Raw genomic sequence first — 49,787 nt, 5'->3', positions numbered from 1 at the left:
TCAGGGCCACGGCGGCCAGGGCCACTGCCATTGCGCTGCGTTTGAATGTCTGGAATGCGTTGTTCATGCTCGAGTCTCCATCGATGTTATTTGAAATTTTTTCTAGCGCCGCTGCCGGGCCGCCGGTCTTACAGGTATCAACCCGTGACGAGTGGATTATATATGTAAGATGTATGATGTTGAAAGAAATATTTTTGGCTTATTTCGCATCCAGTTTTCGCGCCAAACCGTGCCCTTCCTTTTTCTCAGTCACAGCGTGCAATAGGCACTTGCCTCAACTGCATATACAGCATGACGAGGACTGTTTCAGGCTTCGCGTACAGGAAAGCAACATCAATGGCGCAGTGCCTTCTATACTTGTATGATGTTTTACTCATGTTCGGCGCGCCTTATGTTTCGCACTTCTGCATGCATCCGGAACATGGTGAACAGATTGACGACAATGAGGACGATTTCGAGCGCGGTGCCGCCGATCGAACCGCTTGCGATGTTATTGGCGACCCAGAATATCGAACCGACCAGCATGAGCGCGCGCATGGCAATGCCATTAAGCATGAAGAGCGCGATGGTGCCGATGCAGGAAGCAGTCAGAGGCAGCCATGCGATCCAGCCTGTCGCAAAGCGAAGCCCCAGGACGATATTTAGCGCGATAATGAAAACCACGACCCACCGCGACCGGGTGTACAAGGACAACACCGACCGCAGCGTCGATACCAGCGTACTGCTTACCGCGGTCATATTGCCGAGCAAGGCGAAATGCACTGCGTAGGCGATGCATTCGCCTGCCATCATGATCTTGAACGCCTTGTCGCTACGCTGCAGGAAAGAACCGATGCCGAGCACAAATGCGAAATAGCCGGCGCACTGGGCCGGCGTGAACCATTCTGAAAACACGACTGACTTCGCTGTTCGTTATGAGTGAATCAAGGCGAAACCGCTCCAGCCTTGGTTATCGCGGTCGTTAAGGCTACGGGATTGGATGCGATGAAACCACCTTCTTCACCTCTTTCGTCGCATCCGGATCGTGCTTTCCCTACATGCGCAATACCAGCGCAAGCGGGCCGCGTGCGGACCGTGCATTGGAAATGGCAGGCGCAGCCTGCTTCGCAACTGCGTCGTCGGCATTATCCCGATCCTGCTGATCTTGCTCATCCTGCAGCTTGAAAATGCGGACCAGGTCGGCCATTTTCCTGGTCTGCGATTCCAGCGCTTCTGCGGCGCCACCGGCTTCCTCGACCAGAGCGGCGTTCTGCTGAGTCATCTCGTCCATCTCGGACATCGAATGCCCGATCTGCTGGATACCGATGCTTTGCTCCTGGCTGGCCGTGCTGATTTCGGCAACGATGGTGCCGACGCGCTGTACGCTTGAGACGACTTCCGTCATGGTTGCGCCGGCCTGGTCGACCAGCCGCGAGCCGGTGGCCACCTTGTTGACCGAATCATCGATGAGCGCCTTGATCTCGCGGGCGGCGGTCGCCGAGCGCTGGGCCAGGCTACGCACTTCGGAAGCCACAACGGCGAATCCGCGCCCCTGCTCGCCGGCGCGGGCCGCCTCGACCGCGGCGTTCAATGCCAGGATGTTGGTCTGGAACGCAATGCCGTCGATGACGCCGATGATGTCGACGATTTTCTTTGCCGAGGCATTGATCTCGCCCATCGTCGATACCACCTGCGTCACGACCTTGCCGCCCTGCTCCGCGATGGATGACGCCGCCGAGGCCAGCTGGTTCGCCTGGCTCGCGTTCTCCGCATTCTGCTTCACCGTGGCGGTCAATTCCTCGATGGAAGCCGCCGTCTCTTCCAGGGAGCCGGCCTGCTGCTCGGTCCTCGACGACAGGTCGGCATTGCCGGTCGCGATTTCGCTTGAACTTGCCGCGATCGCATCGCTGCTGGTGCGTACTTCGCTGACGATTCTCTTGAGCGCATCGTTCATCTCCTTGAGCGCGGCCATGAGCTGGCCGGTTTCATCGGTGGATGTCTGCACGATTTCCGTTCTCAGGTCGCCGCCGGCCACCTTGCGCGCGACGCTGACGGCCTGCTGCAAGGGGCGCGATACCAGCCTGGCGATCGATAACGCGAAAAGCAGGCCCAGGACCACTGTTCCGGTCAGCATCGCCGCCACCCACACCTGTGCGTCTTCGTAAACCTCGCTGCCGGCGCGGCTGGCCGCGAGGCTGTTGCGCATGCCAAGCTGCACCATCGAGTCGATGTGTTCCCGCATCTCGCCGTAGAGGCGCGTCAGCGATCCGCGGTTGAAGATGATGGCTTCATCCTTCTTGTTCTGTGCCGACAACGAAATGACGTTGTCGTGCTCGGTCTTGAATTCATCCCAGAGCTTGACGATCTCCGCATAGATGGCCCGTTCTTCCGGGGTGATCGGCAGCTTTTCATAGTCGCTGCGTACGGCAGTGAGCTTCTGGATCAGATCACCCATGCGCATTTGATGAGTGCGCATTTTCACTTCGTCGTTGGCGAGGATATGCTCCATTTCCTCAGCCCGAAGCTGGGCCATGCCGGCCTTGATCTCTAGCAGGCCGCGCACCGAGGGCAGCCAGCGCGATTCAAGATCGGTGGCGGTATGGTTGACCTTCTGCAGCTGCGCCATCGAAAACAGGCTCACAAATACGGTCAAGGCCAGGACGACAAGGAAGGAAAACAGCAGTTTCGAGAAGATTTTCAGATTCTGGAACCGCGACGTGAAAATTCTCGTCAGGCGCGATCCGCTCACGGCGAATCGATGTGGTGCATGCATTGTCTTCCTCCTTGTTATTACGGCCGTTCATTGCCCGAACGGTGTGCCGCTATTTTGCTGAGATGAAGCTGTCTGGACTCGGCAAAGAAGCGGAATCGATAACGACATGTCCGGATTCCGCGCGGGCGGAATCCGGACCGGCGGCAAAGCGGCTTACTTGCCGCGACTTGCTTGCCGCTTATTGCCTGCGTTGCCGTTTCCAGGGTTAGGCAACGGGTGAAATGAATGCGATCAGCCTGCCCATTTTCCGGATGAAATCGGAAGTAACGATGAACTGCGGCTTGTCGCGTTTCACGTAAGGCGCGATCTCGGGCGGATTGTCAGCCGGATACGGTGATGTATCGTAGACGTCGCCGACATGCTTGCTTTGATAAGCCGTGCCGGTATAAGGCGTCGTCGGGCCGTCGCCGCGATACGGATTGACGATCTCGGCCACCGGCGATGTCCAGTAATCCTTGGTGCCCAGATCGGAAATCAGCTGGTTGACTTCGGTTTCCGGCACGTTTGGCGTGGTCATCTTCGCGCCTGTGAACAGGTCGGAGAAATCCACTTCTCGGATCGAGAAGTATTTCGGCAGCGCCGCCACGGCTCTCACATTGAGCGGCGACCTTGCGACCATGGCGGTGACGGCTTCGTTGCTCATGGCATTGAGTTCGTTGTACCTCGTCTCCAGCGCCGCGATGTTGACTTGGCGGCCTGCGGAGTAATGGCTAGGGGTGTTGGTGATGTCCTTGTTGTAGTAATAGGCACCGTTATGGATGTTGGAGCCATAGCGATGGACATAAAGCGCATCGTTGGTTTCCAGTTCGACGAAGGTCGGATGCGTGCGACCGCTCAGCAAGGGATTGAGCTGCACCGCGTTCGACGGCAGCGTGCAGGTCTTCAGCCAGGCGATGGCCTTGGGAATATTGGCCAAATATTTCCTGTCGCCGGTCAGCTGGAAATAATTGAACAGCTGCTGGATGTTGGTTTGAGTGGTATGGGTTGCCAGCGCACGCGGCTCATAGCTGCGGGCGCCCGCCGGGGAGCCGGCCGGACGTCCGCCGGTCTCGCGCGACAGGTGCTGCAGGCCCCAGCCCGACTGCAGGCCGTTGGCCGATGTCCATTGCATGCGCTGCATGCAATCCATCGCGCGGCGAATGTTCGGGATCAGGTCGGTGCGGCCGAGCGCGACCACGCACATGGTCAGGAACTTGATGTTCTCGCCCATGACGTCATCGTTGAAGGTGACATGCAGGGTGTAGTCGCCGTCATCCATGCCGGACTTCGAACCTGCCGGAAGCTGCTCCGGATTGGGGCGCGGCATCTGCGAGATGGAGCCCGGGAAATGCGGGAAGCGCTGCGGCCATCCGCCGTCGGCAATACCGAATTCAGGACCGAACTGGGCATTGACCATGAAGGCAATGGCCTTCTGCAGGGGCACCAGGAAGCGTTCGTCCTTCTTTTCCAGATACAGGCGCAGCATCAGCTGCGATGCGACAGCGGTGCCGGCATCGTCAAAGGTGGCATTGCCGTAGTAGTGCTGGAACTCTTCCAGGCGCCAGCCATTCTTGCCAATGGTGTCGTACCAGTGCTTGAGCGATTCCTCGCCAGCGAAGTCGTAGATGTAGTTCCAGCCGCCGGCCGGATGCTGCGCCTGCACCACCGCCAGTCCGGTGCGCACCGCAGCGTCATAAAAGCGCTCGTCGCCGGTGGCATGGTAGGAATCGAGATAGACGTGACCGACGGACGGCGTGCCGGGCGGCTGGATCCAGCACATGGTGCGCTTGGCTTCCATCTCGCCGAAGGTCTGGGTCAGATCGGGGGAATAGGACCATACGTAACCACCGCGATAGGACACTTTTTCGTCCATGTAGGCGGCGGCTCGCTTGAGCGCGGATGCCGCGGCAGTTTTTGCGGTGTTCGGGGTGGCGGGATTCGGCGTTACAGGAGTGGTTGCAACGGCTTCCGTTCCGCTGTTGCCGCCACCGCAGGCTGCCAGCGCCACTGGCGAAAGCATGGAAATCACAAAATCGCGTCGTTTCACAGCTTAGTCTCCTCGTTAGATCGTCAGTCTTGGACGGCCATGAGATCTGGCTCTTGGGCACGGGACCGACAGCACATGTCTTTGAAAGCGGATGGCGGCTCGGGTCAGGGCAGTGTCATGCAGGCCGCCATCTCATCTTACATCTTACGAAAAAACTATTACGTTCACAACATCTTCTTTTTCACGCTTTCTGCAACGTTGTTGAGAAAACTTAATGCGGCAAATATTTTCCTTTAAATACATATAGTTAAGTCTCCATCCAGCCTGAGATAACGGCCCGGGAGTCACAGCAATTCTTTCGAATTCCAAACATCATACGTCATACATATTTTCGCCGAGGCTAAGCGCTTCCTGGAATCGCAGCATGAGTATTGGCAAGCACGTCTCGCGGCCCGACCTGCCCCGCCCTGTCGATAGACATCCGATGCGATGCATCGCCGTCCCATTAATGGCTTGCAACCGCCACCGGACTGCCTGCAGCGGACGACTCGAGGATGGATTCGATCAGGCATTGCACCCGCAACGCGTCCCGGCCGTCAGGCGAGGGAGGCACGCCGTCGCGCACGCCCGCAAGAAAGCTCCGGATCAGCTCAAGATGATTCGCATGTGAAAACGCCATCGGATCCGCTCCGCCGCCGAGCACCGAAGGCGCCCCCATGTCTCGCTGCGTGCCGTCCATCAGGCGGACCTGCAAGGCATCGCCTTCAAGACAGGCCGATCCTTTCGTGCCGATAAGCCGTATCTGCTCCGGGAATCCCGGATAGCAGGCCGTGGTGGCATGCAAACTGCCAATCGCCCCGCTGCCGAAGCGCAGCACCGCCGCAACCAGATCCTCCGTTTCCATTCGATGAACTGCGGAAGTGAGCGCATGCGCATAAACGCTGCTCACTTCTCCCGCAAGACTGAGTGCCAGGTCAAGGGTATGTATGGCCTGCGTGAGCAGCACGCCTCCGCCATCGCGCGCCCTGCTGCCTCGACCCGGAACATCGTAATAGCTTTGCGGACGCCACCACGGAATCTGGATCGATACCGAGACGATGTCTCCCAGTTCGCCTTGCTGCAATGCCCGGCGCAGCGCCAGGCTGGATTGGCGGAAGCGGTGCTGGAATACCACGCCAAGCATGACGTTCTTTTGTTCGCACAACGCGACCAACGAGCGCGCCCTGTCGAGCGACACATCCAGCGGCTTCTCGAGCAGAACATGTTTTCCGGCTTCCGCGGCGGCGCGCGCCAGTTCAAGATGGGTATGCGGCGGCGTCAATATCAGGACAGCTTCAATGGATGGATCGTGCCATACCTGATCCACCGACTCGGCAACCGAAAATCCGTAGCGGCTACGCACGGCGTCCCTCGCGGGAGTGGAGCGCGCCACCACGCATGCAACATCGACCTCAGCCGCCAATTCCTGCAGGCTCCTTGCATGGGGCTCGAAAGCCATGCCTGCGCCGATGACTGCAATACGCATTTTTGCCATAAAACCTCTCCATGCTGTGATTAGCTGTGATTTGCTGTAATTTTGTAAGATGTCCGACTATGTCCTTGCGATGATTCTACTGAATGCGCAAAAAACAGGTCCGCATTTTTATCCCGTCGATTTATTTTCCTCTTGCAAGTCAAGGCGCCAGATTGTTAAAAACTGGCAAAAATGCAACGTGCACACCGTCCATTCGCACAGTTTTCGATAATTTTGAGCGATTTTCTTGGCTTTCGTGTCGTTAAATTGGATTCCAATCGATCAGGACCTGAAGGTTTTTCACTGCCTCCTACGTTTGCACGTTGCAAAAATGATGCGAAGTAGAATCAATGCGCAAAACTTATGTTGTGCTTGCCAAGATAAATTTGTATGATGTGTGACATTAAAAACATATGAATAACGCAGCCGCCGCCTTCCTGGGAACTCCCGGGATTAAAGCCTCGATCCTTTAAAGGTAAACGATGCCGTTTCAAGGCAAGGCATGCGGGGTTGCACCAGGAGACAAAGTACATGCCGCACATTTGGATCGAACACTCTGCGAATCTGGAAGGCAAGCTTGACCTTGCCTTGCTGCTTACGGGTGTTCATTCCGCGGCAGTGAATACCCGTATGTTCGCCGAAGGTGCGATTCGCACGCGCTTGCAATCGATTGACCAATACCGCATCGGCGATGGCCATCCCGATAATGCATTTGTTCATGTGGTGATTCGCATCGCGGCAGGAAGAGACCTGCAAACAAGGAAGCAGATCGGTGAAACGATGTTCGCCGAGCTATGCCGCCTGCTCGGGCGGCAATTTGACAACATGCCGCTCGGACTGTCGCTTGAGGTGCAGGAACTGGATGCGGCCCTTAACTTCAAGCAGAACAATCTGCAGGACCATATCGACCGCCGGACAAGCGCCAGGCAAGCCGGATGAAATGACCCGGCTTGCCGTATCGGAATGCAGTAACGAGAAAAATCGGATTGCCATGACGCTGCGGCGATCCTCGAAGAGTCATCGGCAAGAAATTGCCAATGGAGACTAGGCGTACTTTGGAAAAGGAAGGCAGTGAGTTCCATCGCCAGAAGGACCTAGATGTTCGGCGCAACGCCGAAGAACACTTGAACGAAGCACCTATAGGAGAAACCACAATGAAGAAATCGCTACTCGCGCTCGCCGTCCTGGGCGCAATCTCTGGCTCAGTCGCCGCTCAGACCAACGTCACCATCTATGGCCTGATCGACGTCGGCGTCGTTCGCGAAAGCGGCGCTCCTGCGGCCGGTTCGACCACCAAGCTCAGCAGCGGCATCGCCAACGGCTCGCGCCTGGGCTTCCGCGGCACCGAAGATCTGGGCGGCGGTCTGCAAGCCATCTTCACAGTGGAAAACGGTTTCCAGGCTGACACCGGCGCGCTCGGCCAGGGCGGCCTGCTGTTCGGCCGCCAGGCCTTCGTCGGCCTGCAGGGCGGCTTCGGCGCCGTGCGCCTTGGTCGTCAGTACACTGCTTTCGACGTGCTCATGGGCGCAGTCGATCCGTTCTTCAACGGCCTCGAAGGCAAGGCAGTCAACCTTTTCGCCCGCGGCTACGTCAGCCGTGTCAACAACTCCATCATGTACAGCAGCCCGATCATCGGCGGCTTCCAGGGTGACGTGACCTACGGCCTGGGCGAAGTCGCAGGCAGCAGCGCTGCCGGCCGTTATGTCGGCGCGTCCGTCGGCTATTCCGCGGGCCCGCTGTATGTGCGCCTGGCCTATCAGGATTCCAACACCGTTCCGGCGGCTGGCGTCGGCGCCACGCCGGCAGTGCTGGCAGGCTCGGACAAGAACACCGTGCTCGGCGCGACCTACAACTTCGGTCCGGTCATGCTGCACGGCGCTTATGGCGTGACGGAAGCCGACCGCGGCGGCCGCGACACGCTGGAGTTCAAAGATGCGATGGTCGGCGTGTCGGTGCCGGTCGGCGCGGGCAAGATCCTGGCCAACTTCGTCAACCGCAGCGACGACATCGGCACAGCCGACGCGCGCTTCTACGGTTTGGGCTACCTCCACTCGCTGTCCAAGCGCACCACGCTGCACACTTCCTACGGCTACATGAAGAGCCGCGGCGCGGGTTCGCGCGGCTACACCGTGGGCAATGCCATCGACGCCGGCACCGGCAGCCGCGGCCTGGAAGTTGGCGTGCGCCACACGTTCTAATTGCCGGTCAAAGCCAGCTGAACGAAAAAAGACGTCTTCGGACGTCTTTTTTTATTTCGAGTTTGCGCCGTTTGTGTTCAGATGGCATTCAGGCCCGCGGAGAACCGCCTGGCGTGCTCTTTCATTCCAAGCGAAATGGTCTCCCAGGTATGCGCCGGAAAGTCCGCCGGAAGGCCAGCCTCCACATGCGCCAGGGCGCGATCTACCCGCTCTATCATGTCAAGCATGGCGTTCCACACGGCGGGGCCTCCATGTTTCATGGCAAGCTGATGCCAGTGCCGCGTCTGGATTTCCTGAAACCGATAGTGGGCATTGCCGGAACGTATGGCCATCGCGAGTCCGGCCTTGCGCTGGTCAAATTGATTGGCAGCTTTTCCGAAGTAGGGCCACATGGAGAGCATGTCGTAAAGCGGCGTCATGCCGTAGGTATCGCCCCGGCCCAGAAAGATGGAATAGTTCTTGGCATGACCGTCGGTTGCCGCGAGCAGATAGAACGCCAGCTGCGCCAGCAGGAACATGGTTCTGTCCGTACTGTCGGAGGAGCCGCCCAGCAGCTTCAGGCATTGATGCATGCCCGGGCCGCCGTCGCGCTCGTACTTCGATTCGGGCGCAATACCTAACGCTTGGCAAAAGTCCTCCTGGGGCAGACGCGCGATCCAGGTCCCGCCGTCCATCCATTGGCGGTCGAATCGCTCCACGATCAGGACGGTTTGATCTCCGAAGCTGCCGATGGATGTGCCTGCCACCGGCAAACCGAGCGCCCCGACTATCTGTGCGCACAGCCATTCATTCTGGACCGAATCCGATGCATCGATGCGGCGCATGCCTCCGATCAGGCCGAGCGGCAGCTTGATGATGTGGGTGGTCGGCGTCGCGCCGCGCGGCAGACACCACTGACCGTTCCAGCGTGTGAGCGCGGTCTTTTCCTGGGCGCCTGCGATCGATATCCGGAACAGATCGTCGTCTTGGACTTCGAATCTGCGGTCGGACGGAACGGCATGGAGGAAATCGAGCAACTGCTCTTCGGTCCCGGGCTCGCAGTCGATACGATCCCATCCGACAGGAGAGTCATCGACGCCAAGCAGCTGCACCGCGCCGACGCAGTCGCGCCCGATTGCCTGCAGGAGCTCGAAGGTGTCGTTCTTCACGTTGAATCGCTTGCCCAGCCGTTGCCGTATCCGCTGGTTGTCTGGCAGGAGATTATCGAAGTAGTGTTTTACCACGTCGCCCTTGATGGCAAGCGAGCTGGCAATCGGCAAGGATAAGGACAAAGAGCGCCTGCGTTCGGATTGCAGCCAAGACGAGTCGTAGGTAAAGCTGTGTGAATGGCGATCAACGGTCCATCGGCCGATCAGCTCGCCATTCATCCATGCATTGAGAGACGGCACTACCAGGTCCCTTTCTTGGGCCGAAGCGCCAGACTCCGTTCTTGTTCTGGTGCAGGTGCCGGCCCGCTCCCGGATTGAACCGGCCGCTCCGGGACCGGAGTCTCTATTTGATGACCGGGATTGCGGCGCGGCGGTCGAACTTTCGAATGGTCAGGGTCTGCAACAGCTGCATCTGTTTGCAACTCTTCCAGCGACAATGTCGCGCCGAGTACGGAAAATATCTGCAGCAGCTGGTCGAGATTCACCAGCCCGGGATTGGCTTCTATTTCGGCGATGCGCGCCTGGCTCACTCCAAGAAGCTGGCCAAGTTGCGCCTGCGTATAGCCATGCTTCTTGCGCAAGCCTTTCAGATGCTGGCGAAGCTGGTCGGAAAATCGTATCGGATAAGGGATAGGCATGACAGCTTCATTTTATAGGCCCAAACCTATAACTGCAATATATAAGTCAAAGCCTATATATTGCTAATATAAGCTTTGGCCGATAAACTGCAGAAGCCTGTGACGATCTTCAGTACCGGAAATGAGATATGTTCCCCGACCGCATGAGACAGGCGGCTCGATGCACATGGCCCGAAAGACGGCTGGAGCATCATTCGGGCCTCGGCAGGATACGGCGGCAGACGAATCAGGTCACCGGCGCCGGATTGAACAGCGCCAGCGAATTGTGCAGCTTCCAGTGCTCCGCCCAGGTCTCCTTGCGGCCGCTGGCCACATCCAGCATCAGCTGGAACAGTTCCCAGCCCACGTCTTCGATGCTTGCCTCGCCGGTGGCGATGCGGCCGGCGTTGACGTCCATCAGGTCATGCCAGCGGCGGGCCAGATCGTCGCGCGTGGCTACCTTGATCACGGGCACCGAAGCCAGGCCGTAAGGCGTGCCGCGCCCCGTGGTGAACACGTGCATGTTGATGCCGGCCGCTACCTGCAGGGTGCCGCAGATGAAATCGCTGGCCGGCGTCGCCGCATAGATCAGCCCCTTCTGCCTGGCTTTTTCCCCGGGCGAAAGCACGCCCGAGATCGGGCTGGAGCCGGACTTGACGATGGAGCCCATGGCTTTCTCTACGATATTCGAGAGGCCGCCTTTCTTGTTGCCGGGCGAGGTATTGGCGCTGCGGTCGACGCCGCCCTTCTTCAGGTAATTGTCGTACCACTCCATCTCGCGAATCATTGCATCGGCGACATCCTTGTTGACCGCGCGGGAGGTCAGTTGGTCGATGCCGTCGCGGACCTCGGTAACCTCGGAAAACATCACGGTGGCGCCTGCCCGCACCAGCAGATCGGTGGCGAAGCCGACCGCCGGATTGGCGGTCACGCCGGAGAAGGCATCGCTGCCGCCGCATTGAACGCCGACCACAAGGTCCGATGCCGGGCATTCGACCCGCTGGCGCTGGTTGAGCTTCGCCAGCTGGCGCTCGGCCACCTTCATGATCGACTGGATCATCGATTCGAAGCCGACATGCTCGGTATCCTGCAGCACCACCAGGTTGGATTCGCCGGTCTGGATCGGGATGCTGCCTGCAGGGAACAGCTTGACCGGCTGCAGCTTCTCGCAGCCGAGGCTCACGACCACCGGCTGCCCGCCGAAGTTGGGGTTGGTCGCGATGTTGCGCAGCGTGCGGATCGGGATTTCGGCACCAGGCGCATCGATCGCCACGCCGCAGCCGTAGGCATGCTCGATCCCGATCACGTCATCGACGTTCGGAAACTTCGGCAGCAATTCTTTCTTGATGCGTTCGACCGCGAAATCCACCACGCCGGAGACGCATTGCACCGTGGTACTGATGGCCAGGATGTTCCGCGTGCCGACACTGCCGTCGGCATTGCGGTAACCCATGAAGGTATAGCCGGTCAGCGGTTCCTGCTGCGGCGGCTTGCGGGTGGCGATCGGCAGGTTTTCCAATTCGCGCGCGGGAGGCATGCGCACCAGCGACTCGTCGATCCAGCTGCCCTGCGGAATGTCGCGCACCGCATAACCGATGGTGACGTCGTAACGCAGAATGGGATCGCCTTCCTTGAAATCCTTGAGCGCGATCTTGTGCCCTTGCGGAACGCGGTCGCGCAGGGTCAGGCCATTGGGAAAGACGGTGCCGGCGGGCAATCCTCCGTCATTGACAACGATGGCGACGTTGTCGTTCTGGTTCATTAGAATGTACCGGGGGGTGTCGGCGGCATTCTGCTCGCTTGTCTTCATATCCATAAAGATGTCCTTTTACCGGCGATGCAATCGCTGAACAGTAGCTGAAAAGTCATACAAATTGGCTTGCTGATGACATCTTACATTTACTTCCTACACCTTACAACTTAAACCGGTAAGATTATGCGGCGCTTTCCTCTTGCGGCGGCCCTTCCGTCGCGCGAACCTCATTAACGATCAACAAGAAAATCATCCAATCAAGGAGAACGATGTGTCGACATCCAAAGTCGCGGTAGTTACAGGTGCGGGTTCCGGCATCGGAAAAAGCGTTGCGCTGACGCTTGCACGCAACGGATATGCGGTAGTGCTGGCCGGCCGCCGCCAGGATGCGCTGGAAGCGGCCATCAAGGAACTGGGGAGTGAGGCGTCGCAGGCGCTCGCGGTGCCCACCGACGTTACCGACCCGGCCTCGGTGAATGCATTGTTCGCAGCGGCCAGGGAACGGTTCGGCCGGGTCGACGTCCTGTTCAACAATGCCGGCGCATTTTCCCCGCCCGCGCTGCTGGAAGACCTCGCCTATGAAGATTGGATGAACGTCGTCAACGTCAACCTGACCGGCGTGTTCCTCTGCACGCAAGCCGCGTTTCGCGTGATGAAGGATCAGGCGCCCCGCGGCGGCCGCATCATCAACAACGGCTCGATCTCCGCCTATGCGCCGCGCCCTAATTCGATTGCCTACACCGCGACCAAGCATGCGGTCACCGGACTGACGAAGACCACGTCGCTGGACGGCAGGAAATACGATATCGCATGCGGGCAGATCGATATCGGCAATGCGCTGACCGACCGCACCGAGCGCATGGAACGCGGCGTGCCGCAGGCAAACGGCACGGTCGCGCCGGAACCCACCATGGACGTGCAGCATGTAGCCGATGCCGTGCTCTACATGGCAGGCTTGCCGCTGGAGGCGAATGTGCAATTCATGACCGTCATGGCGACCAAGATGCCGTATGTCGGACGCGGCTGATGCCACTCGACGCTCACGAGGCTGCCGCAGGAAGAGATGGTGAATCTTTTGATGGTGAATCTTTTCCTGCGGCGATGCATACCTAGAGGGGTACGCCGCCGCGTCCGGCCAGCCAGGCCGGCGGTTCCTGCAATGCTACCGGCCGCAGGAAGCGCTGCATGGCCATCAGACCGACCGAAGTCGTCTGCGGCCGGGTGGAGGATGGGAACGGCCCGCCGTGATGCTGCGCGCGCGTGACCGCGACGCCGGTCGGCACGCCTGAGAACAGCACGCGGCCCGCAATCCGGACTGCAGCGCGCACGACACTTTGCGTATCCGCGTCATCATTGTTTGCACCCCACACCGTCACAGTCAGGCTGCCGCCGATCGCGGCCAGCACCTGCAGCAGCTGTTCGGTCGATTTCGACCGAACGACAACGCAGGAAGGGCCAAAGATTTCTTCGCGCAATGCATGATCCCGCAGGAACGCTTCGGTATCCAGCGACACCAGGTTCGGTACCGGATGGCGGTCGGCACTTTGCTCGCCGGTGGTGACGCGTTTGGCAGCCGGATGCCGATTCAGGCGCGCAACCCCTTCGTCGAAGTTCTTGCGGATCCCCGGCGACAGCATGGCATGGGTATTCTGACCGTCCATTTGCGCGGCCAGCTGCTCGACGAATGCATCGGTGACGGCATTGTCATAGGCAATCAGTACACCGGGGCTGGTGCAGAATTGTCCGCTGCCTTGCGCAATCGAAGCGGCGAGCGTCGTGGCGAGTTCCGCACCCTGTGTTTCAAGAGCTGCCGGCAAGGCAACGATGGGATTGATCGAGCCGAGTTCGCCGAAGAAGGGAATCGGCTTCGGACGCGCGTTGATTTCCTTCTGCAGCGCCATGCCGCCGATGTAGGAACCGGTAAATGCCACCGCTGCAATATCGGGATGGCGCACAAGGTGCACGCCGACTTCGCGCGAGGCGCCGCTGACCATAGACAGTACGCCCGCGGGCGCGCCGCTGCGCTGCGCTGCGGCCAGCGCCAGCTCGAACACCGCAGTTGACAGCCGTGGATGCGCGGGATGCGCCTTGATGACCACCGGGCAGCCGGCCGCGAGTGCCGATGCGGTATCGCCGCCGAGTACGGAAAAGGCAAAAGGGAAATTACTGGCCGAGAACATCGCGACCGGCCCGAGCGGCACATTGACGCGCAGCAGGCGTGGATGACCGGCGGGCGGCGCGCCGGGCACGGCCTCGTCGTCGATCACGGCAAACGGCTCGCCGGCATCCACGGAATCGGCAAATGCGCGCAGCTGGAATGCGGTGCGGTCGAGTTCGCCGTTCAAGCGCGCGGTGCCGAGGAAGCTTTCCTCGTTCGCGATCCCGACGAGGCGCTCGCGCTCCGCTTCCAGCGATGAGGCCAGTTCACGCAGCAGGACGCTGCGCGCGGCGGCGCTGGAGGCGGCCCACTGGTCACTGGCTGCAACGGCAAGCTGCACCGCTGCATCGATCTGCACGGAAGTCGATTCCTGCAATGTATCGGAAGAATTCGGGGTCATTAATGTATGGCTCCATGAATGAATCGTCCCGGGCATGCCGGGACAACGATGGATAACAATGGAAAGAAGGCGGCGCATCAGTCACCAGCGTTGGTCACATGCAGTGCGGCGCGCCTTAAGGTCGCCTGATCAGCGCACCATGCACGGCTTCTTGTTGTCGAACTTCCAGCCGGGAATCAGGTACTGCATGGCGATCGCATCGTCGCGCGCGCCCAAGCCCTTTTCCTTGTACAGCTGGTGCGCGCGCTCGAGCTCGTCCATGTCCAGCTCGACGCCCAGGCCCGGCGCTTTCGGCACGTCCACCATGCCGCCGACGATCTGCAGCGGTTCGCGCGTCAGGCGCTGGCCGTCCTGCCAGATCCAGTGCGTGTCGATCGCCGTGATCTTGCCCGGCGCGGCGGCGGCCACATGGGTAAACATCGCCAGCGAGATGTCGAAGTGGTTGTTCGAATGCGAACCCCACGTCAGCCCCCACTCGTTGCACATCTGCGCCACCCGCACTGAGCCCTGCATGGTCCAGAAATGCGGATCGGCCAGCGGAATGTCGACCGACTGCAGCTGGATCGAATGGCCCATTTCGCGCCAGTCGGTGGCGACCATGTTGGTTGCCGTAGGCAGGCCGGTGGCGCGGCGGAATTCGGCCATCACTTCGCGGCCAGAGAAACCGTTCTCGGCGCCGCAGGGATCTTCGGCGTAGGCGAGCACGTCATGCTGGTCGCGGCAGAGACGGATCGCGTCTTTCAGCAACCAGCCGCCGTTGGGATCGAGCGTAATACGCGCATTCGGAAAACGCTCGGCCAGCGCGGTAACGGCTTCGATCTCGTCCTCGCCGCGCAGCACGCCGCCCTTGAGCTTGAAGTCGTTGAAGCCGTAGCGATCATAAGCGGCTTCGGCCAGGCGCACGACGGCTTCCGGCGTCATCGCCTTTTCATGGCGCAGGCGGAACCAGTCGTTGCCAGCTTCGGGATCGCTGTCGTAGTCCAGGTCGGTCACCTTGCGGTCGCCGATATAGAACAGATAGCCGAGCATCTCTACCTTGTCGCGCTGCTGGCCTTCCCCGAGCAGCGCCGCGACCGGCACCTCGAGGTGCTTGCCGAGCAGGTCAAGCAAGGCTGCTTCAAGCGCGGTGACGGCATGGATGGTGATGCGCAAATCGAAGGTCTGCAGGCCGCGTCCGCCGGCATCGCGCTCGGCGAAGGTCTTGCGCACGCTGTTGAGAATGTTATGGTACTGGCCGATAGGCTGGCCGACGACCAGCCCGGCGGAATCTTCCAGAGTCTGGCGGATGCGTTCGCCGCCGGGCACTTCGCCGACGCCGGTATTGCCGGCGCTATCAGTGAGGATGACGATATTGCGGGTGAAGTAAGGACCGTGGGCGCCGCTCAGGTTGAGCAGCATGCTGTCGCGGCCGGCCACCGGTACGACACGCAGCGCGGTGACGACCGGCGCGCCCTTGATTTGCGAAGTGCTTGATGCAGACATGGTGTTATCCGGGAGAGGTGAGTGTTGTGCGCCGGGACCGGCATTCGGTCCCGGCCATGTGGATTCAATCCAGCGTGATGTTGCCGACCTCGATCACGCGCTTCCAGCGAGCGAGTTCCTGCTGCTGGAACTTGGCGAATTCCTCGGGTGAGTTGGCGACGATCTCGAAGCCCTGTTCAACCAGGCGGTTCTTGATTTCCGGATCATTCAACGCGCCGACGATAGCGCCATGCAGCTTGGCCTTCACGTCCTTCGGCAATCCTTTCGGCGCGGCGGCAGCCTGCCAGGAATAGACGTCCACTTCCTTGACGCCGCTCTCGACCAGCGTTGGCACCTGCGGCAGTACTGGTGCGCGCTGGTCGCTGGTGATGGCCAGCGCCTTGAGCTTGCCGGTCTTGATGTGGCCGACCACGACATTGATGTTCTGGAACGAGACATCGGCATGGCCGCCGATCAGATCGGTGATCGCCGGTGCGCCACCCTTGTAGGGAATGTGAACGCCGGTGGTTCCCGTCTTCTGCCAGAACAATGCGGCTGTCAGGTGATCGGACGAGCCGGCGCCGGATGTTGCGAAGGTCACCTTGTTCGGATTCTTCTTCAAGTAGGCGATGAATTCCTGCAGGTTGTTGGCCGGGAAGTTCGGCGTCGCCACCAGCACGTTGGGCGCGCGCACCGCTACGGTCAGCAGGTCGAAATCCTTGGCCGGATCATAAGCCAGCTTCTTCTGCAGGAAGGGATTGACCGCGTACACGCCGATCGACGCCACCAGGAAGGTGTAGCCGTCCGGCGCGGCATTCTTGACGAAGCCGGCGCCGATGGCGCCGGTTGCGCCCGGCTTGTTCTCGACGACGATCGGCTGGCCGAGAGTCTGGTTCATCTTGGGTCCGATCGCGCGTGCGATCGCATCGGTGGAGCCGCCGGCCGGGAACGGCACGACGGCCGTGATCGGCTTTTCCGGATAACCGGCGGCGGACGCCGCAGTGCTGAAGGAAAGACCGATGAGCAGGGTCGAAAGCAGTTTCTTCATGATGTCTCCTGGTGTCTCTGGTTGATGATGTCGATGATGTCGATGATGATTGGCGAAGGTCTATTGGGGACCAAGCTTGGCCATCAATGCGCGCAGCTCTTCGACTTCTCCGGGCTTCAGATCGGACAGCGGCGGACGAACCGGGCCTGCCCCGTGGCCGATGATGGTGGCGCCGGCCTTGACGATGCTGACCGCGTAACCCTGGCCGCGATTGCGCAGCTCCAGGTACGGCAGGAAAAAGTCGCGGATCAGGCGAGTGGTGGTTTCGGTATCGTCCGCGGCATGCGCGTTGTAGAACTCGATGGCCGTCTTCGGAATGAAGTTGAACACGGCCGACGAATAGACCGGACAGCCCATTGCCTTGTAGGCGCCGGCGAACACCTCGGCGGTGGGCAGGCCGCCGAGATAGGCGAAGCGGTCGCCCAGCTGCACGCGGATGGCGACCATGGCCTCGATGTCGCCGACGCCGTCCTTGAAGCCGATCAGGTTGGGGCAGCGGTCGGCCAGTTTCAGCAGCGACTCGGGCGTGAGGCGGCAGGCGCCGCGGTTGTACACGATGACGCCGAACTTGACGCTGCGGCAGACGGCTTCAACATGAGCAACCAATCCTTCCTGGCTGGCTTCGGTCAGGTAATGCGGCAGCAGCAGCACGCCCTGCGCGCCGAGCCGTTCGGCCTCCTGGGCATACTTGATGGCCAGTGTGGTGCCGCCGCCTGCGCCGGCGATGATCGGCATGCGGCCGCGGCAGGTCTCGACCGCGGTCTTGACCACGGCGGAATACTCTCCCGGCTCGAGCGAAAAAAATTCGCCGGTGCCGCCGGCGGCAAACAGGGCCGATGCGCCATACGGCATCAACCATTCCAGGCGCTCGGCATAAGGACCGGGGCTGAACTGGAGGTTGGCGTCGAAATCGGTCAGGGGGAAAGACAGCAGGCCGCTTTCGAGGACGCGTTTCAGTTCTTGAGGATGCATGACTTACCTTTCTTGAGGAGATGCTGGCGCACGTTGTACGGGTTGATGTATCGAATGCCAAATGGTACCGCTACCAAATCAGATGGAGCAAATGGTAGCGGTACCAAATTTAGATGTCAATCATTTCATCGGGATTTTTTGGACCGATATCCGGGACAAGTCCAACAGGAAATAAGAAGCATGCCGCACGTGGTACCGGACCGCCGACGTTCCCCGGACACGTCTGTTGTCTTCTCTGCTGCCTTATGCGCTATCGCGCTCGATGATGGTAAAGCCGATATCGTGAATGGGGTCCGCGACCGGCCGGCCGCCGGCACGCTCGATGATGAACTGCGCAGCCTTGCGGCCTATGCCGGTGCCGTCGATCCTGACCGTGGTCAGCGCCGGGTGCAGGTCGCGCGCATAGGTGAAGTCGCCGAAACCGATCACGGCCAGCTGTTGCGGCACCTTGATGCCGATTGCCTGCGCCTCGGTGAGTACGCCCAGGGCCAGAACGTCGGAGCTGCAGAACACGGCATCGGTATCCGGATGCCGCTCAAGCAGTTCGCGCAGCGCGGTGCGTCCGCTGCCAAGCGTGGTGGGCGCGGCCACCACGGCGTGCGGCGCCATGTCCTGATCTTGCGCGCAGATGCCGAGCCTGCGGGCCGACTCGGAAAACGCCCGGTGGCGGCGCACCGCCCGCTCGTCGTTGCCGTGGATGGAGCCGACGCGCCGGCGCCCCTTCCCTTGAAGAAATTCCGCGACGGCGGCGCCGATCTGTTCGTGGGAAAAACCGACCAGCATGTCGATCGGTGTCGGCGTCAAGTCCCATGTCTCCACCACAGGGATGCCGCTGGCCAGCAGCCGGCGCCGGCCATCGGCGGAACGCATGATGCCGGTCAGCACGACGCCGTCCGGCCGGCGGCCGATGATGGTTTCCAGCAGCGCATCTTCGCGTGAATTCTGGTAGCCGCTCTGGCCCAGCATCAGCTGGTAGCCATGCTCGGCAAGCGCCTCGGTCAGGGACTGCACGGTCTCCTGGAAGACGGGGCCGGCGATGGTCGGGACCACGGCAGCGACCAGCCGGCTCTTGCTCGAAGCCAGTCCGCCGGCCAGCATGTTGGGCACATAGCCGGTGCGTTCGACCGCTTCCCGCACCTTGCGCAATACTTCCGGGGAAACGGCATCCGGCTTGTTCAACGCGCGCGAAGCAGTTATGGGCGCCACGCCCGCCAGCTTGGCCACGTCGCGCAAGGTAATGCCGCCTGCGCCGCGGCGTCCGCGCCGCTCGGGACGATTCGGTTTATCGGCAGGAAAGGGAGTGCTTGTCATGAACGGGATTATACCGAAGCCGGATATGGTAGCGCTATCACAAACCAAGTCGCAAAACTGATTTCATGGCACGGCGCTATCGCAGCCTCCATTTTTCTGCGCAGCTACTGTTCAGTCCTGTGAACGGTGAAATCGCTATGGATGCATTTATTGAAACAGCATTGTTCAATATGATCGGCCCATCCCTAGGCGGTAAAGCGCACGGCGACCAATACGCCCTGCCCTAGCCTGCACTGCTCCGTTTCCAGCGGCGCGCGGCGGCATTGGCATTTCACCTCAAAATACTGGAGCATTTAATGTTTTTTCCGATTTTTCTCTTGTCCGGCGCAGGCTTTACCGTGCTGACCACGGAATTTCTGATCGTGGGCCTGCTGCCGGGCCTGGCGCGAGATCTGGGGATCAGCGTGTCGCAAGCCGGGCTCCTGGTGACGCTGTTCGCCTTCACCGTCGCCGCAGCAGGGCCGTTGCTGACCATGGTCATGAGCAAGACCAGGCGCAAGACCATTTTTGTGGGCACGCTCGTGCTGCTGGGCTTTGCCAATCTGCTCGCAGCATTTGCGCCGAATGTCGGCGTCATGGCTGTTGCCCGGTTTGTCCCGGCGCTTGCCTTGCCGGTGTACTGGTCGCTCGCCAGCGCGACCGCGGTTGATATCGTCGGTCCGGAGAAGGCGGGCAAGGCGATCTCGGTGATCACCTTCGGCATTATCTGCGCCACGGTATTCGGCATTCCGATCGGTACGCTGATTGCCGACGCCTATGGCTGGCGCAGCGCCTTCGGCGTCGTGGCTGCGGTGTCCTTCCTCAAGGCCCTGATGCTGCAATTCTTTTTCCCGCAGCTGGCCGCCAGGACCAGCGACGCGTCGTTGAGGAGCCAGCTGATCATCCTGCGCGATCCGGTCATGCTTGGCCATGTGCTGCTGTCGGTCCTGGTGTTCACCGGCATGTTTACCGCCTATACCTACCTCGCGGATGTGCTGGAGCGTCTCGCCGGCTTCAGCGGCCAGTTGGTCGGGTGGACGCTGATGGCATTCGGCGTCGTCGGCCTGGTCGGCAACCATCTCGGCGCGCGCATCGTGGACAGGTCGCCGCTGCAGGCTTCCCTGCTCTTCTGCGGAATGATCGCCGTCGCAATGCTCGCGCTGAGTGCCAGCATCCATACCCACGCCGCATTGGCCCTGGTGCTCGGCATCTGGGGCATGGCGCAGGCCGCGCTGTTCATGGTCAGCCATGTGCGTGTGATGAAGGCCGCACCGCAGGCCGCGGCGTTTGCCGCGTCACTCAATATTTCCGGCGCCAATCTCGGCATCGGCCTGGGTGCGATTCTGGGAGGATCGGTCATCGACCATCTGGGCATCGCCAACCTCGGCTATGCCGGCGCCAGCGTCATGGGATTGTCGCTGGTGCTCACGGCGATCCTGCTGGGCAGCAGGCAACCTCGTCCGACGCTCTGCACGAATTAAGGCAAGGGGAGTAAGGCTTAAGGAGTCGCAGGCAGTATTCCCGCATCCTGCTACTGCGGGTTTGAACGGCAGTAGCGATGCGAAAGTGAACCGCATCGCTACTGCTTAATCGCTTAATCGCTTAATTGATTAATCGCGGATTTCCAGCGCCCGGTTCAGGCTGAGCGCGGCAAGCGAGCATGCCGCGCCGGACAGCAGATAGATGCTGACGTAGGCCAGGCCGAAATGCGCGGACAATCCCAGCGCCACCAGCGGCGCAAAGCCTGCGCCGGCCAGCCAGGCGAGATCCGAGGTCAGGGCCGCGCCGGTATAGCGGTACTTCGCCGGGAAATTCGCGGTGACCGCGCCCGCGGCTTGTCCATAGGACAAGCCCAGCAGGATGAAGCCCAGGATCAGGAAGATGTTCTGACCCGTCTCGCCGCCATTCATGAGCATCGGGACAAAACCGCTGAAGACCGCGATCAGGCAGGCCAGCGTCCCGAGCGTGGTACGCCGGCCGAAGCGGTCCGCCACCAGGCCGGAAACCACCACGCCGACCGCCGCCAGTGCCGCGCCTATTATCTGCACCACCAGGAATTCGCTGACCGAGCGCAGTGAATACAGGCTGATCCATGACAGCGGAAACACGGTCACCAGGTGAAACAACGCATAGCTGGCCAGCGCCGCCAGTGCGCCGATAAGAAGGTTGCGACCCTGCGAGCGCGTCATCTCTACGACGTTGGTCGGCTCGAGTTCGCGCTCGTCCAGGAGGCGGGAATATTCAGCAGTGGAGACCAGGCGCAGACGCGCAAACAAGGCAACCACGTTGATCGCGAACGCGACGTAGAACGGATAGCGCCAGCCCCATGCAAGGAAATCCTCGGCCGACAGCGCATACAGCAGATAGGAGAACAAACTTCCGGCAACGATGAAACCGACCGGCGCACCAAGCTGGCCGAGCATCGCGTACCAGCCCCGGCGATGCTGGGGAGCACTGAGCGCAAGCAGCGAAGGCAAGCCATCCCACGAGCCGCCGAGCGCCACGCCCTGCCCGATGCGCAGCAGCGACAGCAGCACGATGGAAGCCATGCCCAGATGTTCGTAGGTGGGAAGGAAGGCGATGCCTGCCGTGGATACGCCGAGCAGCAGCAGGGCCAACATCAGCTTCAACTCACGGCTGAAATTCTTCTGGATTGCCATGAAGGCAATCGTGCCGAACGGGCGCGCAATGAAAGCGAACGCGAAAATCACGAAGGAATACAGCGTTCCCTGCAATGCATCAGCGAATGGAAAGAATACGGCTGGAAACACCAGCACGGATGCCATCGCATAGACGAAGAAATCGAAATACTCGGAAGCGCGCCCGATCACCACGCCGATGGCGATTTCGCCCGGGGCGATATGCCCGTCTCTGGCATTGATATGACGTGCGCTGTTGGAATTGCTACTGCTGCTTGAACCCGAGCCCGGACGGGCATCGCTGGAGGGGAGGGAATAAGAAGTGGTTGTTGCCATGAATATCGTCTCTCTTCTCTTTTACTGTCTGAATTACCGCTTGATTCCGTCCGTGCGGGATGCATATTCAGATACGGAAACGACAGTAGGACAAAATGTCCAATCGTAAATTCCGCCCTGCCAAAGTAGAGTAGCACAATCTTGATCCACGTTCTTGACTTTCCCAGATGCATCTGCTAACTGCACGTCGACTATTGCTTCTTCTGCCTATAGTGTTGCTCGCCGGCTGCGACACTGTGGTGATGAATCCTTCGGGTGACATCGCCGCCCAGCAGGGAAGGCTGATTTTCATTTCCACCATGCTCATGCTGCTGATCATCGTCCCGGTGATCGTGCTGACCATCCTCTTCGCATGGCGTTATCGCAAGGGCAATACCTCTGCAAAATACGATCCCGAGTGGGACCACTCGACCAAGCTCGAGCTGGTGATCTGGGGCGCCCCGCTGCTCATCATCATCGCGCTCGGCCTGCTGACCTGGATCAGCACCCACCTGCTGGACCCGTATCGCCCGCTGCAGCGTCTCGATGCCGAACGCCCCATTCCCGCAGGCGTCAAGCACCTTGAGGTGCAGGTCGTGGCGCTTGACTGGAAATGGCTGTTCATTTATCCGGAGCAAGGCGTTGCCACCATCAACGAACTGGTGACGCCGGTCGATGTGCCGATTCGCTTCAAGATCACCGCATCCACCGTGATGAATTCGTTCTATATCCCGGCGCTGGCAGGCCAGATCTACGCGATGCCCGGCATGGCCACCACGCTACATGCCGTCATCAACAAGCCTGGCGTATATGAAGGCTTTTCCGCCAATTACAGCGGCGCCGGCTTCTCGCACATGCGCTTCAAGTATCACGGCGTCAGCAATGCCGACTTCGACAGCTGGGTGCAGAAAACCAAGGCCGGCGGCGGCGCACTCAAGCGTGCCGAATACCTGGAACTGGAAAAGCCCAGCGAACGCGATCCGGTCCGCCGCTACGGCGCGGTCGACGCCGACCTGTACGACGCCATCGTCAATCGCTGTGTTGCGCCGGACACGGTCTGCATGAAGGACCAGATGGCCGCCGACGCCGAGCGCAACCGGGCCGCAGCCAACGCCAAGCGCAAGGAATCCAACGAAGCAAAGACCGCACAGCCTGCCGTCCATGCCGACGCCCACAGTGGCGCCGCAGCCGGCGCGCATGCACATCATCATAAAGAGTAACAATGATGCAAGACCAATTTGACCTGACGAAGTTGATTTTCGGCCGTCTGAGCTGGGAATCGATTCCACTGCATGACCCCATCCTGCTCGTCACCTTCATCATGGTGGCGGTGGGCGGTATTGCCATTGTCGGCACGGTGACGAAGATGGGATGGTGGGGGCCGTTGTGGCGTGACTGGATCACCAGCATCGACCACAAGAAGATCGGCATCATGTACATGATCCTGGGCCTGGTGATGCTGCTGCGCGGCTTCGCCGACGCGCTGATGATGCGCGCCCAGCAAGCCATCGCCTTCGGCGACAACGCCGGCTTCCTGCCGCCGCATCACTACGACCAGATCTTCACCGCCCACGGCGTGATCATGATCTTCTTCGTGGCGATGCCGCTGGTGACCGGCCTGATGAACTATGTCGTGCCGCTGCAGATCGGCGCGCGCGACGTCGCCTTCCCTTTCCTGAACAACTTCAGCTTCTGGATGACCACCGTCGGCGCAGTGCTGATCATGGTATCGCTGTTCGTCGGCGAATTCGCCACCACCGGCTGGCTTGCGTATCCGCCGCTGTCGGGCATCCTTGCGAGCCCGAGCGTCGGTGTCGACTATTACATCTGGGCGCTGCAAATAGCAGGCGTGGGTACGCTGCTGTCGGGCGTCAACCTGATCGTCACCATCGTCAAGATGCGCGCGCCCGGCATGACCATGATGAAGATGCCGGTGTTCACCTGGACCTCGCTGTGCACCAACGTGCTGATCGTTGCCTCCTTCCCGGTGCTGACCGCGGTACTCGCCATGCTGTCGCTGGACCGCATGTTCGGTGCCAACTTCTTCACCAACGACCTCGGCGGCAACTCGATGCTGTACGTGAACCTGATCTGGATCTGGGGCCATCCGGAGGTTTACATCCTGATCCTGCCGCTGTTCGGCGTCTTCTCCGAAGTGGTGTCCACGTTCTCCAGCAAGCGCCTGTTCGGTTATACCTCCATGGTATATGCGACCGTCGTGATCACCATCCTGTCCTACCTGGTATGGCTGCACCACTTCTTCACCATGGGTTCCGGGGCGAGCGTCAATTCGTTCTTCGGCATCACGACGATGATCATTTCGATCCCGACCGGCGCGAAGATCTTCAACTGGCTGTTCACCATGTACCGCGGCCGCATCCGTTTCGAGCTGCCGATGATGTGGACCGTTGCCTTCATGATCACCTTCGTGATCGGCGGCATGACCGGCGTGCTGCTGGCGGTTCCGCCTGCCGACTTCGTGCTGCACAACAGCCTGTTCCTGATCGCGCACTTCCATAACGTGATCATCGGCGGCGTGCTGTTCGGCCTGTTTGCCGGCATCAACTACTGGTTCCCGAAAGCCTTCGGTTACAAGCTGGACGTGTTCTGGGGCAAGGTGTCGTTCTGGAACTGGGTGATCGGCTTCTACCTCGCCTTCATGCCGCTGTACGTGCTCGGCCTGATGGGCGTGACCCGCCGCATGAGCCACTTCGAGGATCCGTCGCTGCAGATCTGGTTCCAGATCGCCGCCCTGGGGGCCGTGCTGATCGCCTTCGGCATTGCCGCCATGCTGGTGCAGTTCTATGTCAGCTTCAAGCGCCGCCATGCGCTGCGCGACGTGACCGGCGACCCGTGGGACGGCCGCACGCTGGAGTGGGCCACTTCCTCTCCGCCGCCCGACTACAACTTTGCGTTCACGCCGCGCGTGTATGACAACGACAGCTGGGCCGACATGAAGAAGCAGCGCTATACCCGTCCGCAGCACGGCTTCGTCCCGATCCACATGCCGAAGAACACGGCTGCGGGCTTCATCATCGCAGCGCTCAGCGGCGTGATCGGCTTCGCCCTGGTCTGGCAGATGTGGCTGCTCGCCGGCCTCGGCTTCGTTGCAATGATGGCCGCCATCATCGTCCATACCTTCAATTACAAACGCGACTACTACATCCCGGCGGCGGACGTCATCCGCACCGAGACAGCTCGCACCCGCTTGTTGGAAAGCCATGTCTGAAATCACTGCCAATACCGTCGATGCACTGAGCGCCGATCCAAGCTCGCGCTTCCATGTGGAGGAGCACCATCCGCAAAACGGCACCCTGCTGGGGTTCTGGATCTACCTGATGAGCGACTGCCTGATCTTTGCCTGCCTGTTCGCCGCGTATGCGGTGCTGGGGCGCAATTATGCAGGCGGTCCGTCGGGTGCCGAATTGTTCGACCTGCCGCTGGTGGCGATGAATACGGCATTGCTGCTGCTGTCGTCCATCACCTACGGCTTCGCCATGCTGGCGTCGCAACGCAAGCACCTGCGCTCGACGCTGGTATGGCTTGGCATCACCGGCCTGCTCGGCCTGGGATTCCTCTCGCTCGAGCTCTACGAGTTTAACCACCTTCTGCACCAGGGCGCCGGCCCGCAGCGCAGCGGGTTCCTGACAGCGTTCTTTGCGCTCGTGGGAACGCACGGCCTGCACGTCGCCTTCGGCACCATCTGGCTCGTCACGCTCATGTTCCAGCTTAAGCGTCACGGACTGATTCCGGAGAACAACCGCCGGCTGATGTGCCTGTCGATGTTCTGGCATTTCCTCGATGTCATCTGGATCGGTGTCTTTACCTTTGTTTACCTGATGGGAGTCTTGCCATGAGCGAGCATCACATGACAACTGCGCATGCCGGCAATCACGGCGGACACGGCCACGACAATCATCATGATCATCACGACGAGCACGCCGACCATGGCAGCCTGAAAAGCTATGCCATCGGCTTCATCCTGTCGGTCATCCTCACCGCCATTCCATTCTGGCTGGTCATGGGCAACGTGATCGAGGATTCAAGCACCACAGCCCTTGTCATTCTGGGGTTCGCAGCGGTCCAGGTTGTCGTGCACATGATTTACTTCCTGCACATGAACACCAAGTCTGAGGGCGGCTGGAACATGCTGGCGCTGATCTTTACAGTCGTTCTTGTAGTGATCATGTTTGCCGGCTCAATTTGGGTGATGTACCACCTGAATCACAACATGATGCCGGGCATGTCTCCCGGCGGCACCCATTCGACGCATAGCATGCCATGATTAATGGATCCGAACGCGGGCGTAACCCGGTCTCAGGGAGGACCGGACCGCGCTCGCGTTCGTTTGCGTTCAAGCTGGCTCTGACGATATGCGCGCTGTTCACCTTCGTCGCCCTGTTGGGCCTGGGCACCTGGCAGCTTTACCGCCTGCAATGGAAACAGGCTCTTATCGAGCGCGTCGAGCAGCGCGTACATGCCGCTCCGGTTACCGCACCCGGACCTGATCGCTGGATGCAGATCACTGCCGACAGCGATGAATACCGGCATGTCGAAGTCAGCGGCACATTTCTCTATCGGTTCACCACCAAGGTCCAGGCCCTTACCGAACTCGGCAGCGGCTATTGGCTGCTGACGCCGTTGCGCGACGCTGACGGCAATATCGTTTTCATCAATCGCGGGTTTGCCACAAGCGAAATTGCCGACAAGATCATTGAGCGCGAAACCGCTGTTGACAACGACTGCCGGCAACCCGCCACCGACAATTGCGAGCGGGTCCGGATCGTCGGCCTGCTGCGCGTATCCGAACCTGGAGGCGGATTTCTGCGCAAGAACGCACCAGACGCCGGCCGCTGGTATTCGCGGGACATAAAAGCCCTCGCTGCGGCCCATGGCCTGTCCGGTGTCGCTCCATATTTCATTGATGCCGACAAGGCAAGCGCTTCGCGTGTATCGTCCGGCCCATCTGTTCACGCTGTTCCTACTGTTCAGCCGGTGGGGGGCCTGACCGTCATTTCGTTTCAGAACAATCATTTGGTCTATGCGCTTACTTGGTATGCTCTTGCCTTGATGGTGGCGGGCGGATTCCTCTGGGCAGCAAGAGAGGAGCGCAAGTCGCGGCGTAGTGATGCAGGCTAGCCTGTCGAATGGAACCCGAAATGCAAAACAAGCCCGAAACGCTGGCAATACACGAAAGGCTCAAGGAGCGCTGGGTCTCCTCGGCGGTCGAGAATGCGGCAGGCCATACCAACATGCTGCAGCTCATCCATTTGCGCTGGCTCGCCGTAGTCGGTCAGGTCACGACGATCTCCGTGGTATCCCTCGGATATGGAATCCCGCTTCCTCTTCCGCAGATGGTTGCAGTATTGGCCTGTCTTATCGCATTCAATATCGGCAGCCATCTCCGCTGGCATGAGCAGCGGGTCGTCACCAATAGCGAACTGTTCTTTGCGCTGCTGGTCGATGTGGCGAGCCTGACCGCCCAGTTGTACTTCAGCGGTGGCGCAAGCAATCCTTTCGCGTTTCTCTATCTGTTGCAGGTCATTCTCTGCGCCGTGCTTCTTGAGACATGGACAACGTGGCTCTTCGTTGTCATCACCGGCGCTTGCCTTTCAGGGTTGGCCGTGCTTTCCAAGCCACTGGAACTCCCCGAGGGGCAAGAAGGCTTCTTCAGCCTGTATGTGCAAGGCATGCTGCTCTGTTTCATGCTCAACGCGGTATTGCTTGTCTTTTTCATCACGCGCATCAGCCAGAACGTGCGGGCGGCGGATGGGCAACTGGCCGCCCTCCGGCAACGTGCGGTGGAGGAGGAACATATAGTGCGGATGGGATTGCTGGCTTCGGGTGCCGCTCATGAACTCGGCACACCGCTTGCCACGATGTCGGTGATTCTCGGAGACTGGAAACGCATGCCGCAGTTTGCACGCGATGCCGAGCTGCTTGATGAAATCCGCGAAATGCAGGCACAGCTGCAGCGCTGCAAGAAGATCGTGAGCGGTATTCTGTTATCCGCGGGGGAAGCGCGCGGAGAGTCGTCGGCAAGGACCACCATCAATACATTTCTGGATGAGCTTGCAAAGGAATGGCAAACCGGTCGGCCGGCGGTGTCATTCGTGTACAGGAACCAGATAAAGCAGGACTTGCCTGTCGTCTTCGATTCGACGCTCAAGCAAATGATTTTCAATGTACTCGATAATGCCGCCGATGCCTCGCCGCAGTGGGTCAGCTTCGAAGCCGCCCGTGACGGTAATACCCTGCAGCTGGACATAGCGGATGCCGGAGCCGGCTTTCCGCCGGCAATGCTGTCGCAGCTGGGCAAGCCATACCAGTCCAGCAAGGGGCATCCGGGTGGCGGCCTCGGTCTCTTTCTGGTGGTTAACGTGGCTCGCACGCTTGGCGGTACGGTCAGCGCGCGCAACCGGCCGGAAGGCGGTGCCCTGGTTTCATTAATGCTTCCGCTTGCGTCGATCGTCTACGAAGAGGAAAAGGGAAATGTCAACTGAGCACCTGCTATTGATCGTAGAAGATGACGCGGCTTTCGCACGCACTCTTGGCCGGTCATTCGAACGGCGGCAATACAAGGTATTGCATGCAACGCACCGCGATGACGTGGAGGCGGTACTGCAGCAACACACTCCTACGCATGCGGTGGTCGACCTTAAGCTGGAAGGCAATACGTCTGGGTTGTCCTGCGTGCAATTGCTTCACCAGCATAACCCTGACATGCTGATCGTGGTGCTTACGGGTTTTGCCAGCATCAACACCGCGGTTGAGGCGATTAAGCTAGGGGCCTGCCAATACCTGGCAAAACCATCAAACACTGACGACATCGAAGCGGCGTTCGGACATATCGCAGGTGCAAGCGACGTCGAGCTGACTAACCGTTCCACGTCCATCAAGACGTTGGAATGGGAAAGAATTCACGAAGTATTGGCTGAAACGGATTTCAATATATCCGAAGCCGCGAGGCGGCTCGGCATGCATCGCCGCACGCTGGCACGGAAACTCGAGAAGCAGAGGGTGAAATAAGTAGATCATGATCCGTCGCCTCTCGGTTTCATATCCTGTAATCAGCCAAGTACAGGACAATGAAAAGGCCTGCTTCATGCACTAATGCAGTTCAGCTAAGGACTCGGACGATATAACGCTGAGGCAAAGCTTGACGGCCTGGTCGAATTTTCGGCTGGGCCGTTTGTCATTCAGGAGCATCATTAGGCGCTGGCGAACGCGCTGCATCGACGGCACGACTAAACAGCGACCTGGCGAGCAACTACAGCTCGCATGGCGTTCGCTGCGGCGTATGCCGGCACCCTATGCCGCCCTGGAAAAGCAAGGGAAGCAGGGAAAGCAGGCAAGGCAAGCCTATAACGAGTACTTATCATTGACGACCATGAAGCCCTGCTTCTTCTGAATGCCGAAATCCTGTCCGATCTCGGATATGCCGTCTACAGCTTTACTTCCAGCACGATGGCTCTGCAAGCGTTTCGAGCTGATCCTGGCAACTTCGACGTGCTCATCACCGATGGGCGCATGCCCGTTATGTCAGGGGCCGTCTTGATACAGGAGGCACGCAAGGTCGTTCCCCGGTTACCGGTAATCCTGATCAGTGGCTATATTGATGAATCGTTGCAGCAGGCAGGCATCAACTCTCAAGCTGATCTGGTACTTAAGAAGCCGCTGAAAGCGCGCGATCTGGCCGAGGCAATGGCTAAAGTCCTGGACAGGCAAGTGCTGCATCATCCTGGTGAAATGCCACTGTCGTAGCACACATCATCACACTCACTTCTTGGAGGTATCAATTGGCAACAGTTCACTCATATTCCGACAGCGGGTATCGGCAGATTTTAAGCGCGCGGCATCACGAACTGAAAGCGGATGAACCGGTCGCTCAAGGTGGAACCGATACGGGCCCTGCACCCTATGAATTATTGCTGGCGTCGTTGGCTGCCTGCACTTCCCTGACGCTGCGAATGTATGGCGACAGGAAAGAATGGAAACTCGGTCGCATCGAAGTTGACCTGGAGTTTTTCAGGGATTCCGATGGTGCGGAGCACATCACTCGGACAGTCCGTATAGGCGCGGCGATTGACGAGGAAAAGCGACAGCGTCTTGCCGACATTTGCGAGAGGACGCCTGTCACCAAGACACTCATGCGATCGCTTGCCATTACAACCGTTCTTCAGGCTCGCTAGATTTTCAGTTCATCGATTTGGCAACCGCACAGCGCGCACCGGACGGTCAAGGTGTTTCGAGGAATGGCAGACATTTCGACATGGATGTCACTGCAGGGGTTTTTCAATCACGTTCCGAAGGCCGTCCGGTTGAAGTCAGAGATGCCAGAGCAGCAGACGTGGAGCGTCCGTCTTGAGGCATCGTTTCTATCCAGCTTCAAGATCAGCTTCAAGATCAGCTTCAAGATGCCGACATGGATGGAACGCCCCTCGCAATTTAAGGTGACTTCAAACTTGCCCGCCATTTCCTGCGTATCTCGCCCCGCTTATCTGTGCAAACATTTAAATGAATGCTTTTGGAGCCGAACGGCCAACTCATCCAATTAATAGGTTTTTAATTCGGTCACCCCGTATCACCCTCGAACGAACCTGGTGCGACTCTATGGACATCTCAACATTTCTCCTTACTGAATCGGCCCGTGCAATCGGCACGGCCATTGCCGCGGGCAAGCTTACCTCCGTGCAGGCAACGCGTTTCTATCTAAACCGTATCAAGCAGTTCGATGAAGGTGCGAACGGCATCAATGCGGTGCGCACCATATCGCCTATTGCGCTACAGCTGGCCGAAGCGGCTGACCACGAGATCTCTACGGGCAGGAGCCGGGGAGCGTTGCACGGCGTGCCTTTCCTTGTGAAGGACAATATTTTTACGGCCGATGGTGCGACTGCTGCGGCCGGGTCGAAGGCACTGGCGGAATTCGTGCCCTCTTACCAAGCCACATTGATCGGCAAGCTGCTCGACGCCGGCGCGGTTTTGCTGGGAAAAACCAACATGACGGAATTTGCCGACTTTGTCTCCGACGTCATGCCAGCCGAATACAGCGGCGCCGGAGGTGTGGTGCGTAATCCCCATGGAATGCGCTATGACCGCGGGCAAGGCTCAAGCGTCGGCTCGGCCGCTGCGGTGGCTGCAAGGTTCTGCGCATTCGCGATTGGTACGGAAACCCAGAATTCAGTGCAGACACCAGCTGTGTTTTCCTCAATAGTAGGGTTCAAGCCAACGGTCGGGCGCGTTAGCCGCCATGGTATTGTCCCGCTTGTTCCAAGCCAGGATAGCCCGGGCGCATTGACGGTCTGCGTTGACGATGCCGCGCTGGTGCTGCAAACGATTAGCGGCGCAGATATGCGCGACACCGCAACCCTCGGTTTTTTCCCCATTGCCGAAGACAACGAAGCGGCAGGCACGCTGCGCGGGATAAGGATTGGTGTACCGCGACGCTTTGCGGCGGACTTGGTATTAAATTCCGAACGCGGCCCCGCTCTGGAGCGTGTGCTCACAGCGTTGGCGGGTGCCGGCGCAACGATCGTTGATCCATGTGATTTCCCAAGCGCCGAACAACTTCACGAGGTTCGCTCGTCCGTATTCCGGACGGAATTCAAGGCCAGCCTGAACGACTTGCTTGGGTCCCTTCGTCCTTGCGGGTTCAGCAGCCTGCAGGAATTGATCGACTGGAATAACACGTATCCGGAGGCGATTCCTTACGGGCAAAGCTTGATGGAAGCCGCAAATGCCGCAGCAGGCATCGACTCGCTTCAGTACATCAATGACCGGCGCCGCGATGTCGCTCTAAGCACTTTGGGTGGAATATCCGGGGCGCTCGCGGCTGGAGGCGCGGACGTCCTTATGGTACCGATGACTGTCGCTGCCAAATGCACGGGGAAGGCGGGAGCCCCTGTGATCGCAATACCTGCAGGGCACGATCTTTCCGGCACGCCGTTTGGAATTACCTTGTTCGCTGAACCGGGCGCTGATCAGCGGCTTTTACGGATCGCGATGGCGGTAGAAAGCGTCATCGGGCAACGCATCATTCCGAGCATGGGATGATGCGATTGCGCATTCAGACGGTTGCCTGGCACCGGACTGGCGCGCATTTCCACGACAACTCTTACTGATAAATTTGCAATGCCCATTGAAACGCTGCTCAGTTGATAATTGCGAAAGGAATCACATGAGCATGACGATGGAAGAAGAATGCGAGCCTTGCCATCGGTGGCTGGAGCGCCGAATGAACGGTAGGGGATGGATCTGTGTCGGGTATGGATTGGCCGAGATCCCTGGGCGGTACTGGCCCTGGTGATCGACGGTCATACCATATCGGCGCGGTCGCTCGGGGTAAGTATCACAGCTTCTTCCTCATCCACCATCAAAAGCCGGGGCGGCCGCGGCAGGCCCAGGCGCCCGGCAAGTGACTGCTCTGCATCGCTCAGCTCACGGCACGCCAGCGTCAGCCGTTGCCGGACGTGAGGGGCCAGAGAGGAGAAGCGCGGCTGATCGCGCCGCCTCGTCAGAAAATTGTCCAGAATACGCATCGTCACCATCCCGCCCGGTGAAAGGGCAGGACGACAAACGCCAGTGCCTGGAGAAGAAGCGACAGCAGAATGAGTCGCAAAGCCCAGGTCCTGCGGCGCGCACTGATCGCGTTACCCTTCAGATACTGCTCATACGCGACCGCATAGCTGGCGGCAAGAATAGCCCGGACGTGTGCCTCCCGACTCTCCTCGTCTCCCCTTTCCGCCGCATCATCTATCAAATCGACAAGGCGGGGCGGCTCGTGATAGACGAACAGCCATTCCGCCATCAGCACCTGCCAGGCCGAGGCGAGCAGCGCGATTGCCGAAGCGGCCCCGAGCAGCAGGATGAGCAGCGTCGGCAGCTGGCGCCAGCGGTTCGGATCGACCTCGACCGAGAGGCTGCTGAATGCAAAGACCGCGAAGGAAATTGCCGCCACCGGCGTGCTGAGGCTTCCGCGTATTCCTTCACGGCGAGAGCGTTCGCTGAGAAACAGGGTTTGGGCGTGATCGAGGTGCAGTTGCGTAATCAGGGGCATGGCCATTTCCTCTTGTTCAGGCAAGCCGCCGCGCATGGCGGAATCGTGCGTAGCGGTTAAGAAGATCGTTGATCAGCTGGTCGCGGCTGTAACCTGTCACGTCGTGCGGCTGATCTCCTTCGGAGCTGTAGGCGATCGCGCGATAGTGCCGGCCTTCCGCGGCATCCGCGTCTGTCTCGGCCCAGGCAAAACTTGGCGCGCGGAAGCTCCGTGCACGGATCGTGTATCGGAACAAGCCGTAATCACCGTGCGGCACGCTTAGATCGAGATGATCCTCATCCTGCGTGGACATCGGTGTGAGGCCGCTTTCCTGCATCTGCACGGCCACTGCCTCCAGCGCAGGCTGAGCGGTGCCGGTGAGGAATGCCGCGATTTCATGCCTGTCGTGGAAATGCGTGATGCTGGCCAGCCGCTGCTGCCAGCTCATGCGAGCCGAAACCGGAGGAGCGTCTGCAGCAATCGAGAGGTCGATCGTCGAACTCGCCGTTTCCGTCTGCAAGGCGCGCAGCAGTCCGTAACAGATGAACAGCATCATCACGGCAAACGGCAGCGCGCTGACAAGCGCGGCCGTCTGGAGCGCCTGCAATCCGCCGGCCACGAGCAGCACAGCCGCCACGACACCGGCACAGATTGCCCAGAAGATGCGCTGCCACACCGGCGGATTCGGCGCCGCACCCGAGGTGATCATGTCGATCACCAATGCTCCGGAATCCGCCGAGGTCACGAAGAAGGTGATGACGAGCAGCGTGGCAATGCCGGATGCCAGCGCGGAAAAAGGCAGTTGCTCCAGGACTTCAAACAGCGCCACCGGAAGGTTGTCGGATACCATCTCGACAATCGGCGCGGTGCCTCGCAAGTCGAGTGCAATGGCCGTATTGCCGAACACGGTCATCCACAGAAAAGTGAAGAGCACCGGCACCAGCAGCACGCCGGTAACGAATTCACGGATAGTGCGCCCGCGCGATATGCGTGCGATGAACATGCCGACGAAGGGTGACCAGGAGATCCACCAGCCCCAGTAGAACAGCGTCCATTTTCCCAGCCAGGCGTTCGGTTCATAGGCGTACATCCGGAACGTGCGCTGAACGACCGCCCCCAGATAGGCACCGATGTTCTGGAGGAACGCCTGCAGCAGGAAGACGGTCGATCCCGTCGCCAGTACGAAGGCAAGCAGTGCAATCGCCAGGATGATGTTGAGCTCCGACAACCGCTTCACGCCCTTGTCGAGGCCGATGCCGGCCGACAAAGTGGCCATCCCGGTGATCACGGCGATCAGAAGAAGCTGGATCGGCGCGCTGACCGGCAGCCCGAACAGATAGTTGAAGCCGGCATTGACCTGCAGCACACCGAAGCCCAGCGAGGTTGCGACGCCGAACATCGTGCCTAACACCGCGAAGATATCGATAGCGTGGCCGACCGGGCCATGGATTCTGTTTCCGATCAGTGGGAACAGGGCCGAGCGAAGCGTGAGCGGCAGGCCACGGCGGAATGCGAAATAGGCCAGCGCCAGTCCGATAACGATGTAGATGGCCCAGGCGTGGAGGCCCCAGTGAAAGAAGGTGAGCACCATGGCCTGGCGCGCGGCATCGATTGTGCGGCCCTCGCCCGTCGGCGGTTGGGAATAGTGCTGAATCGGCTCGGCAACTCCGAAGAAGAGAAGGCCGATCCCCATGCCGGCGCTGAACAGCATGGCAAACCAAGAGATATAGCTGTATTCGGGTTCGCTCTCGTCCGGCCCGAGCTTGACGTCGCCGTAGCGGCTCAGCATCAGAAAGATCACGAAGATCAGGAAAGCGGCGCCGGCCAGAATGTAGAACCAGCCAAAATCCCGCGTGATTCCGGCCTGGAGCGTAGCAAACAGGCGTCCGGCATGCCTGGGGTAAAGCGCGCCAAACAGCACAAATGCAAGAATGAGCGTGGCCGAGACGAAAAACACAGGCGGATTGACCTGCAGCCTCCGGCGAGGTCCGGCATCAGCGGCTTTTTTTAGCACGGGTTCAGTCATCGATTCAGTTTTTCTCCACGGCCTGTCGCGTTTCAGGACTAGTCCGGACATTGGACATGGACCGAACGTGCGAGTTTTGACAAGACACCATGTCGCTCGCCGGCAACACGAATGGTGCGTGTCCAGCTCTTGTTGGCGACACGATGGAGCGAGAATCGAGGCGGAACGGCGTTAGCGGATTTCCAGCCGAACCTTCCATCCGGCTGGAAGAATGGAATCGCTACCTGTCCAAGTCGATACTACTTGCGTCCCGCAGAAATTTTGCGCTGCCTCGTGATTTCCGCTTACGCGTGCACGGCGGCAAGCGAATGCTGAGCCGAGCGCGCAGCCTGAGCCACTTTCATCACCGAAGCGCGCGCCGGTTCAGGCAAGGAATTGTCGAGCGCTGCTTCGGCCTCCTCAGCCAGACGTTTTTCCCTTTGGATCTGATCGTCAAGAACGCTCGAAATGGTATTGCCTGACAATGTTTCCTTGATGGCACTCAGGAATTCCAGAGCGGTCTCCCTGTCCGGATCCGGCGCCCGAGGAAGGCTGCCCATGCCGCGCAGATGATCGGCCAGTTCCGTCGCTAGTTGCACGTGGTTCTGTGCCAGGCCTTCGAACATCTCCGCCAGTCGGCTATCCCGGATGCGCGCTGCGCTGCTGACGTAATGATCGGCCACTTCAGCGCAATGTTCGGCGAGTTCACTCAACGCGGCTTCAGCGTCGTCTCTGATAAACATAGGTTCAATCTCATTTCCTGGAAAAATCCACTGAATCAACAAGACGCATCACATGTGCCCCTGCGCAAGACTCGCAACGCTATCGCGCCGAGTCTTGCTTGCACAGCTGAGCCGGCCCCTTGCAATCAGCCTGTTTGGATTCGCGCCGCGGCGGCGGCGTTTCCTTTCGCTCAGGAGTTTTGCTCTGGCTCGCCTTCTCCGGCTGCTCACTTCGTACTGTGGCAGGAGGTTCGGCGCCAGAGCGTTGATTTTCGCTACTGCGCTGGGCGTGAACAGTCCCGGAAGCAAGGGCAACCACAGCGGCGAGGACCGCAATGCGTCTCTGCTCTGGAGTACGGATCATCCTTTCTCTCCTATCTTGATGCGCATGTCATGTACATGCCTGACTTGGCAGCCATAAATGCAGGGCACACATGGCTCTATTAGCTATATCAAAACCTGTGCTGGTACTTGCTGCTACACAGCAAGTATCTCGCAGCACTATATGCATTACTTCCGGAATTGGACAAGCGGATCGGCCCTTGGTTTAAAGCCAGTTTCTTTTAAAGCCTGTTCGACATTTCGCTACGTTGCGCGCTCGCATCAACCATACTGCATGCAGATTAACGTTGCCGAAGCGGAACGTTTTCAGCAACTTGGTGCAGGGTCCCAACGAATTCCCTGCCTTGCCCCTATATCTCCGTTCCATTGTCATGCTCATGTGATTCCCTTTGGTGACTATCACCTGAGCAGGCTTTCAGTGGGTCGTTACACGATTGAGCTGTCACGGCCAAATCGCCGTTGTCGAGCAACGAGTTGTGTCCGGAACCGATTCTTCCGAAGGTTTGCGACGTTCTGTGTGCGGAGGACAATTTAAGATCTCAGGAGGGCACGTTCCTGAGACGCTCGCCGAAAGCGATAGCGGACTATTGACCGCCTGCTTCCATTTCACAGGCGGTGTCTTCCATTCTTTCTTATGTTGCGCAAGGCATAAAGCCGCTATCGGTAAAAAGGCTCGACCTTGCCTTTTAGCTTGATCGTCATCGGATTGCCCTTGCGGTCACGCGCCTTGCCGGCCGCAACCTTGATCCAACCTTCGCTGATGCAATATTCCTCGACATTGGTGCGTTCCTTGTCATCGAGCCTAATGCCAACATCGTGCTTGAGGACAGCCTCATCGTAGTAAGGGCTGCGCGGATCGACCGAGAGACGGTCAGGAAATGGGGGGAGTTGTGTCATGTCGTTCATGGGTAGGAATTATCTACCATTCTCTTGCGCAAAACAATTTTCCAGCACTCGCCTGCTTTGCTGCACTGCTTTTCAATTTTCTGCCACCGCGTCGCAACGGGCGGATTGCGAAATCCAGCATTCCCCAATACCCGATGACCAAGTCCGCGAAGGCCCGCCCAGTTGCACGGCTGATGTTGATACCGACACCGTCGAGCGAGACCGCAGCCGCCAGGTCGCCCTTGCCATCAACCAATTGCGGGAGGCTGTTTTCGTAGTTGATTGGTCAGACTGTCCGGTTGTGGCCGCCAGAGGAAGAATGCTCGTTACGGCAAGCTTCTGTTCTGCGGGGCACAGCCGCCGCAGACAGTAGGGGCGCAAAGTGATATCGCCCTCGAGGAGAACAGGCGTCTCTACCTCCAACCGCGCATGCTGATAATTCCGCTAAAATGCTTGTCTTTGACCTTCCCAACACCATGAAACGAGAACTCCTGCTCATGGAAGCAATCCCCGGGAAGCCTTTGGAAGAGCCTGAACTCGGACCACACGGTCATCCGCCACCACCTGTCACTGTTGCAGGACAAGGGCTGGGTCGCTGAAGTGAAGAACGGTTTCTGGCGGCTGATGAACGCGGGACATGATTACCTTGAAGTCGCTCGGGTAGGCTTCCATGGCAATGACCTACGAAGCTTACATCGATGAATTGACCATGCTCATTACCGAGATGTACGACGTGAGCGAGGAAGCAGCGATCAAGCAGGTGATTCGCGCACAGGCAGCGGACGGCAGCGGCGCTGAAGCAGCCAAAGCCAACTCAACAACCACGGCAGCCGATACAAGCCCGGACCAACACGCGCAAAAAGTAACCGCAAACACAAGGATGCAGCAGAAAACCCCATGGACGACAGTTTGACGAAGGACGAATACGAAGCGCTGGCGCAGATCAGGAAGATGCGCATGGGAGAACGGCCAAGCGCTTGCGTTGCGCGAAATGCGAAGGCACTGATCGGCCTGAAATACATCACGCGCGGGAAAGATGGCGCGTTCATGCTGACTGAGAAGGGACAGCAGACATTGTTCGTCAAGCGTTGCATCGACGGCTTGCGCACGATGGCGGCCAGTGCCGTTACTACCGTTGCACCCGCGAAGCTGGAGAGCGATGTTGCCGCCTTCCTCAGCAAGAAGGGGTTGATCGCGCCACATACAGCAGGCGAAGGTTTCGAACTGACGGCACGCGGACGCGAATCGCTGGCGGATATCGAATCACGGGACAGCAAGCCATGAGCGAAGGGCCGAAAAGACCCATTTTCCGGTCCGGCTTATTCCTACTCTGATCCTGGGCCGACTCGTCATGATGCACGGCGATCAATCCCGTGCGCCAAAGCACTCATTCCAGTTGATTTTCGATCTGGAACGGATGCTACGACTTGAGTTGGATTGGCGAGGCGGTCAATTAACCCGAAATGTTTCTGCGCTGCGGCACATGAGCGAAATCGTGTAAATGGTCACATGCGAACGGGAATGGCCGGGTACGCCAGGAAACGGAAAACGCAATTCGAGCGGTCAACCGCTCAATTCGACCTACGGCGGAATTAGCTCACTCCTGAAAGCTGCCGTTCGCGTGTAATTAAGAAGGGCGCGAGACATCTCGTGGAGAACGGTAAATTATGAAGGCGTTTTCAAACGACCTGATCCCAACGCCATCATTCGCAGTTCAATACCAACATCCAATGCCAGTCAATGACTATGCTGTACTGAGCCATACTACTGGAGGAGGCTGCCAAGACTATCCATACTTCAGCCGCTCCGACAGGTACGCAATTACCCGATCCGCCGCTGCCTTCGTCGGCTCACCCTCATAGTCTCACAGCCCAACCGTCAGTACGCTATGGGGCGGCTCAGCATGCGGCGCTGCAGTTGAGCCAGGCAACTCGATTGCCTCAAAACCATCACCGAGCTCCCTTCGTAGCGTCTCAAACAGCACATCACTATCAAAGCGAATAACCTCTGCCGAGACACCTGGCACTTCATGCATGATCATGACCGCGGGTCCCATACCCTTGCGATAGACAGTACGCTCGCTTATTCATGGTGATACAAACGTATGCTTGCTGTTCAGGGCATACTGTCGCGCCGATCAATGCGTGCTGGCGCTGGGATATGCACGATCGCGGTCGGATATAACCGATATGTGCTCACTAACTTTCTCGATAAAGCGCTCATCGAATGGGTGCAGTTGCTGCGGCACGGAACGGGGTGCCCGCATCACGTTCAGCGCCATGTTTATCGTCAACCCCAGCACTAAATGTGCAGCCAAGCCTCGCGCATGCGCTTGCCAAGGATAATCTTTCTGCTTGCCTGACAACCCCATTAGCTGATTCAAGCCTTCATCTTGTATTAGGAATAAGCCTAAACCCAAGCCCATCCCATACAGGAAGTCCTGCCCTTGCGCAGTCACCGGAAGGCGCTCGCGCATGGCTGCGTACACAGTTGCAGGACCAATCCCTAGAGCGTAATGAATAGCTACCCCGGCCGGGTGCGTTTGTGCTGGTTGCAAGGACGTTCCCATAAGTCTGGCTGCCTTTTTGGCCGCCACATGTGCGGGATCGAGCCCTTGTGGACGCACCTGCTCGGTTCGGTGGCTTGCCTGCGGATCTTCATTTCTGAATAGGAACCAGTCGAGCCGGTCCATGGCCCACACACCGACTGCGCCCGCCATGGCACCCTTGAACATTGTGCCCAACATGCCGGCCTCACTACTGTAATGATCGTTCCTCTGCTGCATGAGAACCTCTCGGATATTGGTCGTCGGAATAATGTGTTTTTGCGAGACCTTTGCGCCGGCATCATGCGTATTTCGACTACTCCGCACCCCGCAAGGTTCTAATTTCGTATTGCTGGGCGCGGCGGTTCCGTGGGCTGGTTGGCAGGAGTTGGGCCGGAGCGGCGTGGCGCTCGCTGCAGCAGTATTGCTGCTGCGCCGACCGATGACGATGCTCCTGCTGCGGCCACTGCTGCCAGGAGTGCATTCGATGGCCGATGCCCTCCTTATGGGCTGGTTCGGGCCAGTTGCCGTGGCGGCGCTGTAATACGCGGCGATGATGGAGCACAAACTAAGCGAGCCCTTGATCTGGCATGTGGTCAGCTTGATCGCCTGTGCGTCGGTAGTGATGCATGGAATAACCGGTGCGCCGCTTATCCGGCTGTACGGCCGAACTGCCCCCAAACGGGATCAATGACAATAACTGTGTCTGGCATCTGCGGAGAATTAAATCTTGAATGTCCGCTAGAGCGCTTTCGGTTTGACCGGCCTAGGCGAGGCCGAGGTGGTTTGCCGGCGAAACAAGGCGTAGTGACGCGACATGGCGGGCTCGGCGCCCCCGGGCNCTAGAGCGCTTTCGGTTTGACCGGCCTAGGCGAGGCCGAGGTGGTTTGCCGGCGAAACAAGGCGTAGTGACGCGACATGGCGGGCTCGGCGCCCCCGGGCCATGGCAAGGAGGACTCGGCGTCCCCACACAACGCAGTGTCGCTGGCAAAGCAGCCGGGATCGTCAGGCAGGTCAAACCGAAGCGCTCTAATGGCCGAGGCACTAGCTTAGTTGCACGCCATCGGCAGCTATAGTCCACCTTTTGGACATTGGCTTCCAAGACTTGGATTGGCGCTATCGACCCTAAGCGGTCTCCACGAACTCCCGCAAGCGGCCGCTCATTCTACGACGTTGATTCTTTCCAAGTTTAACGACCTGGTCGTATTAACTGCATTACCTCACCCGCCCGGCATCATTCCGGCGTGCTCTGGCAAATGCGAATTGCTTAGCCTGATTGGTAGTTAATCAAACGTCGCCTACAGGTTCTTGGAGCATGCGAGACCGTAGGCGTGGAGTGATGAAATCCAAGAAGGCCCGGAGTTTCAAAGGCAGGGGCGCCTGACCAGCGTGTACGAGGCTGATTGGCCAAGTTTCCAGTTCGAATTCCTCAAGTACGATTTCAAGCGTTCCGCTTCGCACCGCTTCGGCAACCTGATAAGACAGAACATTGGCCAAGCCAAGCCCGCATATTGCCGCTGCAATTGCCGCTTCGGCCGTGTTGACGACCAGTCGTGTGCGAACGGGTACAGCTATTGGTGACTGTCCTGAGCTGAATGTCCAGGAGACCGCCGACGAGAGCCCTTCGAACGTGATGCATTGGTGCTGCATCACGTCGTTGGGGTGCCTGGGGATGCCATGGGTGGACAGATAAGTTGGGCTCGCGCAAACGACGCGTCGTATCGTGCCAACTCGGCTTGCAATCAGGGCACTGTCAGGTAGTACGCCAATCCGTACCGCGACGTCGACGCGCTCCTCCATCAAATGCACCACACGATCGGCCAGCGTCAAGCGGATGTTGATTTCGGGATAAAGCGAGAGAAATTCCGATATGAGCGGCACCACATACAAGCGCCCGAAAACGACGGGCGTCGTGACTACCAAGTCACCCTTGGGTGAGGCGTACTCGCCGGTGGCGGCGCGTTCCGCTTCGCCGATGTCTTCGAGGACGCGTCGGCATGCGGCCACATAGGACTGGCCTGCTTCCGTCAAGGACAGCTGCCGCGTCGTGCGATTGATCAGGCGTGTTTTCAGGTAGGTCTCGAGTTCGTTCACCTTGCGACTTACGGTCGCCAGAGGCATCTCTAGCCGGCGTGCCGCAGCCGAGAAACTGCCCGCATCAACTACGGCGCACAAGACGGACATGGAATCAAGTCGGTCCATATTGTTTTCATATTTTGGAAAGATGATTTCCAATATTGCAGGATTATCTTGAGAAATGGAAGGGCGTACAGTCGTGACTGTCAACAACGACACCTCTTTCTCAACTCTCAAGGAAAAAATCACCATGGCCCGAATCCCTACGCCTGCCAACATCGCTGCTGCTCCCGTCACCGCACAACCGTTGCTGGAGGCCGTCAACAAGCAACTTGGCGTTGTTCCCAACCTGTTTCGCTTGGTTTCTAACAGCCCGGCCGCCCTGGAAGGCTATCTCGGCTTGTCCGGTGCGCTGACGAAGGGCACGCTGCCAGCAGCGACCCGCGAGCGCATTGCACTTGCGGTAGCACAGGTCAACGGCTGCGACTACTGCCTGTCCGCGCACACTTATCTCGGCAAGAACCTCGCCAAGCTCGATGAGCAGGAAATGATCGCAAACCGCAGTGGCCGCTCGAACGAGCCGCAAGCCGACGCAGCCGTACGCTTTGCGGCAAAGGTTGCGCGTGAACGCGGCCATGTAGCGGAAAGCGACGTGCGCGACGTTCGTGCCGCCGGCTACGACGACGCCCAGGTCATCGAAATCGTGCAGCATGTCGCGCTCAACGTCTGGACCAACTACATCAACGTCGTTGCTGATACGGACATCGACTTCCCGGTCGTGAAGTCGGGCGATCTCTGATTCATCTAACCGCTGTCCTGCTGCGTTGTGCCTTGCAGCACGGCAGGAACTCATGAGGATAACCAACACAGGAGATGGAGTATGGAAACTTCACGTCCACCGCTGCCGCCCTTCGTTACTGCTGAAAGTGCTGCGCAGAAGGTTCGACTTGCCGAAGATGCGTGGAACAGCCGTGATCCGGAACGTGTGGCGCTTGCGTACACGCCCGACAGTCAATGGCGAAATCGCGATGTCTTCCTGAGCGGCCGCGATGAAATTTGCCAATTTCTCGCCTGGAAATGGTCGCGTGAACACGAATATCGTCTGATCAAGGAACTATGGGCCTTTACGGGTAACAGGATCGCTGTGCGTTTTGCCTATGATTGGCACGACGACGATGGACGCTGGTTTCGCAGCTATGGCAACGAGAACTGGGAGTTCGACCACAGCGGTTTGATGCGGCGGCGATACGCAAGCATCAACGACCTGGCACTCCTGGCATCCGATCGTCTGTTCCACTGGTCTCTTGGCCGTCGTCCGGACGATCATCCGTCACTGAGTGAGCTGGGACTGTGATGCCTCCCATGATTCATCCGCTCTGGCTTCGCATTACCCATTGGAGCAACGCACTGGCCGTAGCGATACTGACGGCCAGCGGCTGGCGCATCTATAACGCATCGCCGTTTTTCGACATCACCTTCCCGCCTGAAGTAACGCTGGGAGGATGGCTGGGAGGCGCCTTGCAATGGCATTTCGCCGCCATGTGGCTGCTGGGAACAAACGGATTGATTTACCTTACCGCCAATCTGGCCACCGGCCGCTTGCGTCGCCGCTTCTACCCGCTGCCGTTGGGCCATGTGTGGCGCGACATGCTGCAGGCATTCAGGGGCAAGCTGGCGCATAGCGACCCGGCTCATTACAACGCGGTGCAACGTGCGGCCTATCTCTTCGTCATTGCAGATACCGTACTGATCTTCCTTTCCGGCCTGGTGTTATGGAAATCGGTGCAGTTCCCCGTTCTACGCGAGCTAATGGGAGGGTATGAAACCGCACGACGGATCCATTTCGTCGGCATGACGGCGCTGGTCGGGTTCGTGGCAGTGCATATCGTGATGGCGGCGCTGGTGCCACGCACTTTGCGGGCGATGTTCCGCGGTCGCTAAGGAAAGCAGCATGTTTAGAACAAAAATCATCCAGCCCAACCCCGAAGGCGAGCAAATGCTCCGGGACGCGATGCGCAATATTGTCCAGCCTTCACGACGCGCCTTTTTGCAGCGCACGCTCACGCTGGGCGGAATGACGCTGCTGACCGGATGCACGCCCAATAGCGAACGAAGCATTGAAGCGGCGCTAACACAGATATCCAGGTGGAACGACCGCGTGCAAGGCATGCTGTTCGACCCGACCAGGCTGGCGCCGATCTATCCCGATTCCATGATCACGCGTCCGTTTCCCTTCAACGCCTACTATGGCGAGGATGAGGTACGCCAGATCAATGGCGACGACTGGCGACTGGAGCTGAGCGGCCTGATTGCCGACCGGGCACCCTGGCGGCTGGAGCAACTGCGCCAACTGCCGCAGGAAACCCAGGTCACGCGCCATATCTGCGTAGAAGGCTGGAGCGCCATCGGCAAATGGGGGGGCGTGCCGTTTGCCTCTTTTCTGCGCCGCATCGGCGCCGATCTTTCGGCCAAATATATCGGCTTTCTATGCGCTGATGACTATTACACCAGCATCGACATGGCAAGCGCGCTGCACCCGCAGACGCTCATGGCTCTTACCTATGATGACCGGGAGCTGCCGCCGCGCTACGGATTTCCCATGAAACTGCGCATACCCACCAAACTGGGCTACAAAAATCCCAAGCATGTCCATGCCATTTTCGTCACCAACACTTACCTCGGAGGCTATTGGGAAGACCGGGGTTACAACTGGTTCGGTGGCAGTTAACCTGCCCTGAAGTTTCAACCCTTCGTTTGATTTACTTGTTCACTTTAAGGAGAAGCACCATGAAGAAAATCACCGCAACCGTCCTGTCCGTCTGCCTGTCGCTGTCCGCCGCCGCCATGGCGCAGGATGCAATGAAAAAAGATGTGATGTCGAAAGACGGTATGAAGCAGGATGCCATGTCCAAGGATAGCGCGAAGCACGACGGCATGGCCAAGGACGGTATGAAGAAGGATCCTATGGCAAAGGATGGCATGAAGAAAGACGCCATGGCCCATGACGGCATGGCAAAGAATGATATGAAGAAGTAATCTTGAAAAACATCGGTCACTCAGGGCCAATGCGGCGGGTGACCGATGCGAGATTACAGGCACCTCCGAGCTGCTCGCAAGCCGCCGGTGAAGCAGCGTGGGGCATAGGCACTGTAAGCAACACGCGAGCAAGTCCTGTATGGCTAGATTGCATATTCGAAGTCAAGCATGTCCAAAGAAAATGCAAACAGCAATGCCTGGAGCTGCGGGACGAGTGAACAGGAACAAGATGGAAGAGATCTTTCTGTAGCGTTGTTGTGAAAATGGGGCGGTCGTGACCGACCGGTTTTGGCCAGCATGCGACCTATATAGGTATCTAGGGTCAGCGGCAGTTCGGCGCCGCAAACGAGACGTATGCATCACCGTACTGAAGCGCGGGACGCGACCCTAACCGGCCTGTCGGCGATTCAGAAAGCGGCTATTCAACGCTCTTTTGGAGGCGTGAGGGTCCAGTTCAACAGCGGTTAGATGTTGTTCTAGGTTATGCGCATGACGCAGCGCCCATGTGCTGGACTTGAGGCGACTTGCTCAATAATTCTAACGGCTTGCGCTAAGCCGTCTTCTTGTCGTATGGCCTGGCCAAGCTCATTGGCCTTGCTGCGCATGACAGAGTCGTCGGTTCTCAAAAAAGCCGCAGCCATCTTGTCCGCAGTTAGTGTCTTGCGGTCGAGCGCTTGTGGCCCGGCCCCAAGATGTGCAACTCGTCTGGCCCAGAAAGGCTGATCACCGAAGAATGGACAGATTATCGTTGGGAGTCCTGCCCGGAGTGAAGCGGCGGTCGTCCCCGCTCCACCATGGTGCAATGCCGCGCTGACGTGCTTAAAGAGCTGACCGTGGGGAGCGGCCCCAACGACATGCACATGGTTTGGCACGCTCGTCATCTCGAGTGCGCCGCCACCTATTGCAAGCAGGCCGCGCTTGCCCGCTCGATCCAAGCCGTTGACTATCTCTCGTGCGAATCTTTCAGGATCGATTCCGGGCATGCTTCCGAAACCAACGTAGATCGGTATGTCACCGTCTGCCAGGAACTTTGCAAGTCCAGGTGGCATGTGCCAGGACGCTTCGTCGTTCAAGAACCAGTAACCCGATACAAATACTCTCTCATTCCAATCATTCGGAACCGGCACTACGTGCCGACTGTAAGCGTAAAGTGTCGCATCAGGGCAGACACGTGTGATTCTTGTGAGTCCCAGCGACAGATGACCCCATTCCTTTAACACTTTGCTGAACAGGAAGTCGGCTCCCCGGATGGCCAGTTGATGGCTCACTTTATTGAGGGGGCCCAGCGAGGAGAAGGGCAGCATCGGTGTGGGAAACGCTGAGGTCGGCGTGAAGCCTGGCAGGGGCGAAGCAAGGACTGCCTTGATACTCAGGCGCTGAGCGATGTAGGGTGCAGCAATGGATTTCGGATGATAGACCAACAGGTCGGGGCGGAAAGTTTGAGCAGCGGCCCAATCTGTATCGAGAAGCCGCCGCATGAGCGGTCGTACGTGCTTCAATAGCTTGAAACCTGCGCTATAACCCTGCCCACTAGCAATAGCTGCCTTACCGTCTGGTGTATCGAGCAGAGTTAGGAACTCACCCGGCAATGGGAAGAAGGAAACACCGTTTTCGGTGACAAACCTGTCAAACTGAGCTGGGCCCGCAAGCTGCACCTCGTGTCCGTTTCGCGAGAGGCTTCGGGCCAAGGCCACGTATGGCTGGACGTCTCCCCGGGTACCAAGCGTGTGGATAGATATGCGCATATGCTTTTCGAATACTCGTCTCAACATTCGTAGGCGATTAAATGAACAGAGGATCGGCTGCCATTCCAGGAGACGCATCTACTTGTCGACGCAATGTTAGCGGAAAGCTGTCCTTGATTTCAGATCTGCCCATAGCAAATTTCCCGCATTCTTGTGCGCATCTTAAATGTATGCGTTCGTCAGGGCTTCGTTCCCGATTGTGGCAACATCTGGCGTAGGTATTTCACGCAAAAACCGGGAGCTATAGGTAGGTATTACGAATCACCAGATGTCTGCTCCCGGCCGATTGCTGTCAGCCCCCCTTCCTTTGTGAACGACAGCTTGAAGCGGCAAACCGGCCTTACTTGCGCTGTCGAGACTGTCCGTTGCTGCCGTCCCTGCTTACGGTGTCGAAACTGGTGAAGCCGAAGTTCTGGAATGGTTGTGGACAACCAACCATGCAAGGTGCTTGCGAAGAACCGTTATACGCAGCAAGGGAACCTAATCTGCGTTAAGAATCCAACCGGATACAAGCGGCTCCAATAACTTTTGCAGCTCCGGCTTTTGGAACTGCAACGACTGATTGCGGGGGAACAGCATGGATGAGTTCTTCTTGGTGCTCGTGGCGGGACTACTTCTTGCCCTGGCGCTCTATGCACAATTTGAAATAGGCCACTTTACCGCAGGAATGCTTCGCGCTGGTATCGCACGCACAATACTTGTCATAGTCGGCATAGGTTTTGGCCTGACGGCCGCGGCATCGATGGAAGGCACGTCATCGAAGGTACTGACGCTTCTGATTGGCTTCGGTGCGGTCCATGTGCCGGCAGCAGCCATTCTTTTTATCAAAAGGCAACGCGGCTCGCGCAAATCGTGAACATGATCTAACGATTCCGCCAATATGCGGGAAGTGCAACGACAGCAATGTCATCGCCTTATGCAATCACTCAGCCAGACTTCTCAACTTCCATTGAACGATATGAGCATCCATCTCGATATTTCGAGACATTTCAATAAAGCAGGATCGTCAGGTACTCAGCGCCCACCTTGCCGGGAACAAGAGATCCCGAATGTACCTGCCCCGCAGCCTGAGATCGCTCCTACGCGGACTCCCGGTCCCGAAACGCCCGGACGCCCACAAGACCCCGCTGTCCCGCCGGGCCCCGGCGAAGGTGGAACTAATCCGACTCCATCGCCATCGTCCCCACCAGCAGTACCGCCTCCTATTCCCGAACACGTCTGACAGAGGAATAAGTACCTGGCGATCTACCTTGTCGCCGCATGTCCAATGATTGGAGGGATGTCGAACGGGTGGCTTTTACATCTATCAGCAATCCGTGTGGTCTACCCGCGACCCTGGCATGCAATAACATGCCGGAGTCGAGACGGCATTTCGAGCGGCTTTACCTGTTCGACGTCCCCGGCTGCTCTGCATTCCCTCGCTCGCGCGGAACACTCGCGCCGGTCACCGGAGCGGCATAAATTCCTCCAGACACCCCCGCATCGCCGCCGGATGGCCCGGAGGTGCTCACGCCTTGTTGAGCCTCGTTTTGCGTTGGCCGCTCCAGCGCGAGGAAATAGTTTTCCGTCGTTGCGCGTTGCGCCGGTGCGTTGATATCCGGCCACTTGGTCCGCTCGAACCCCTTGGCCATATCCAGACGATCGCGATTATGCTTCAACACCAGCGGGCCGCCACGTTCCTTTGGACGTCAATGCCGCGCCTGCCGATTTCATTCGCGAAGCTGCCTTGATAGGACTGCACCAGCAAGACATCAGTCAAGCACGCTGACATCGTAGATCTTCAAACCCGTCTCATTGCGCACCAGTCGCCAGGGCGGTCATCCGTTCAAAATCGACATGAGGCAGTACGCGCTCCCGTACCAGCGCCAGGATGCGCTGCAGATTGCCTCGCTATTGCCTTATCATTGCGTGCAATGTCGTTACCTCCTGGCTGCCCCCCGAATAAGATCATCCGCGGCTTCCAAGGACGATTGCGCATACGCCGTGCCTGCCAAGCCTGGAAGAACGGCAAACCTAAATGAAAGTAGGCGGCAAGCAGCCCCGTTAAGGATTTACGGAACGCTGGAATTACTCGGTCGAGCAAAAATGCTGTACGAGCGGGCCCAGCACCTGCTCTTATGCGTATTGGCAGTTCTCGGCAGGCGCCGTCTCTTCATGTTCGACGGCCATCACGCTTTGCGATCGCATCGGCAGGCGTAAAGGGCGGCATTTCCGAAAAACCAGCGGCGTGCCGGTACACTTCGCCGTATTCCGCGGCGGGAGAGTGACTTTCATCGTACTCGGCACTCTGCTCGATTTCGGTCCGGGATAGGTTGACGCCCACCCGTTTTTCCTCCCAGCTTACGCAGGCGATGCGCTTCGGCGAGATAAGGACGTGCTTCCCCGGCCACCAGTTGCGCGTATCGATCACCATATGGGAAATCGACCAATCGCGATCGTCGAACAGAAAGTCGTCGACATGTCCAATCTCGTCATCGGAGGCCTTGATGTGATAACCAACCACTTCGTCCTTGCTGCGCAGGTGTGGATCGCCGTTGGCTGAACCGGCGTCCGCATTCACACCAGGTCCGCCAGACTGGGCGGACTTGAGCAACGCAGGGTCCACCAGCATGGACGATGCGGTGTACCCTCCAAAGCCGGCGCCTGCCCAGTAGTAGGGATAGCTGTAGTAGTCCGACAGCGCAGCCTCCTGCTGACGCGAAACCGGCTTTTCTAAATCGATACTCGGACTGTCTTCGACCTGCTTTCGGCTCAGGCTTACCATGACTTCTTCGCGTTCCCAGTCGATGCCGAGAATCGATACCGGAGAAACGAGCACGCGGCGACCGGTCAGCCAGCCGCCAGTATCTACTTCCAGATAACGTATGGTCCAATGATGATCATCGAAATAGATATCCTTGACTTTGCCGATCAACCCCTCCGAGGTCATGATTGGAAAGCCATCGATTGCTTTCAGACTATGTAGCATGAAAGTTCCTCCTTCCTTGCGTTGCTGATAGGCGATAGGGATAGATAAGACTTCAACCTTCATCGAGGCCATCACAGGTACCGCATCGTGAGGGCAAAATACCAGCAATATTGGCCTTGTCGACCAGTTTTTTGCCATAACTACAGGACCTTGAAAAACCCTGGGAGTTCATGTCTGCACCTTTGACGACCAGCG

Annotated in this window: 48 protein-coding genes (1 of these 48 only partly in view); 23 read left to right on the top strand and 25 right to left on the bottom strand. The window is 58.8% G+C overall.

Going from position 1 to position 49,787, the window contains the following annotated elements; genetic code table 11:
* On the top strand, positions 1-365 hold a 365-nt coding region (locus tag RY831_RS21725; RefSeq protein ID WP_326508468.1), incomplete at its 5' end, for a hypothetical protein.
* A gap of 4 nt (positions 366-369) precedes the next feature.
* Here the strand turns inward: RY831_RS21725 and RY831_RS21720 are convergent.
* From RY831_RS21720 to RY831_RS21705, 4 genes are all read right to left on the bottom strand, one after another.
* On the bottom strand, positions 370-894 hold the full coding sequence (locus tag RY831_RS21720; protein ID WP_326508467.1) for a YgjV family protein: 525 nt from the start codon (positions 892-894) through the stop codon (positions 370-372).
* Positions 895-1,033: 139 nt separating this feature from the next.
* The gene (locus RY831_RS21715) at positions 1,034-2,752 is read right to left on the bottom strand and encodes a methyl-accepting chemotaxis protein (protein ID WP_326508466.1); all 1,719 of its coding nucleotides are present in this window, start codon (positions 2,750-2,752) and stop codon (positions 1,034-1,036) included.
* 205 nt (positions 2,753-2,957) lie between these two features.
* Complete coding sequence (locus RY831_RS21710) at positions 2,958-4,778, bottom strand: pectate lyase (protein WP_326508465.1); 1,821 nt, start codon at positions 4,776-4,778, stop codon at positions 2,958-2,960.
* A 445-nt stretch (positions 4,779-5,223) separates the two neighbouring features.
* On the bottom strand, positions 5,224-6,252 hold the full coding sequence (locus RY831_RS21705) for a Gfo/Idh/MocA family protein (protein WP_326508464.1): 1,029 nt from the start codon (positions 6,250-6,252) through the stop codon (positions 5,224-5,226).
* Positions 6,253-6,762: 510 nt separating this feature from the next.
* On the opposite strand from RY831_RS21705, the gene RY831_RS21700 reads away from it, so the two are divergent.
* Positions 6,763-7,170, top strand: coding sequence for a 5-carboxymethyl-2-hydroxymuconate isomerase (locus RY831_RS21700; protein WP_326508463.1), 408 nt, complete (start codon positions 6,763-6,765; stop codon positions 7,168-7,170).
* Between the two features lie 215 nt (positions 7,171-7,385).
* Complete coding sequence (locus RY831_RS21695; protein WP_326508462.1) at positions 7,386-8,429, top strand: porin; 1,044 nt, start codon at positions 7,386-7,388, stop codon at positions 8,427-8,429.
* Between the two features lie 77 nt (positions 8,430-8,506).
* Here RY831_RS21695 and RY831_RS21690 read toward each other — a convergent pair whose 3' ends face one another.
* The 3 genes from RY831_RS21690 to garD all read right to left on the bottom strand — a co-directional run bounded on the left by RY831_RS21690 (position 8,507) and on the right by garD (position 12,004).
* On the bottom strand, positions 8,507-9,823 hold the full coding sequence (locus RY831_RS21690; RefSeq protein WP_437126311.1) for a type II toxin-antitoxin system HipA family toxin: 1,317 nt from the start codon (positions 9,821-9,823) through the stop codon (positions 8,507-8,509).
* Positions 9,817-10,215, bottom strand: coding sequence for a helix-turn-helix domain-containing protein (locus RY831_RS21685; RefSeq protein ID WP_326508461.1), 399 nt, complete (start codon positions 10,213-10,215; stop codon positions 9,817-9,819). The genes RY831_RS21690 and RY831_RS21685 overlap by 7 nt, the downstream gene beginning before the upstream one ends.
* A gap of 226 nt (positions 10,216-10,441) precedes the next feature.
* Positions 10,442-12,004 carry a galactarate dehydratase gene (gene garD, locus RY831_RS21680; protein ID WP_437126310.1) on the bottom strand — a complete coding sequence of 521 codons (1,563 nt, stop codon included), beginning with the start codon at positions 12,002-12,004 and terminating at the stop codon, positions 10,442-10,444.
* A 214-nt stretch (positions 12,005-12,218) separates the two neighbouring features.
* Between garD and RY831_RS21675 the strand changes: the two genes are divergently transcribed.
* Positions 12,219-12,974 (top strand): SDR family oxidoreductase, encoded by a 756-nt coding sequence (locus RY831_RS21675; RefSeq protein ID WP_326508459.1) that lies wholly within the window; start codon positions 12,219-12,221, stop codon positions 12,972-12,974.
* An 82-nt stretch (positions 12,975-13,056) separates the two neighbouring features.
* Here the strand turns inward: RY831_RS21675 and RY831_RS21670 are convergent, their stop codons facing one another.
* The 5 genes from RY831_RS21670 to RY831_RS21650 form a co-directional block, all read right to left on the bottom strand.
* Positions 13,057-14,505: an aldehyde dehydrogenase (NADP(+)) gene (locus RY831_RS21670; RefSeq protein ID WP_326508458.1), complete on the bottom strand. Its 1,449-nt coding sequence runs from the start codon at positions 14,503-14,505 to the stop codon at positions 13,057-13,059.
* A 129-nt stretch (positions 14,506-14,634) separates the two neighbouring features.
* Complete coding sequence (gene gudD / locus RY831_RS21665) at positions 14,635-15,987, bottom strand: glucarate dehydratase (RefSeq protein ID WP_326508457.1); 1,353 nt, start codon at positions 15,985-15,987, stop codon at positions 14,635-14,637.
* A gap of 64 nt (positions 15,988-16,051) precedes the next feature.
* Positions 16,052-17,014, bottom strand: coding sequence for a Bug family tripartite tricarboxylate transporter substrate binding protein (locus RY831_RS21660; protein WP_326508456.1), 963 nt, complete (start codon positions 17,012-17,014; stop codon positions 16,052-16,054).
* A gap of 60 nt (positions 17,015-17,074) precedes the next feature.
* Positions 17,075-17,986: a 5-dehydro-4-deoxyglucarate dehydratase gene (kdgD, locus tag RY831_RS21655; RefSeq protein ID WP_326508455.1), complete on the bottom strand. Its 912-nt coding sequence runs from the start codon at positions 17,984-17,986 to the stop codon at positions 17,075-17,077.
* 243 nt (positions 17,987-18,229) lie between these two features.
* The gene (locus tag RY831_RS21650; protein ID WP_326508454.1) at positions 18,230-19,297 is read right to left on the bottom strand and encodes a LacI family DNA-binding transcriptional regulator; all 1,068 of its coding nucleotides are present in this window, start codon (positions 19,295-19,297) and stop codon (positions 18,230-18,232) included.
* Positions 19,298-19,593: 296 nt separating this feature from the next.
* Here RY831_RS21650 and RY831_RS21645 point away from each other — a divergent pair, with 296 nt between their 5' ends.
* Entirely contained in the window at positions 19,594-20,757 is a 1,164-nt protein-coding gene (locus tag RY831_RS21645) for an MFS transporter (protein ID WP_326508453.1), read from the top strand.
* A gap of 129 nt (positions 20,758-20,886) precedes the next feature.
* Here RY831_RS21645 and RY831_RS21640 read toward each other — a convergent pair whose 3' ends face one another.
* A complete protein-coding gene (locus tag RY831_RS21640; protein ID WP_326508452.1) occupies positions 20,887-22,251 on the bottom strand; it encodes an MFS transporter in 1,365 nt (454 codons plus the stop codon).
* Between the two features lie 167 nt (positions 22,252-22,418).
* On the opposite strand from RY831_RS21640, the gene cyoA reads away from it, so the two are divergent.
* The 10 genes from cyoA (at position 22,419) to RY831_RS21590 (ending at position 32,286) form a co-directional block, all read left to right on the top strand.
* Entirely contained in the window at positions 22,419-23,450 is a 1,032-nt protein-coding gene (gene cyoA / locus RY831_RS21635) for a ubiquinol oxidase subunit II (RefSeq protein ID WP_326508451.1), read from the top strand.
* 5 nt (positions 23,451-23,455) lie between these two features.
* Entirely contained in the window at positions 23,456-25,459 is a 2,004-nt protein-coding gene (gene cyoB / locus RY831_RS21630) for a cytochrome o ubiquinol oxidase subunit I (RefSeq protein ID WP_326508473.1), read from the top strand.
* Positions 25,452-26,087, top strand: a complete 636-nt coding sequence (cyoC, locus tag RY831_RS21625) for a cytochrome o ubiquinol oxidase subunit III (protein ID WP_326508450.1) — start codon at positions 25,452-25,454, stop codon at positions 26,085-26,087. The genes cyoB and cyoC overlap by 8 nt, the downstream gene beginning before the upstream one ends.
* Positions 26,084-26,515 carry a cytochrome o ubiquinol oxidase subunit IV gene (gene cyoD, locus RY831_RS21620; RefSeq protein ID WP_326508449.1) on the top strand — a complete coding sequence of 144 codons (432 nt, stop codon included), beginning with the start codon at positions 26,084-26,086 and terminating at the stop codon, positions 26,513-26,515. The genes cyoC and cyoD overlap by 4 nt, the downstream gene beginning before the upstream one ends.
* Complete coding sequence (locus tag RY831_RS21615; protein ID WP_326508448.1) at positions 26,512-27,369, top strand: SURF1 family protein; 858 nt, start codon at positions 26,512-26,514, stop codon at positions 27,367-27,369. Before cyoD ends, RY831_RS21615 begins: the two co-directional genes overlap by 4 nt.
* 20 nt (positions 27,370-27,389) lie before the next feature.
* Entirely contained in the window at positions 27,390-28,733 is a 1,344-nt protein-coding gene (locus RY831_RS21610; protein WP_326508447.1) for an ATP-binding protein, read from the top strand.
* On the top strand, positions 28,723-29,259 hold the full coding sequence (locus RY831_RS21605) for a response regulator transcription factor (protein WP_326508446.1): 537 nt from the start codon (positions 28,723-28,725) through the stop codon (positions 29,257-29,259). The genes RY831_RS21610 and RY831_RS21605 overlap by 11 nt, the downstream gene beginning before the upstream one ends.
* A gap of 348 nt (positions 29,260-29,607) precedes the next feature.
* A complete protein-coding gene (locus RY831_RS21600) occupies positions 29,608-29,994 on the top strand; it encodes a response regulator (RefSeq protein ID WP_326508472.1) in 387 nt (128 codons plus the stop codon).
* A 35-nt stretch (positions 29,995-30,029) separates the two neighbouring features.
* Positions 30,030-30,422: an OsmC family protein gene (locus RY831_RS21595; protein WP_326508445.1), complete on the top strand. Its 393-nt coding sequence runs from the start codon at positions 30,030-30,032 to the stop codon at positions 30,420-30,422.
* Positions 30,423-30,843: 421 nt separating this feature from the next.
* The gene (locus tag RY831_RS21590) at positions 30,844-32,286 is read left to right on the top strand and encodes an amidase family protein (RefSeq protein ID WP_326508444.1); all 1,443 of its coding nucleotides are present in this window, start codon (positions 30,844-30,846) and stop codon (positions 32,284-32,286) included.
* 260 nt (positions 32,287-32,546) lie between these two features.
* Here RY831_RS21590 and RY831_RS21585 read toward each other — a convergent pair whose 3' ends face one another.
* The 5 genes from RY831_RS21585 to RY831_RS21565 form a co-directional block, all read right to left on the bottom strand.
* On the bottom strand, positions 32,547-32,771 hold the full coding sequence (locus RY831_RS21585; protein ID WP_326508443.1) for a hypothetical protein: 225 nt from the start codon (positions 32,769-32,771) through the stop codon (positions 32,547-32,549).
* Positions 32,772-32,773: 2 nt separating this feature from the next.
* Positions 32,774-33,289, bottom strand: coding sequence for a hypothetical protein (locus RY831_RS21580; RefSeq protein ID WP_326508442.1), 516 nt, complete (start codon positions 33,287-33,289; stop codon positions 32,774-32,776).
* A 16-nt stretch (positions 33,290-33,305) separates the two neighbouring features.
* Entirely contained in the window at positions 33,306-35,294 is a 1,989-nt protein-coding gene (locus RY831_RS21575; protein WP_326508441.1) for a BCCT family transporter, read from the bottom strand.
* A 284-nt stretch (positions 35,295-35,578) separates the two neighbouring features.
* On the bottom strand, positions 35,579-36,058 hold the full coding sequence (locus RY831_RS21570) for a DUF2383 domain-containing protein (protein ID WP_326508440.1): 480 nt from the start codon (positions 36,056-36,058) through the stop codon (positions 35,579-35,581).
* Between the two features lie 936 nt (positions 36,059-36,994).
* Positions 36,995-37,243, bottom strand: a complete 249-nt coding sequence (locus RY831_RS21565; RefSeq protein ID WP_326508439.1) for a DUF3297 family protein — start codon at positions 37,241-37,243, stop codon at positions 36,995-36,997.
* Positions 37,244-37,892: 649 nt separating this feature from the next.
* Between RY831_RS21565 and RY831_RS21560 the strand changes: the two genes are divergently transcribed.
* Together RY831_RS21560 and RY831_RS21555 are read left to right on the top strand one after the other, a co-directional pair.
* Positions 37,893-38,135, top strand: coding sequence for a hypothetical protein (locus tag RY831_RS21560; protein ID WP_326508438.1), 243 nt, complete (start codon positions 37,893-37,895; stop codon positions 38,133-38,135).
* On the top strand, positions 38,120-38,506 hold the full coding sequence (locus tag RY831_RS21555; RefSeq protein ID WP_326508437.1) for a hypothetical protein: 387 nt from the start codon (positions 38,120-38,122) through the stop codon (positions 38,504-38,506). The genes RY831_RS21560 and RY831_RS21555 overlap by 16 nt, the downstream gene beginning before the upstream one ends.
* Before the next feature lie 580 nt (positions 38,507-39,086).
* Here the strand turns inward: RY831_RS21555 and RY831_RS21550 are convergent.
* The 3 genes from RY831_RS21550 to RY831_RS21540 form a co-directional block, all read right to left on the bottom strand.
* Entirely contained in the window at positions 39,087-39,263 is a 177-nt protein-coding gene (locus RY831_RS21550) for a hypothetical protein (protein WP_326508436.1), read from the bottom strand.
* A gap of 96 nt (positions 39,264-39,359) precedes the next feature.
* Positions 39,360-40,007 carry a hypothetical protein gene (locus RY831_RS21545; RefSeq protein WP_326508435.1) on the bottom strand — a complete coding sequence of 216 codons (648 nt, stop codon included), beginning with the start codon at positions 40,005-40,007 and terminating at the stop codon, positions 39,360-39,362.
* 1,047 nt (positions 40,008-41,054) lie between these two features.
* Positions 41,055-41,969, bottom strand: a complete 915-nt coding sequence (locus RY831_RS21540) for a LysR family transcriptional regulator (protein WP_326508471.1) — start codon at positions 41,967-41,969, stop codon at positions 41,055-41,057.
* A gap of 124 nt (positions 41,970-42,093) precedes the next feature.
* Here RY831_RS21540 and RY831_RS21535 point away from each other — a divergent pair, with 124 nt between their 5' ends.
* The 5 genes from RY831_RS21535 (at position 42,094) to RY831_RS21515 (ending at position 44,879) form a co-directional block, all read left to right on the top strand.
* Positions 42,094-42,642, top strand: a complete 549-nt coding sequence (locus tag RY831_RS21535; protein WP_326508434.1) for a carboxymuconolactone decarboxylase family protein — start codon at positions 42,094-42,096, stop codon at positions 42,640-42,642.
* Between the two features lie 81 nt (positions 42,643-42,723).
* Positions 42,724-43,197, top strand: a complete 474-nt coding sequence (locus RY831_RS21530) for a nuclear transport factor 2 family protein (RefSeq protein ID WP_326508433.1) — start codon at positions 42,724-42,726, stop codon at positions 43,195-43,197.
* Positions 43,198-43,205: 8 nt separating this feature from the next.
* On the top strand, positions 43,206-43,784 hold the full coding sequence (locus RY831_RS21525; protein ID WP_326508432.1) for a cytochrome b/b6 domain-containing protein: 579 nt from the start codon (positions 43,206-43,208) through the stop codon (positions 43,782-43,784).
* A gap of 55 nt (positions 43,785-43,839) precedes the next feature.
* Positions 43,840-44,571, top strand: a complete 732-nt coding sequence (locus tag RY831_RS21520; protein WP_437126309.1) for a molybdopterin-dependent oxidoreductase — start codon at positions 43,840-43,842, stop codon at positions 44,569-44,571.
* Between the two features lie 59 nt (positions 44,572-44,630).
* A complete protein-coding gene (locus RY831_RS21515) occupies positions 44,631-44,879 on the top strand; it encodes a pentapeptide MXKDX repeat protein (protein ID WP_326508430.1) in 249 nt (82 codons plus the stop codon).
* A 476-nt stretch (positions 44,880-45,355) separates the two neighbouring features.
* Here the strand turns inward: RY831_RS21515 and RY831_RS21510 are convergent, their stop codons facing one another.
* Positions 45,356-46,624, bottom strand: a complete 1,269-nt coding sequence (locus RY831_RS21510; protein WP_326508470.1) for a glycosyltransferase — start codon at positions 46,622-46,624, stop codon at positions 45,356-45,358.
* A gap of 577 nt (positions 46,625-47,201) precedes the next feature.
* On the opposite strand from RY831_RS21510, the gene RY831_RS21505 reads away from it, so the two are divergent.
* Entirely contained in the window at positions 47,202-47,480 is a 279-nt protein-coding gene (locus RY831_RS21505; RefSeq protein WP_326508429.1) for a hypothetical protein, read from the top strand.
* 526 nt (positions 47,481-48,006) lie between these two features.
* Here the strand turns inward: RY831_RS21505 and RY831_RS21500 are convergent.
* The 3 genes from RY831_RS21500 to RY831_RS21490 all read right to left on the bottom strand — a co-directional run.
* Entirely contained in the window at positions 48,007-48,285 is a 279-nt protein-coding gene (locus RY831_RS21500; RefSeq protein ID WP_326508428.1) for a hypothetical protein, read from the bottom strand.
* Between the two features lie 491 nt (positions 48,286-48,776).
* Positions 48,777-49,655: a PRC-barrel domain-containing protein gene (locus RY831_RS21495; RefSeq protein ID WP_326508427.1), complete on the bottom strand. Its 879-nt coding sequence runs from the start codon at positions 49,653-49,655 to the stop codon at positions 48,777-48,779.
* Positions 49,645-49,787, bottom strand: the 3' portion of a protein-coding gene (locus RY831_RS21490; protein WP_326508426.1) for a hypothetical protein. It continues 106 nt past the right edge of the window; the window shows 143 of its 249 coding nt (coding positions 107-249); the start codon falls outside the window, past its right edge — the gene reads right to left on this strand; it ends in the stop codon at positions 49,645-49,647. The genes RY831_RS21495 and RY831_RS21490 overlap by 11 nt, the downstream gene beginning before the upstream one ends.

Source organism: Noviherbaspirillum album, from assembly GCF_035916955.1.
In the GTDB taxonomy this organism is placed as follows: Bacteria; Pseudomonadota; Gammaproteobacteria; order Burkholderiales; family Burkholderiaceae_D; genus Noviherbaspirillum; species Noviherbaspirillum album.
The sequence above is the reverse complement of the archived record's forward strand: the minus strand, read 5'-3'. Positions and strand labels throughout refer to the sequence as shown.

Coding starts and splice junctions, on each gene's coding strand:
- RY831_RS21525 (WP_326508432.1), top strand. CDS start 43,206: ATGATTCATCCGCTCTGGCTTCGCATTACCCATTGGAGCAACGCACTG.
- gudD (WP_326508457.1), bottom strand. CDS start 15,987: ATGTCTGCATCAAGCACTTCGCAAATCAAGGGCGCGCCGGTCGTCACC.
- RY831_RS21705 (WP_326508464.1), bottom strand. CDS start 6,252: ATGGCAAAAATGCGTATTGCAGTCATCGGCGCAGGCATGGCTTTCGAG.
- RY831_RS21495 (WP_326508427.1), bottom strand. CDS start 49,655: ATGAAGGTTGAAGTCTTATCTATCCCTATCGCCTATCAGCAACGCAAG.
- RY831_RS21685 (WP_326508461.1), bottom strand. CDS start 10,215: ATGCCTATCCCTTATCCGATACGATTTTCCGACCAGCTTCGCCAGCAT.
- RY831_RS21535 (WP_326508434.1), top strand. CDS start 42,094: ATGGCCCGAATCCCTACGCCTGCCAACATCGCTGCTGCTCCCGTCACC.
- RY831_RS21550 (WP_326508436.1), bottom strand. CDS start 39,263: ATGATCATGCATGAAGTGCCAGGTGTCTCGGCAGAGGTTATTCGCTTT.
- RY831_RS21650 (WP_326508454.1), bottom strand. CDS start 19,297: ATGACAAGCACTCCCTTTCCTGCCGATAAACCGAATCGTCCCGAGCGG.
- RY831_RS21520 (WP_437126309.1), top strand. CDS start 43,840: ATGCTCCGGGACGCGATGCGCAATATTGTCCAGCCTTCACGACGCGCC.
- RY831_RS21605 (WP_326508446.1), top strand. CDS start 28,723: ATGTCAACTGAGCACCTGCTATTGATCGTAGAAGATGACGCGGCTTTC.
- RY831_RS21700 (WP_326508463.1), top strand. CDS start 6,763: ATGCCGCACATTTGGATCGAACACTCTGCGAATCTGGAAGGCAAGCTT.
- RY831_RS21640 (WP_326508452.1), bottom strand. CDS start 22,251: ATGGCAACAACCACTTCTTATTCCCTCCCCTCCAGCGATGCCCGTCCG.
- cyoB (WP_326508473.1), top strand. CDS start 23,456: ATGCAAGACCAATTTGACCTGACGAAGTTGATTTTCGGCCGTCTGAGC.
- RY831_RS21585 (WP_326508443.1), bottom strand. CDS start 32,771: ATGCGTATTCTGGACAATTTTCTGACGAGGCGGCGCGATCAGCCGCGC.
- RY831_RS21580 (WP_326508442.1), bottom strand. CDS start 33,289: ATGCCCCTGATTACGCAACTGCACCTCGATCACGCCCAAACCCTGTTT.
- RY831_RS21560 (WP_326508438.1), top strand. CDS start 37,893: ATGGCAATGACCTACGAAGCTTACATCGATGAATTGACCATGCTCATT.
- RY831_RS21555 (WP_326508437.1), top strand. CDS start 38,120: ATGGACGACAGTTTGACGAAGGACGAATACGAAGCGCTGGCGCAGATC.
- garD (WP_437126310.1), bottom strand. CDS start 12,004: ATGAAGACAAGCGAGCAGAATGCCGCCGACACCCCCCGGTACATTCTA.
- RY831_RS21645 (WP_326508453.1), top strand. CDS start 19,594: ATGTTTTTTCCGATTTTTCTCTTGTCCGGCGCAGGCTTTACCGTGCTG.
- RY831_RS21565 (WP_326508439.1), bottom strand. CDS start 37,243: ATGAACGACATGACACAACTCCCCCCATTTCCTGACCGTCTCTCGGTC.
- RY831_RS21610 (WP_326508447.1), top strand. CDS start 27,390: ATGCAAAACAAGCCCGAAACGCTGGCAATACACGAAAGGCTCAAGGAG.
- RY831_RS21510 (WP_326508470.1), bottom strand. CDS start 46,624: ATGCGCATATCTATCCACACGCTTGGTACCCGGGGAGACGTCCAGCCA.
- RY831_RS21515 (WP_326508430.1), top strand. CDS start 44,631: ATGAAGAAAATCACCGCAACCGTCCTGTCCGTCTGCCTGTCGCTGTCC.
- RY831_RS21545 (WP_326508435.1), bottom strand. CDS start 40,007: ATGCAGCAGAGGAACGATCATTACAGTAGTGAGGCCGGCATGTTGGGC.
- RY831_RS21540 (WP_326508471.1), bottom strand. CDS start 41,969: ATGGACCGACTTGATTCCATGTCCGTCTTGTGCGCCGTAGTTGATGCG.
- RY831_RS21660 (WP_326508456.1), bottom strand. CDS start 17,014: ATGAAGAAACTGCTTTCGACCCTGCTCATCGGTCTTTCCTTCAGCACT.
- RY831_RS21695 (WP_326508462.1), top strand. CDS start 7,386: ATGAAGAAATCGCTACTCGCGCTCGCCGTCCTGGGCGCAATCTCTGGC.
- RY831_RS21670 (WP_326508458.1), bottom strand. CDS start 14,505: ATGACCCCGAATTCTTCCGATACATTGCAGGAATCGACTTCCGTGCAG.
- cyoC (WP_326508450.1), top strand. CDS start 25,452: ATGTCTGAAATCACTGCCAATACCGTCGATGCACTGAGCGCCGATCCA.
- RY831_RS21590 (WP_326508444.1), top strand. CDS start 30,844: ATGGACATCTCAACATTTCTCCTTACTGAATCGGCCCGTGCAATCGGC.
- cyoA (WP_326508451.1), top strand. CDS start 22,419: ATGCATCTGCTAACTGCACGTCGACTATTGCTTCTTCTGCCTATAGTG.
- RY831_RS21615 (WP_326508448.1), top strand. CDS start 26,512: ATGATTAATGGATCCGAACGCGGGCGTAACCCGGTCTCAGGGAGGACC.
- RY831_RS21715 (WP_326508466.1), bottom strand. CDS start 2,752: ATGCATGCACCACATCGATTCGCCGTGAGCGGATCGCGCCTGACGAGA.
- kdgD (WP_326508455.1), bottom strand. CDS start 17,986: ATGCATCCTCAAGAACTGAAACGCGTCCTCGAAAGCGGCCTGCTGTCT.
- RY831_RS21505 (WP_326508429.1), top strand. CDS start 47,202: ATGGATGAGTTCTTCTTGGTGCTCGTGGCGGGACTACTTCTTGCCCTG.
- RY831_RS21530 (WP_326508433.1), top strand. CDS start 42,724: ATGGAAACTTCACGTCCACCGCTGCCGCCCTTCGTTACTGCTGAAAGT.
- RY831_RS21575 (WP_326508441.1), bottom strand. CDS start 35,294: ATGACTGAACCCGTGCTAAAAAAAGCCGCTGATGCCGGACCTCGCCGG.
- cyoD (WP_326508449.1), top strand. CDS start 26,084: ATGAGCGAGCATCACATGACAACTGCGCATGCCGGCAATCACGGCGGA.